The following is a 54,737-nucleotide window of genomic DNA, read 5'->3' as shown; positions in this document are numbered from 1 at the left end:
GTCAGCCACCGGGTGATCTTCATGGACGCTGGCAGAATCGTCGAGGACTGCACGCGCGACGAGTTCTTCGGCAACCCCGATGCGCGCTCGCCGCGTGCCAAGGATTTCCTGGCCAAGATCCTCCAGCACTGAAGCGGCGGGGTGGCACGCAATGTTTGGGACAATCGGGGCATGAGCGAAGCAGCGACCCCAACCGAACTCACCATCACCCGCCCGGACGACTGGCATCTGCACCTGCGCGATGGCGCGGCGATGCAGAGCGTCGTGCCCTATACCGCGCGCCAGTTCGGCCGCGCCATCGTGATGCCCAATCTGCGCCCGCCGGTCACCACCGCCGCGCAGGCCAGCGCCTACCGCGAGCGCATCCTGGCCGCCGTGCCGGCGGGCATGAGCTTCCAGCCGCTCATGACGCTCTACCTCACCGACAACACGCCGGTGGACGAGATCAAGCGTGCCAAGGAAGCCGGCGTGGTGGCGCTGAAGCTCTACCCGGCCGGTGCCACCACCAACAGCGATGCCGGCGTGACCGACATCCGCAAGACCTATGCGGTGCTGGAGGCGATGCAGCGCGAAGGCCTGCTGCTGCTGGTGCACGGCGAGGTCACCGACCCGGAGGTCGACGTGTTCGACCGCGAGGCCGTCTTCATCGATCGCGTGATGCAGCCGCTGCGCCGCGATCTGCCGGAGTTGAAGGTGGTGTTCGAGCACATCACCACCAAGGAGGCGGCCGAGTATGTCGCGGCGGCCGATGCGCACACGGCCGCCAGCCTGACGCCCCAGCATCTGCTCTACAACCGCAATGCCATCTTCACCGGTGGCCTGCGCCCGCATTACTACTGCCTGCCGGTGCTCAAGCGCGAGCTGCATCGCCAGGCCCTGCTGGCCGCCGCCACCTCGGGCAGCAGCAAGTTCTTCCTCGGCACCGACAGCGCCCCGCATGCGGCGGTGATGAAGGAGAACTCGGTCTGCGGCGCCGGCTGCTTCACCGCGCTGTCGGCGCTGGAACTCTATGCCGAGGCCTTCGAGGCGATGGGTGCGCTGGACAAGTTCGAGGCCTTCGCCAGCTTCAACGGCGCCGACTTCTACGGCCTGCCGCGCAACACCGGGCGCATCACCCTGCGCAAGGAGGCCTGGACCCTGCCCGACAGCGTGGCCTTTGGCGACGCGCAGCTCAAGCCCCTGCGCGGCGGCGAAGCGCTGGCCTGGCGCCTGGTCTGAGATGCGGCGCTTCCTGCTGGCCGGGCTGATCGCCGCCCTGGCCTGGGCCCAGAACGCGCAGGCCCAGGCAGCCGCGGCCGCGCGCCCCGCCGCCAGCGCCGCCGCGCCGGCGGCCGAGGTCTCGGCCACCGCGCGCCGCGTCTACGAGCGCGCAAGGGCCCAACTGCTGCAGATCCGCACCCTGCTGAAGAACCAGGACAGCCAGGCCTCGGTGGGCTCGGGCTTCGTGGTCAGCGAGGAAGGGCATGTCATCACCAACTACCACGTGGTGAGCCAGTTCGCGCTGGAGCCGGAGCGCTATCGCCTGCGCTACGGCAGCACCGATGGCGAGGGCGGCAATCTGGAGCTGCTGGACATCGATGTGCGGCGCGACCTGGCGCTGCTGCGCGTGGTGGACCGCAAGCCCCAGGGCTTCATGAAGTTCCGCGCCGTCGAGGCGCCGCTCTCCAAGGGCGACCGCATCTATTCGATGGGCAATCCGCACGACGTGGCGTTTGCCGTCGTCGAGGGCAATTACAACGGCCTGGTGGAGCGCAGCTTCGACCCGCTGATCTACTACGCCGGCAGCATCAACTCGGGCATGAGCGGCGGGCCGGTGGTGGACGAGGAGGGGCGCGTCGTCGGCATCAATGTCTCGGCCATGTTCTTCGCGCAGCAGATGAGCTTTCTGGTGCCGGGCGAGTACGCGCTCAAGTTGCTGGAGCGCAGCCGCGCCGCCAAGCCCATCAGCAGCCCGGTGTGGCCGCGCCTGCGCGAGCAGCTGATGGCCTACCAGGACGAGCTGGTGCAGGGCTTCATGGCCCAGCCCTGGCGCGATGCCGGCCACCAGCGCTACCAGCTGCCGGTGCCGCAGGAGAAATTCATGCGCTGCTGGGGCCGCGGCACCTCGGCCGACACCAAGGGCCTGGAATTCCAGCGCTCGCAATGCCGGCAGGACCATGCGATCTTCATCAACGGCGGCATGCAGACCGGCTATCTGGACATGTCGCACGAGGCCTATGACGGCGCCAAACTCGGCGCCTTGCGCTTCTCGCGCCAGTACAGCAACAGCTTCCGCAACGAGCGCCTGGGGCGCGATGACCGCGACCGCACCGCGCCGTTCTGCAAGGAGGAGTTCGTGCAGCGCGACGGCCTGCCGCTGCGCGCGGTGGTCTGCCTGCGCGCCTACCGCAAGCTGGCGGGCCTGCACGACCTGAGCGTGATCGTGACCACGGTGGACGCCAGCACCGAGGGTGCGCTGGGCCGTTTCGATGCCAAGGGCATCTCCTTCGACAACGCGCTCAAGCTGTCGGCGCATTACCTCAAGGGCTTTGCATGGACCACGCCGCGGTAATCGAGATCCTGGACCGCGATGGCCAGGTCCGTGCGGTGCACAAGGTGCTGGCCTGGCCGCTGCGCATCGGGCGCTCACCGGTCTGCGATGTGGTGCTGAACGACCCGCATCTGGCCGGCGAGCATGCCGAGCTGAGCTGGGGCGAGGCGGGCGCCGAGCTGCTGATGCTGGACAGCCTCAATGGCGGCTGGCAGGGCCAGCGGCGTCTGCGCGCGGGCGACCGGCTGCCACTGGCGGGGCTGGCGCCGCTGCAGCTGGGCGCCACCCGGCTGCGCCTGCGCAGCAGCCGCGACGTGCTGGCCCCCGAGCGCCCGCTGGCGCGGCCGGCCGCCGCGCGCAGCCGCTGGCGCCATCTCTGGGTGCCAGGTCTTGCGCTGAGCTGGGCCTTGCTGCTCTGGTACGACCAATGGGCCGGCATGGATCCGGGCGCGCCCTGGGTGGATTACGCCAGCGCCGTGCTGGGTCCGCTGGGCGTGGTGACCGCCTGGGCGGCGCTGTGGGCGTTGATCACCCAGCTGTTCCAGCATTGGTTCGCCTTCGCACCGCATTTCAAGCGCGTGCTGGCCGGCGCGCTGGGCCTGCATCTGCTGGGCATCCTGCTGCCGGCGCTGGCCTATGCCTTCTCGGCGCCGCGCCTGATGGCGCTGGACAGCCTGCTGTTCCCGCTCGGCCTGGCCGGCGTGCTGTGGTGGCAGGCCAGCGTGGTCTGGCCGCGCGCCAGGCGCTGGGTGGCGCTGGGCCTGGGTGCCGCGCTGGCGCTGGGCCTCACGCTGATGGTGGGCAAGCGCATCGAACAGCAGTATTGGCTGGGTCCGCCCTACCTGGCCGCCCTACCGCCGCCGGCGCTGCGCCTGGTGGAGCCCAAGACGCCCGAGGCGCTGATCGACGAACTGCGGCCGCTGCAGGCCCAGCTGGCACGCCAGGCCAGCAAGGACAACGACCTGCCGAGCGCCGATCAGGGCAACGAGTGAGAGCGGCCGCTCAGGTGGGCAGGAAGCCCTCGATCGAGAGGTAGCGCTCGCCGGTGTCGTAGTTGAAGCCCAGCACGCGTGCGCCGGCGGGCAGCTCGGGCAGCTTCTTGGCGATGGCGGCCAGCGTGGCGCCGCTGGAGATGCCCACCAGCAGGCCCTCCTCGCGGGCGCAGCGGCGCGCGTACTCGCGCGACTCTTCGGCCTCCACCTGGATCACGCCATCCAGCAGCTGGGTGTGCAGATTGTCCGGAATGAAGCCGGCGCCGATGCCCTGGATCGGGTGCGGGCTGGGCGCGCCGCCGCTGATCACCGGCGAGGCGGCAGGTTCGACGGCGAACACCTTGAGTTGCGGCCAGGCCTTCTTCAGCACCTGGGCGCAGCCGGTGATGTGGCCGCCGGTGCCCACGCCGGTGATGAGAGCGTCCAGACCCTCGGGGAAATCGCGCAGGATCTCCTCGGCGGTGGTGCGCACATGCACGGCGATGTTGGCGGGGTTCTGGAACTGCTGCGGAATCCAGGCGCCGGGTGTCTGCGCGGCCAGTTCCTCGGCACGCGCGATCGCGCCCTTCATGCCCTTCTCGCGCGGGGTCAGGTCAAAGCTGGCGCCATAGGCCAGCATCAGGCGGCGGCGCTCCACCGACATGCTGTCGGGCATCACCAGGATCAGCTTGTAGCCCTTCACCGCGGCCACCATGGCCAGGCCCACGCCGGTGTTGCCGGAGGTGGGCTCGATGATGGTGGCACCGGGCTTGAGGACGCCGCGGGCCTCGGCGTCCTCGACCATGGAGAGCGCGATGCGGTCCTTGATCGAGCCGCCCGGGTTGCTACGTTCGGACTTGATCCAGACCTGGGCACCGGCGCCGAACAGACGCTGGGTGCGGATATGCGGGGTGTTGCCAATGGTGGCGAGGACGTTGTCGGCTTTCATTTCGGCTCCGTTGCTGTTGCTTCGAGGATAATCTCTCTGTGAAGCAAGCCAGACCGCCGCTGGTGCAAGCGTGGAAACACGGCACTGGAGGAAGGTCCGGACTGCATAGAGCAGCGTAGCAGCTAACGGCTGCCCGGCGTAAGCCGAGGATTAGAGCAACAGAGACGAGTCGAGGTGGGTCTAGGCCCGCCTCGGGTGAAACGGGCAATCTCTACGCGCAGCAACACCAAGTAGGCCAGCGTTGATGCGGCTCGCAGAGCTGGCGGGTAGGTGGCACCGAGCCGGGCAGTGATGTCCGGCCCAGAGGAATGGCGGTCACGGGGCCTGGCCCGCAAGGGTCAGGTCTTGCACAGAATCCGGCCTATCGGCTTGCTTCACACTTTTTCAAGCCGCTGCTGCGGCACGAGCAGGCGCTCGATGGTTTCCTGCACCGCCAGCGCCTCGGCATAGCTGGGCAGGGCGTGCGAGTGGCCATCCAGCAGCGCCGCCCATTGATCCAGCTGGGCCAGCGGGCCGGCGCCTTGCAGCAGGGCCGGTTGCGGCAGTTCGCCGTGGCGGGTCTGGGTCACGTTGGTGAACCAGTCGCGCAATTCCAGCTCGGCCTCGCTGGCGCGCCAGAGCATGCGGTTGTCGTCGGCCACGCTGCCGCCCACCTGGGCGGCGATGCGCACCGGCACGCCGGCGGCGCGCAACTCGGCGCGCAAGCCGGTTTCGGCGCTCAGGCCGTCGGCCGGGTATTGCGCCGCCGCGGCCAGCACCTGGGCCGGGCCCAGCACGCGCTGCAGGGCAAAGATGAAATGCGACAGCACCTCGCGCGTGAAGCCGCCTTCCGCGCGTTCGGCCAGCCAGCTGCCCGCCTGGGCCTGCCAGGGCCGCGGCCAGGCCGCGAAGGCCAGCGAGATCTGCACCTCCTGCAAGGCGCCCAGCGGCATGTGGGCGGCGGCGCCGAAGGCGAGCTGCAGGGCCGACAACCCCGCCGAGGAGGCGAGCGAGAAATTCACCGCGGCACGCAGCTTCTCGCGCTGGATACGGGCGATGCAGGCGCGCGTGGCCTCGAAATCCACGCTCAGCGGCTTCTCGCACAGCACCGCCAGGCCGGCGTCGAAACCCAGATGGCTCAGGTGCAGGTGGGCGGCCGGCGGGGTCGCGATGTAGAGACCATGCAGCCCGGGGCTGGCGATCAGCGCCTCGGCGCTGTAGGCGGCGCGCAACTCGGGATGCTGCTGCAGGCAGGCGGCCAGGCGCGCGGGGTCGGCGTCCCAGACCAGGACGGGGCGCAGCCGCGCATGGCCTTGCATGCGGCTCAGCATGCGCTGCCCCATCACGCCCAGGCCAATGATGCCGATGTTCAAGATCTCTGGCATGCCGCCCCTCGCCCCGTTGATATCCCTCAATGGCGCGCAGTGTAGGGGGTGGCCGCTACACTGCTTCCACACCCCTCAGCCCATGCCCCCGCGAGGGCGCATACCGCACCAAGATGAATCCTGATGCCAGCACGATCTGGCGCGCACCACGCTGGGCGCTGGCCGTATTGCTGGCCTGCCTGGGCATGGTGGGCCCGTTCTCGATCGACACCTATCTGCCGGCCTTCTCGGGCATCGCGGCCGCCCTGCACGCCACGCCGGTGCAGATGCAGCAGACGCTGTCGAGCTATCTGCTCGGCTTTGCGGTGATGAATCTGTTCCATGGCGCGCTCTCCGACAGCTTTGGCCGCCGCCCGGTGGTGCTGGTTGGCGTGGCGGTGTTCACGCTCGCCTCGCTGGGCTGCGCGCTGGCGGCGGACATCGGTCAGCTGATCTTCTTCCGCACCCTGCAGGGCATGTCCGCCGGCGCCGGCATCGTGGTCTCGCGCGCCATCATCCGCGACATGTTCCCGCCCTCCGAGGCGCAGCGCGTGATGTCGCAGGTGACGATCTACTTTGGCGTGGCACCGGCCGTCGCGCCCATGGTGGGCGGCTTTCTGTTCGTGCATGCCGACTGGCACTCGATCTTCTGGTTCCTGGTGCTGGTGGGGGTGGCGCTGTGGCTGGCGAACTGGCGGCTGCTGCCCGAGACCCTGCACAAGGACATGGCGCAGCCCTTCCATGTGCGGCCGCTGATGCGCGACTACTGGCGCTTGTGCACCAGCAAGCGCTTCATCCTGCTGGCCCTGGCCAGCGGCATTCCCTTCAACGGCATGTTCCTCTACGTGCTGGCGGCGCCGGTGTTTCTGGGCGAGCACCTGCAGCTGGCGCCGCAGCAGTTCTTCTGGTTCTTCTGCTTCAGCATCGGCGGCATCATGGGCGGCGCCTGGCTGAGCGGCCGGCTGGCCGGCAAGATCCGGCCCAAGCACCAGATACGGCGCGGTTTCGTCATCATGGCGCTGACCTCGCTGCTCAATGTGGGCCTGAACCTGTGGGCCCCGCCCAGCCCCTTCTGGGCCTTTCCGGTGATCTCGGCCTTTGCCTTTGGCTGGGCCCTGATGGTGCCGGTGGTGACGCTGATGGTGCTGGACCAGGCGCCCGAGCGGCGCGGCATGGCCTCCTCGCTGCAGGCCTGCATAGGCAGCGCCGCCAACGGCCTGGTGGCCGGCGTGGTGGTGCCGCTGGTGATGCATTCGACGCTGAGCCTGGCGTTGGCCTCGATCGGCATGATGAGCATCGGCCTGGTCTCGTGGCTGTGGGTCAAGCGCGAGCTCGGCTGAGCTCAAGAACGGCGCGCAAACGGCCGAAGAAGGAGGCGACACGCCCCGTCGGGCAGGAGTGCCTCATGTCTTTCTTGCTTCGCCTTGCCCTTGCCAGCTTGCTCGCGCTGCCGCTGGCGCCGCTGCGCGCAGAGGAGCCCGCGGCGGGCGAGGAGCCGGTGGAGCTGCTGCGCAAGCGCCTGGCCGAGCGGCTCAGCAACAAGGGCGAGCAGGCCAAGGTCGAGAGCAAGGCCGACGGCAAGGCGGATGGCGGCCGTGGCGCGCGCGGCGCGGCCAAGGCGGCCAGGCCCGAGGCGCGCAAGGACATCCACTGGGCCTATGCCGGCGAGGGCGCGCCCGAGCATTGGGCCGAGCTCAAGCCGGAATTCAAGCTCTGCGCGGTCGGCACGCGCCAGAGCCCGATCGACATCCGTGACGGCTTCAGGGTGGACCTGGAGAAGATCCAGTTCGACTACCGGCCCAGCGGCTTTGCGGTGCTCGACAACGGCCACACCATCCAGGTGAACATCGCGGCGGGCAACAGCCTGCAGGTGATGGGGCGGCGCTTCGAGCTGCAGCAGTTTCATTTCCACCGGCCTAGCGAGGAGCGCATCAACGGCCGGCAGTTCGAGATGGTGGCGCACCTGGTGCACAAGGATGCCGAGGGGCGCCTGGCGGTGGTGGCGGTGCTGATCGAGCGTGGCAGCGATCACCCGCTGGTGCAGACGATCTGGAACAACCTGCCGCTGGAGAAGATGGAGGCGCTCACCGCGCCGGGCACGATCGATGTCGGCCAGCTGCTGCCCGACGACAAGGCCTATTACACCTATATGGGCTCACTCACCACGCCGCCCTGCACCGAGGGCGTGCTGTGGATGGTGATGCGCCAGCCGGTGCAGCTCTCGGCCCAGCAGATCGGCATCTTTGCGCGTCTGTACCCGATGAATGCGCGGCCGCTGCAGGCCGGCGCGGGCCGCATGATCAAGGAATCGAACTGAGTGTTAACAGGCCCTAAGCGAGGCGCTCAGGGCGTGTAGCCATGCGTGGCGTAGATCTTGCGGATCGCGCCGCTCTTTTGCAGCCCCGCCAGCGTGCTGTTGAGCAGCTTGACCTGCTCGTCGGGCAGCTGCTTCTGGCAGGCCAGGTACATCTCGGTGCGGTTGAACACCAGCACCGGCTCGACGCCGCTGATGCCCTGCTGCGCCAGTCGGTACTGGCCGATCAGGCGGCCGGTGGCCCAGTAGTCGATGCGCCCCGCCAGCAGCTTCTTGGGGTTCACATCGTCGTTGGGCGCGGCGTCGACGATGTGGCCGCGCGTCTGCAGATAGCTGACGATGGCGTCGCCCTGGTAGCTGCCGATGCGCATATTGGCGGTCTCGTCCAGGCTGGCCGGGCGGCTGGACTTGGCGGGGGCGAACAGGGCCCAGTCGTTCGACACCAGCGGGCCTATCCATTTGTAGAGCGCCTCGCGCTCGGGCGTGCGTGACATCGAGTAGACGCAGGTGTTGACCTGAGTGCGTGCCATGCCGATGGCGCGCGCCCAGGGATAGACGGTGATGTCGTACTCGTAGCCGGCGGCATCGAGCAGCGCCTTCACGATGTCGGTCGACAGCCCGACCACATGGCCGCGCGTGTCGCTCATGTTGTAGGGCGGGTATTCCTCGGTGGCCAGCACCAGGCGTTCGGCCGCGCAGACGCTGGTGCAGGCGATGGCGCAGACGATCACCATGATGGCGCGGTGCTGCGCATGAAGGGCCGGATGCTGCAGGTTTTGCATGGCTACCTCCTCATGGCCGCGGCCCATGCCGGGCCCGGCCTTCACTGCCGACTTTACGCCTGCTGGCCCAGCCAGCGCGCCAAAGTTCTGAACAATTGATCCGCCACCACCGGCTTGGCCACATGGTCGTTCATGCCGGCGTCCAGGCAGCGCTGGCGCTCCTCGGCGAATGCGTTGGCCGTCATCGCCAGAATGGGCAGGTGCTGGCCGCGCGCCGTGCCGCGGATCGCGCGGGTGGCATCCAGCCCGTCCATCACCGGCATCTGCACGTCCATCAGCACCAGCGCATAGTCGCGCTGCTCCACCATCTGCCAGGCCTTGTGCCCGTCCTCGGCGACGTCCACCTCGAGGCCGGCGCTCTGCAGCAGGGCCACGGCCACCTCCTGGTTGACGGCGTTGTCCTCGGCCAGCAGCAGCCGGCTGCCGCGGTAAGGGGCCAGCAGCTCGCGCGCGCTCTGGCCGACATCGCGCAGTGCCTCGCCCGGCTTGCTGACGCTCAGGCCCACCGGCACGCGGAACCAGAACAGGCTGCCCTCGCCGGGCCGGCTGCGCACACCGACCTCGCCATGCATCAGCTCGGCCAGGCGCCGGCAGATCGCCAGCCCCAGGCCGGTGCCGCCATAGCGGCGCGTGGTCGACGAGTCGGCCTGCTCGAAGTCCTTGAACAGGCGCGCCTGCGCCTCGGGGGCGATGCCGATGCCGCTGTCCTCCACCTCGAAGCGCAGCTGCAGCTGGTTGCCGAGCTGCTCGCCCACCGCGGCCCGCAGCGTCACCACGCCGTGGTCGGTGAACTTGATGGCGTTGCCGGCGAAATTCAGCAGCACCTCGGCGATGCGCTGGGCATCGCCATGCAGCACGCGGCGTTCCAGCGCCGGGTCGATCTGCACCTGCACCTGCAGATCCTTCTCGGCGGCGCGCTGCGCCAGCATGCTGCGGATGTTGTCCAGCACCTGGGGCACGGTGAACTCGCGCTGTTCCAGCTGCAGCTTGCCGGCCTCGATCTTGGAGAAGTCCAGCACGTTGTTGATCACGCTCAGCAGGTGTTCGGCGGCGTCGCCCACCTTCTTGAGGCGATCCTCCTGCTCGGGCGTGCAGTTGTCGCGCCGCGCCAGATAGGTCAGGCCGATGATGGCGTTCATGGGCGTGCGGATCTCGTGGCTCATATTCGCCAGGAAGGCGCTCTTGGCCAGGCTGGCGGCCTCGGCGGCCTTGGTGGCCGCGGCCAGCTCGCGCGTGCGCGCCTCCACCAGCTCCTCCAGATGGTGGCGGTAGCGCTCCAGCTCCAGGGCGTCGCGGCGCTGGCGCGAGATATCGGTCAGGAAGCCATGCCACAGCACCGTGCCGCCTTCCTCCAGCTGGGCGATCGCATTGCCGTAGAGCCAGCGCTCGCTGCCGTCCTGGTTGCGGATGCGGAACTCCTGCTGCCAGGGGCTGAGGTGGCGCGCCGAGGCCATCAGCGAATCGCGCACCGCCTGCCGGTCGACCTCCTGGATCTGGTCGAACAGGAGCTCGGCATCCTTGCTGAACTCGGCGGCGTTGAGGCGGAAATAGTCGCGCACCGCTTCGCTCACATAGGCGAAGGCAAAGCTGCCATCGGTCTGCAGGCGCAGCTGGTAGACCACGCCGGGCACCGTCTCGGCCATGCCGCGCAGGCGCGCGATGAGCGATTTCTGCGCGTCGAACTGCGCCTGCAGTGCGTCGCGCATATGTTCCAGATGCTGGCCCAGCAGGCCGATCTCGTCGTGGCGCTCGGTGCGCAGCTCGGCCGAGAAGCGGCCCTGCGCCAGGTCGTTGGCAAAAATGCCCAGCTCGCGCAGCGGCCGCATCAGGCGCGAATTCAGCAGCGCCAGTATCAGCGCCAGCGAGACCAGCAGCTGCCCGCCCACGGTGGCGCCATAGAGCCAGCGCTGGCGCTGCAGCGCGGCGGCGGCCAGATGATCGTCAATCTCGACCTGGATCAGGCCGATCTTGGCATTGCCGCGGAAGATCTCGCGCTCGCCCCGGATGGTGTGGCCGAGCTGGCGCTCGGGAAACTTGGCTTCGATGAAGGGCAGGCCCTGGGAGGCATCGCTGACCCGCACCTGCACGACCTCGGGGGCCTTGGTGATGGCGGCCACCACCTCGCGTGCCGCCACGGCGTCGAGATTCCACAGCAGCTCGGGCAGGCTGCTGGCCAGCACATCCAGCTTGGACTGGAGTTCGCGTTCCTGGGTCTGCTGCGTCACCTGTGGCTCGCGCAGGCCGATCAGCAAGCCGCCCACGATCAGGGCTGGCAAGAGCAGGCCGATGCTGGCACCGGTGGCAATGGCGAAGAAGAGCGAGCTTGATGCTTTGCGGCTCAATCGGACCTCGACCGGTTGGGGTTGACTGCCGGGCCGTGCCGGCTTGAAGCCCCACAAGCCAACCGGCCCCGCCCGCAGTATCACTCAGCTACCGGCCCTCCGCCATGGCGCTGGGGCATGCAAGCAACGCCTGCTAGGGACCCACTGCCGACCCCCGTGGGCCGCGGCGGGATCTTTGCGGGATGCCGGCCAAGGCGCGGACCGCCGCCCAGACCGGTGTCTGGGCAAGGTTCGCAACGCCGGCCCGCGCCCGCAAAGGCCCGCCCCTTAGGGTTTGCGAGATAACGGGCCTGCACGGGCGTTGCAGCGCTCGGCTTCGGGCGGTGAGCCCGACCTTCGCGCTGCGCCTACGGCGCCGGCCCGTTCTCTCGCAAACGCGACCCACGGGGGTTGGCGGTGGGGTCCCTCGCCCCTTAAGGCGCGCAGGCCGCTTGCGTCAGCTGCCGGATCCAGTCGCTCACCATGGCGTTGGCCTCGCTGTGGTTGGTCTGCCGCCCGACCACCGGCATGGTCTGCCCCGCGCCGACATGGCTCATGCGGTAGAGCAGGATCGAGGTCTCGGGGCTGCGCGGATTGATGTCGTACTTGTAGCCCGCCTCGCCGGTGCCTACATAGGCCAGCGGCATCTTGCAGACGCCCCAGGTGTCGGCGGAGGCCGGCGAGCCCACGTTGTCGAAGCCCAGCAGCAGGCCGGACTGCGAGGCATAGCCGCGGTTGTTGTGGCAGTGCGCGCAGTTGATGTCCAGATAGGCCTTGGCACGCAGGTCCAGCGCCTTGCCGGCATCCTTCCAGTCGACTCCTGCGGGTGCATCGGCAAGGCCGCTGAAGCCGGCCAGCAGCTTCAGCTCGTCCAGCTGCAGCAGTTGGTTCTTGACGACGCCGGCGCCGTAGTCGTAGCTCTTGTTGAGGTTGCGTGGCTTGGGCCCGATCGGCAGGGTCGAGCCGCTGCCATTGCTGGCGGAGGCATGGCATTGCTGGCAGGTCTGCGAATTCGGCACCGCATAGATGAACTTCTGGGTGGCGCCGCTGTCCGGCACCAGCTCCATCGAGATGTACTTGCCCGCCGTGGTGAGGGTCGCGTCCTTCTGGTCTTCATCCCAGACATAGGGCAGGCCCGCCCAGTTGCCATCTGCCTGGCGCACCAGGATGCGGGTCTCGATCAGGCGGTGGCTGCTCAGGTCGATGCTGTTGCCCTGCGCGGTCTGCGTCTTCTGGCCGACGGCCAGCAAGCTGGCGTCGGTGCCGCTCGCCTTCGGGTAGTAGAAGGTCTTGACCAGGGCCGTGCCGACCGGGAAGTCGAGGGCGTCCGCGCCGTAGTTGATCTTCTTGCCGGGCGGCAGGTAGATGGCGCGCAGCTTGAACGAGTAGTCGGAGAACAGGGCCGCGTTCAGGTCGTAGGGCAGCAGCGCGCTGTTGAGCGTCAGCCGCGTGCCTTCGATGGTGGCGAGCCTCCATGCCGAGAGCTTGGCCGGCGCGGCGCCGGGCTCGTAGATCGTTGGCGTGGCCGGTGCCGGGGCGGGGGCCGGCGCAGGCGCAGGCGCAGGCGCAGGCGCAGGGCTGCTGCCACCACCGCCGCCGCAGGCGGACAGCAGCAGGGCCGAGCTCAGTAGAGCCACGGCGGCCCCGGCGGCCCAGGGGGCGGAGTTGGGTTTGCTGGTGTTGGTCATGACGGGTCTTTTGAAACAGGAAAAGGGGGCTCGACGAGCACCCCTTGTGGATGGGCGGGCGCGGGCGCTCAGGGCAGCCCGGTCACGGCGGGCAGCGTGATGACGCAGTTCATGCGGGCGGGGCTCGGGAAGTCCGGGTTGCCGCCGGCCAGCAATGCCAGCAGGTTCAGGTCGATGTTCTCGTACGAAATCACGGCGCCGGCGGGCGCGCTGATGTCGTTGCTCTTGGAGCAGACCTGCAGATTGCCGGCATAGCTGCCGCCGCTGCCATTGACCTGCACGCCGCTGCCGGTGGCGGGATCGACGATGCCGTCCCACATGACGGCGGGGAAGTTTTGCGGCTGCGGGAAGGCCTTCAGCGTGGCGAAGAAGCCCTGCGTGAACTGGCCCAGGCCGGCCGGATCTGCAAACGCGCCGCCAGGCGTGGCACCGAAATCGCTGACCTTGTTGTTGTGCACGTAGATGCCGCGCTCGTAGGGGTCGTAGACCTTGCCCTGGTCGTCCTTGGTGGCCGGGTTGAAGGGGATCTGTGCCGCTATCGCCGAGGTGATCAGCACGCCGGTGGTTTGGTGCTTGGTGATGGTGTTGCCATGGACCTCGGTGTTCTGCGAGGCCAGCACCATCACGCCGGTGCCGGGGGGGATCGTCAGCACCAGGCCCTGCGCATTGGCGGCCGGCGGCAGGTTGTTGTTCACGATGGTGTTGTTGCGCACCACCACGCCGCTGGTGTTGAGGAAGCGCGTCGGGCCGGGCAGGGCGAAGACCAGGATGCCCCCGGTGTTCTCGTGCACGTTGTTGCCTTCGACGATGGCGTTGTGCGAGTTCTCGATCTCCACGCCGGCGACGTTGTAGTACACGTCGTTGTTGGTCACGCGGATATTGGTCGACTGGCCCACATAGACGCCGGCATCGCGGCTGCCAACCACGATGCTGTTGGTCACCAGGATGTTGTCGCTCTTCACCGGGTAGAGGCCGTAGGCCATGGTCGAGGTCTTCTGCGGATCGGTCACCCACTCGGCGCGCATCGTGTCCATCACGATGTTCTTGGAGTTGGTGATGAACAGCGCATTGCCCGACGCATCCTCGATGGCGAACTTCTTGAAGCTCACCGTGTCCAGGCTGCTGGCCGACAGTCCGTTCTGCGTCAGCGCCGTCTTGAACGAGAGGATGGTGTCCTTGCTCGGGTCCTTGCCGTTGCCGGCGCCCAGCATGGTGATGTTCTTCTTGCCCGAGAGCTGCAAGGGGCCCAGCATGGTGAACCGGCCGGCCGGCATGGTGATGGTGTCACCGTCCTTGGCGGCGAGCAGGATCGCGTTCAGGTCCAGGTCGTTCATCTTGGCCGCCGTGACGATGGTGCCGGCCACTTTGACGCTGAAGCTCACCGTTACCGGCGTGGCAGCCAGCCAGGCCGCGTTGCCCGCCTGCGTGGCCTCCACCGAGCAGGTGCCGGCGGATACCAGCACCAGGGTGCTGCCGCTCAGCGTGCAGACGGCGGCGGTCTTGGACGCCAGGCTGACCGGCAGGCCGGAGCTGGCCGTGGCGCTCAGCGCGGCCGCGGCCGTGCCCATGGTCTGGGTCGCCGGCGCGGCGAAGCTGATGGTTTGAGTCTGCGGTGCAGGGTCGCTTCCGCCGCCGCAGCCCGCCAGCGCCGCGGCGGTGAGCATGGACAACAAAAGCGCGAATTTGGGGTCGCGATGCAAGGGCATGGGTGATTTCCTGTGTCTAGAAGACGCCGCCGCGGCGCGCTGGGCTCAGCCCGAAGCGGGCGCGCGCATTAGCAAATGTCAAAACTGGCACGAGGATGGTGCATGATTGCGTCTGCAAAGAATTGACCCCGGCAGACATTCATTTAACTCCCGCGGACATGCGGGTATTCACCGAATTCCGCTCAACGCCTAGATTCATGCCAGCGCTGATTCGCTCCGTTGCCCTGCAGGATTACGAATGGGCGGCCCAGGCCGTGGCAGTCGATCCATATGCGCAGATGAAGCGCCTCGGTCTGGTATTGGAGCAGCCGATCTCGGGTGATGAATTCATCCCGTACCAGCTGTTCGTGCAACTGCTTGAAAATACCGCCGAGGCGGGACGCTGCCCCGATTTTGGTTTGCGCATGGGGCAGGGGCCGGATGAATATTTCGAAGGGCCCGTGGTGGTGCTGATGCGGCATGCCAATACCCTCAGCGAGGCGCTGGCGCTGATTACCCAATATGGGCATGTGTACAGCACGGTGTTTCAGCCCACACTCGCGCCGGTGCGCGGGCAGGCCGGGATGGTGGATTTGATCCTGACGGTGAACGATGGCCGGCCGGCGAGTTTCAAACAGGTCACCGAATACATTCTGGTGTCCTTGGTGCGGGCCCTGAGATTTGCGCGCGAAAGCCGCGGTGATGATTTGCTCGTGATGTTTCCGCACGAGGCGCTGAGCGCCGCGGACAAGTATCAGGCCTATTTCTCCTGCGAGTGCAGATTCAATGCGCCGTTTGCGGCCATTCGTATTGCCGAGGCGGAGCTGAAGCGCCCGCTGCCGGGGCGGAACGAATTGCGCATCAAGATGGCAACCAGTTATATCGACAGCCGTTTCCCAAAATCGGGCGAGCTGGTATCGGAAGGCGTGCGCCGCCTGCTGCGCCAGCGCCTTGGCATGGGGCGCGTGAAGCAGGCCGATATCGCCGCGGAGTTGTCCCTGCACGAGAAAAGCCTGCAGCGCCGGCTGGCCAGGGAGGGGTGCCCGTTTCCGCAGCTGCTGGACGAGGCGCGCCGTGACTATTTCGTGGAGCTGCTGCGCCAGTCCGCGCGGCCCAGCCTGGCGCAAATTGCGCTGATGCTGGGCTACTCGGAGCAGGCCGCCCTGTCGCGCAGCTGCCAGCGCTGGTTTGCCTGCAGCCCCAGCGAGCTGTTGCAACGTCACTGAGCGGGCTCGCGGTTCCCGCCGAGGGGCTAATTCGCCCCGGGAGTGCTGCCTAAAGCAGCGCCCGGCCGCCGCAGCGGGCGGCCGGGCCGCGACAATTGAGGTTTGGCGCGCCCGGGCGGCGCCGCTGGCTGGCCGGGAGGCCTGTTTTCTTCATCCACCACTTGCAGACAGGTTTGCAAGTCCTTCTTTTTGAACAACTTTTATTTGCGAGCTCTCGCAGCTATCGTTTCTAAGTAGTTGATTTCATTGGGAAAAAACGCGATTTGCCTTGACCTGCGGCGGTTGCGTAAGTAAAGTGGGAAAAACTGTCATTTGGTGGGTCGCTGTGGCGAATTTTGTGTTTCAAGGGGCGAGTGCCTTGGCGATGGACGCCAAGGGGCGTTTGTCCGTCCCTACACGCCACCGCGAGGTGCTGCAGGCGCTGTGCGCCGGCCAGCTCACCCTCACCAAGCACCCCGAGGGCTGCCTGATGGTGTTCCCGCGTCCGGCCTGGGAAAACTTCCGTGATCGCATCGCCGCCTTGCCGATGTCGGCCTCGGGCTGGAAGCGTGTGTTCCTGGGCAATGCCCAGGACGTCGAGATCGACAGCGCGGCGCGCATCCTGATCGCGCCCGAGTTGCGCGCCAGTGCCGCGCTGCAGAAGGACGTGATGCTGCTGGGCATGGGCAGCCATTTCGAACTCTGGGACGCGGCCGCCTATGCGGCGCACGAGGCCCAGGTGATGCAGTCCGAACTGCCGGACGCACTCAAGGATTTCAGCTTCTGATGAGCGAGATGACGACGCCTGCCTTCTCGCACACCACCGTGCTGCTGCACGAGACCGTGGACGGGGTGCTGAACGATCCCAACGGCATCTATGTGGACGGCACCTTCGGCCGCGGCGGCCATTCGCGCCTGCTGCTGGAGAAGCTCGGGCCGCAGGGGAGGTTGATCGCGATCGATCGCGACCCCGAGGCCATCGCAGCGGCCACCACCGGCGAGACGCGGGTCACGGACCCGCGTTTTTCTATCTGCCACGCCCCTTTTGCCGACATGCGCGCCCAGCTCGAGGCCCTGGGCATCCAGCGGGTGCACGGCGTGCTGCTGGACCTGGGCGTGTCGAGCCCGCAGATTGACAACCCCGCGCGCGGGTTCAGCTTCCGCTTCGAGGGGCCGCTGGACATGCGCATGGACACCACGCGCGGCGAGAGTGCCGCCGATTTCCTGGCGCGTGCCGATGAGCGCCAAATTGCCGAGGTCATACGCGACTATGGGGAAGAACGGTTTGCTGCACAGATTGCAAAGGCGCTTGTTGCTCGCCGGGAGAGCGGGAGTGCTGTTCGAAGCACTGCCGAGCTTTCCCAAGTCGTGGCTGGTGCAGTCAAAACCCGCGAACCGGGCCAGGACCCTGCAACGCGCACATTTCAAGCGTTACGGATTTACGTCAACGCCGAGCTTGAAGAGCTCGAGCAGGGGCTGAACGCGGCCCTGCAGATGCTGCTGCCCGGCGGGCGCCTCAGCGTGATCAGCTTCCATTCGCTGGAAGACCGCATCGTCAAGACCTTCATCGCCTCGCATAGCAAGGAAGTGGTGGACCGGCGCGCCATGTTCGCCGCACCCAAGGCGCTGGCGCTGACGGCGCTGGGCCGCATCAAGCCCAGCGAGACCGAGGTGCGCGCCAACCCGCGTTCGCGCTCGGCCATCCTGCGCGTGGCCGAACGCACCGATGCGCCGCTCGAGCCCGCACCGGCGCAGGACGCCAAGGCCGCCAGGCGCAAGGGAGCGAAGCGGTGAGCCGCATCAACTTCCTGCTGCTGCTGGCGGTGCTGCTGTCGGGCCTCTACATGGTGCGTAACGCCTATGAGGCGCGCCGCCTGTTCACCGAACTGGACCGCGCCCAGACCGAGGCGCGCCGCCTCGATGCCGATTACCAGCGCCTGCAGGCCGAGCGCCATGCCCAGGCCACCAATCTGCGCGTCGAGCAGGTGGCGCGCGAGCGCCTGCGCATGCGCGCGATCACGCCGGCCATTACGCAAACCGCTACGCAAACCGCGGGCCAGGCGCTGGACGGTGGCACGGCGCGTGCCGCCTCGGCGGCCATCGCCGGAGGCACGCAGTGATGAAGTTCAGGCGCAACTCCGCCGCCGCCAGCGGCGCGCGCGCCCACAACACGCGCAGCGTGAGCTATTCCACCAGCCCGCTGCTGGCCTCCAAGACCCCGCCCTGGCGCTCGCGCTTTCTGGTCGCCCTGGTGGGCCTGGCCTTTGCCGGCCTGCTGGCGCGCGCCGCCTACATCCAGGTGATCGGTGAGGAGTTCTTCCAGCGCCAGGGCGAGGCGCGCTACGCCCATACCGTGGAGCTGCCCGCCAGCCGCGGCCGCATCAACGACCGCAGCGGCCAGGTGCTGGCCAGCAGCGTGGCCGTGCCCTCGATCTGGGCCTTCCCCAAGGAGGTCGACAGCGATCCGGCCAAGCGCCGCGAGCTTGCCAGGATCCTCGGCATCAGCCAGCAGCAACTGGAAAAGCAGCTGGACCCGGCCACGCGCTTCGTGTTCCTGCGCCGCCAGGCCGACGACGACACCGCCGCCCGCATCAAGGCGCTCAATCTCAAGGGCGTGTTCCAGGATCGCGAGTACAAGCGCCAGTATCCCGAGGGCGAGGCGGCCGCCCATGTGGTGGGCTTCACCAATCTGGAAGAGAAGGGCCAGGAGGGCATCGAGCTGGCCTTCCAGAAGGATCTGCAGGGCCGCGATGGCTCGCGCGCCGTGGTGCGCGACCGCCTGGGCCGCGTGGTCGAGGACATGGGCGAGCGCGTGCCGCCCGCCAACGGCCGCGACATCGATCTCTCCATCGACGCCAAGGTGCAGTTCTTCGCCTACCAGCGCGTGCGCGATGCGGTGGCCGAGCACAAGGCCAAGGCCGGCTCGGTGGTGGTGCTGGACGTGCAGACCGGCGAGGTGCTGGCGCTGGCCAACTTCCCCAGCTACAACCCCGGCGAACGCAAGAACCTCAGCGGCGAGCAGCTGCGCAACCGCGCGCTCACCGATGTGTTCGAGCCCGGCTCGACGATGAAGCCGCTGGTGATGGCGCTGGCGCTGGAGACCGGCCGCGTCACGCCCCAGACCCCGATCGACACCGCGCCCGGCCGCATGACGGTGACCGGCTCGGTGATCACCGACGCCCACCCGCATGGCGTGCTCACCGCCGCCGAGGTGATCCAGAAATCCTCCAACGTCGGCATCACCAAGCTGGCCCTGCAGATGCAGGCGCGCGAGATGCACGAGATGTTCACCGCCATCGGCCTGGGCCAGCGTCCGCAGATCAACTTCCCCGGCACGGTGACCGGCAAGCTGCGGCCCTACAAGAGCTGGCGCCCGATCGAGCAGGCCACCATGAGCTATGGCTACGGGCTCTCGGCCTCGCTGCTGCAGCTGGCGCGCGCCTACACCGTGTTCGCGCGCGACGGCGAGGTGATCCCCATTTCGATGATGCACCAGACCGCCAAGGAGCCGGTGCATGGCATCCGCGTGTTCAGCGAGAAGACCGCGACCCAGGTGCGCGAGATGCTGCAGATGGCCGCCGGCCCCGGCGGCACCGCGCCGCAGGCGATGGTGAGCGGCTACAGCGTGGGCGGCAAGTCCGGCACCGCGCACAAGCAGGAAGGCAAGAGCTACGCCGGCCACAAGTACCGCTCCTGGTTTGTCGGCATCGCACCGATCAGCAAGCCGCGCATCGTGGTGGCGGTGATGGTGGACGAGCCCAGCAACGGCGTCTACTACGGCGGCGCGGTGGCCGGCCCGGTGTTCAGCCAGGTGGTGGCGCAGAGCCTGCGCCTGCTGGGCGTGCCGCCCGATCTGGAGGTGAAGCCGCAGATCGTCGCCAGCGGCAAGCTGCAGGCGGTGGAGGAGAGCTTCTGATGGCCCACCCGTCGCGCATCCACAGCCCCCTGCTCGCCACACGCACGCCGCTGTGGCGTTCGCGCTTTCTGCTCGTGCTGGTGGGCCTGGGCTTCACCGGCCTGCTGGCGCGCGCCGCCTATGTCCAGGCGGTGGACCATGCCTTCTTCCAGCAGCAGGGCGAGGCGCGTTATCTGCACAAGCAGGAGCTGCCCGCCAGCCGCGGCCGCCTGATCGACCGCAGCGGCCAGGTGCTGGCCAGCAGCGTGGCCATGCCCTCCTTCTGGGCCATCCCGTCGGAGCTGGACGGCGACGCCGCCCAGCGCGCCGCGCTGGCCCGTGCGCTGGGCATGAGCGACGCGGATCTGCACGCCAAGCTGGACCCCGCGCACCGCTTCGTGTGGTTGCGCCGCATGGTCGACGACGGCATGGCCGAGCAGGTGCGCGCCCTCAAGCTCAAGGGCGTGTTCCAGGAGCGCGAATACCAACGCCGCTATCCCGAGGGCGAGGCGGCCGCCCATGTGGTGGGCTTCACGAATGCCGACGAGCGCGGCCAGGAGGGCCTGGAGCTGGCCTTCGAATCCGCGCTGCAGGGCCGGGACGGCCTGCGCGCCGTGCTGCGCGACCGCCTGGGCCGCGTGGTGGAGGACCAGGGCGCCCATGTCGACGCGGTCAACGGCCAGGACATCGAGCTGGCCATCGACGCCAAGATCCAGTACTACGCCTACCAGCGCCTGCGCGACGCGGTGGCCAAGCATGGCGCCAAGGCGGGCAGCGCGGTGGTGCTGGATGCGCGCAGCGGCGAGGTGCTGGCGCTGGCCAACTACCCCAGCTTCAAGCCGGACGAGCGCAAGCAGCGCGGCGGCGAGCAGCTGCGCAACCGCGCGCTCACCGATGTGTTCGAGCCCGGCTCGACCATGAAGCCCTTCATCGCCGCGCAGGCGATCGAGTCGGGCCGCGTCACGCCCGCCACCCGCATCGTCACCGCGCCCGGTTTCATCACCATGGCCGGCCACCGCATCAGCGATGCGCACCCGGCCGACGTGATGACGGTGGCCGAGGTGATCAAGAACTCCAGCAATATCGGCACCCTCAAGATGGCGCTGCAAATGCCGCCGCGCGAGATGCACGAGCTGTACAGCGCCATCGGCCTGGGCCAGCGCCCGCAGATCCAGTTCCCCGGCGCCGTCACCGGCAGCCTGCGGCCCTACCAGAAGTGGCGGCCGGTCGAGCAGGCCACCATGAGCTATGGCTACGGCCTCTCGGCCTCGCTCTTGCAGCTGGCCCATGCCTACACGGTGTTCGCGCACGACGGCGAGCTGCTGCCGCTGAGCATCCAGAAGCTGCCCGCCGGCGCCCCGGTGCAGGGCCGGCGCGTGTTCTCGCCGCAGACCGCCGAGACGCTGCGCCAGATGCTGCAGAGCGTCACCGAGCCCGGCGGCACCGCGCGCGAGGCCCAGGTGGCCGGCTATGCGGTGGGCGGCAAGTCCGGCACCGCCTACAAGCAGGTCGGCCGCGGCTACGACAAGAGCAAGTACCGCGCCTGGTTCGTGGGCCTGGCGCCGATCCAGCAGCCGCGCATCGTCGTCGCGGTGATGGTGGACGAGCCCAGCATCGCCGGCCATGCCGGCGGCCATGTGGCCGCGCCGGTGTTCAGCGAGCTGGTGGCGCAAAGCCTGCGCCTGATGCATGTGCCGCCCGCCAAGCCCGAACTGCTGGCCTGCGGCCTCGGCAACAAGGACCACAAGACATGCTGACCCGACTCAAATCACCCGAAGCCGCGGCCCGCTGGCTGCAGGAATGGACCACCGGCGCGCTGCGCACCGACAGCCGCGCGGTGGCGGCCGGCGATGCCTTCATCGCCTGGCCTGGCTATGCCAAGGACGGCCGCGGCTATGTGGCCGCTGCCATCGCCGCCGGCGCCGCCACCTGCCTGGTGGAGGAGGAGGGCGTCGACGCCTACGGCTTCACCGATGCGCGCGTGGCCTCGCTGGCCGGGCTGAAGGCCAAGACCGGCCTGATCGCCGCCGCCTACTACGGCGAGCCCAGCAAGCAGCTGGCGGTGATTGCCACCACCGGCACGAATGGCAAGACCTCCACAGCCTGGTGGACGGCCCAGGCCCTGAGCCTGCTGGGCCAGCGCTGCGGCGTGGTGGGCACGCTGGGGGTGGGCGAGCCGCCCATCCCGGGCAGCGCGGGCAGCGGCAAGCCCGCCGACATCAGCTACACCGGCCTGACAACACCTGACCCCGTGCTGCTGCAGGCGGCCTTCAAGCGCATGGCGGGGCAGGGCTATGCGGCCTGCGCGATCGAGGCCTCCTCGATCGGCATCAAGGAGCACCGCCTCGCCGGCACCCAGCTGCGCGTGGCCCTGTTCACCAACTTCACCCAGGACCATCTGGACTACCACGGCAGCATGGACGCCTACTGGGCCGCCAAGCGCGAGCTGTTCGACTGGCCGGGCCTGCAGGCCGCGGTGCTGAACCTCGACGATGCCAAGGGTGCCGAACTGGCCAAGGAGCTGACCGGCAAGCTGGACGTCTGGAGCTATGGCCTGAACCGCAGCGATGCGCGCCTCTCGGCCCATGCGCTGCACTACCGCGCCGCTGGCCTGGCCTTCACCCTGAAGGAAGGGACCGAAGAGCTGCTGGTCGAGACCGGCCTGATCGGCGAGTACAACATCTCCAACCTGCTGTCGGTGATCGGTGGCCTGCGCGCACTCGGTCACGGCCTGGCCGATGTGGCCCGCGTGGCGGCCCTCGTCACCCCCGTGCCCGGCCGCATGCAGCGCGTCGGCAATGGCCGCGAGCTGCCCGAGCTGGTGGTGGACTATGCCCACACGCCCGATGCGCTGCAGAAGGCGCTGGAAGCGCTCGCCCCGCTGGCCGCGGCGCGCGGCGGCCAGCTGCACTGCGTGTTCGGCTGCGGCGGCGACCGCGACCGCAGCAAGCGCCCGCTGATGGGCGCGATCGCCGCCAGGCTGGCCCAGCGCGTCGTCATCACCAGCGACAACCCGCGCGGCGAGGCGCCCGAGCAGGTGCTGGCCGACATCGAGGCGGGCCTGGATGCGGCCGCGCCGCGCCTGGTGCTGGCCGACCGCCGCGAAGCCATCCAGCGCGCGGTGCTGGAGGCCGGCAGCCGCGACGTGCTGCTGGTGGCCGGCAAGGGCCACGAGGACTATCAGGAAATCATGGGCCAGCGCCTGCCCTTCTCCGATGTGGACGAAGGCCGTGCCGCCCTGATCCGGAGGGCCGGACTGTGAGCCACAACAACTTCACGCTCGGCCAGCTGCACGCGCTGCTGCTGCCCGCCGTGCCAGCGGCGCGCCTGCTGGGCGACCCGGAGCTGGCCATCCTGCGCGTGCACAGCGACACGCGCAGCCTGCAGGCGGGCGACTTCTTCGTGGCGCTGCGCGGCGAGCGCTTCGATGCGCACGACTTCCTGGCCCAGGCCAGGGCGGCGGGCGCCGTCGCGGCCCTGGCGGAGCGCGGCCTCGATGCCGATCAGGCCGCCGGCCTGCCCGGCATCGAGGTGCCCGACAGCCTCAAGGCGCTGGGTGCGCTGGCCAGTGCCTGGCGCGCGCAATGCCATCTGCCGGTGATCGCCGTCACCGGCAGCAATGGCAAGACCACCGTGACCCAGATGATTGCGAGCATCCTGCGCGCCTGGCTGGGCACGGCGGCGCTCGCCACCGAGGGCAACTACAACAACGAGATCGGCGTGCCGCTGACGCTTTTGCGCCTGCGCCAGGACCTGGCCCATTGGCACCGCGCCGCGGTGATCGAGCTGGGCATGAACCACCCGGGCGAGATCGCGCCGCTGGCCGCGATGACCCAGCCCACCGTGGCCCTGGTCAACAACGCGCAGCGCGAGCACCAGGAGTTTCTGCAGACGGTGGAGGCGGCGGCGCGCGAGAACGGCGCCGTCATCGAGGCCCTGGGCGCCGCCGGTGTGGCAGTGTTCCCGGCCGAGGACGCCTGCGCACCGATCTGGCATCGGCTCGCCGGCACGCGCGGCCACCTCAGCTTTGCGCTGCAGGGCCAGGCCGATGTGATGGGGCGCGCCGCCTGGGTGGATGCCGGGCATTGGGCGCTGGAGCTGCACACGCCGGCCGGCGATGCGCCGGTGGCGCTCTCGGTGGCCGGTCTGCACAACGTGCGCAACGCCCTGGCGGCGGCCGCCTGCGCGCTGGCCGCCGGTGCGCCGCTGGCCGCGGTGGTGCGCGGCCTGGAAGACTTCCGCCCCGTCAAGGGCCGCTCGCAGCTGCAGCAGCTGGAGCGCCAGGGCCGGCGCCTGACCCTGATCGACGACAGCTACAACGCCAACCCCGACAGCGTGCGCGCCGCCATCGACGTGCTGGCCGATCTGCCGGGCCTGTCCTGGCTGGTGCTGGGCGATATGGGCGAGGTGGGCAACGAGGGCCCGGCCTTCCACGGCGAGGTGGGCGCCTACGCGGCCGAGCGCGGCATCGCGGCGCTGTGGACCGTGGGCGAGGCGGCGGCCGACACGGCGCGCGCCTATGGCGTCGCCGCCAGACATTTCAAGTCAGTGGACGAGTTGGTGGCGGCCCTTGAGCAGGCGCCCCAGGTTCAGAACGTGCTCGTCAAAGGATCGAGATTCATGAAGATGGAACGCGTGGTCGCGGCGCTGCAAAAGGATGGGGGCGCCCATGCTGCTTAGTCTGGCCCAATGGTTGCAAGGCCTGTATCCGGACCTCGGCTTTCTGCGCGTGTTCCAGTACATCACCTTCCGTGCGGTGATGGCGGCGATGACCTCGCTGCTGATCGGCCTGGCCTTCGGCCCCTGGGTGATACGCCGCCTGACCGAAATGAAGATCGGCCAGCCGATCCGCGAATACGGCGTGCAACAACATCTGGCCAAGAGCGGCACGCCCACCATGGGCGGGGTGCTGATCCTGATCGGCATCGGCGTGTCCACGCTCCTGTGGTTCGACTGGAGCAACCGCTTCGTCTGGGTGGTGATGCTGGTGACGATGGGCTTTGGCGCGATCGGCTGGGTGGATGACTGGCGCAAGGTCGTCGACAAGAACCCCGAGGGCATGAGCAGCCGCGAGAAGTTCTTCTGGCAATCGCTGATCGGCCTGGTGGCGGCGCTCTACCTGGCCTTCAGCGTGTCCGAGACCTCCTTCCTGGGCGTGGTGGAGCTGTTCTTCCGCTGGGTCACGAGCGGCTTCTCCACCGAGCTGCCGCCCAAGGCCGACCTGATGCTGCCCTTCTTCAAGACGGTCAGCTACCCGCTGGGCGTGTTCGGCTTCATCGCGCTGTCCTTCTTCGTCATCGTCGGCACCAGCAATGCGGTGAACTTCACCGACGGCCTGGACGGCCTGGCCATCATGCCGGTGGTGATGGTGGGCTCGGCGCTGGGCGTGTTCGCCTACGTCACCGGCTCCTCGGTCTACAGCAAGTACCTGATCTTTCCCTACATCCCCGGCGCCGGCGAGCTGATGATCTTCTGCGCGGCGATGGCGGGGGCAGGTCTTGCCTTCCTCTGGTTCAACACCCATCCGGCCCAGGTCTTCATGGGCGATGTGGGCGCGCTCTCGCTGGGCGGCGCGCTGGGCACGCTGGCGGTCATCACGCGCCAGGAAATCGTGCTGGGCATCATGGGCGGCGTGTTCGTCGCCGAGGTGCTGTCGGTGATGATCCAGGTGAGCTGGTTCAAATACACCAAGAAGAAGACCGGCACCGGTCGGCGCATCTTCAAGATGGCGCCGCTGCACCACCATTTCGAAAAGTCGGGCTGGAAAGAGACCCAGGTGGTGGTGCGCTTCTGGATCATCACCATGCTGCTGTGCCTGATCGGCCTGGCCAGCCTGAAGCTGCGCTGAGGATGGCACGATGAAGCAGCTGATGGGACTCAAGGTGCTGGTGCTGGGGCTGGGCGACTCCGGCCTGGCCATGGCCGCCTGGGCCCTGCGCTACGGCGCCACGGCCGCGGTGTGGGACTCGCGCGCGCAGCCGCCGCAACTGGCGACGCTGCGCGAGCAGCTGCCGGCCGTCGAGTTCTTCCACGGCGAGCTGCCGGAGTCGGCGCTGGCGGGTGTGCAACTGGTGCTGAAGAGCCCGGGCCTGTCGCCGCTGGATGCGCGCCTGCAGCCGCTCTTGAACCTGGCACGCGCCACCGGCATCCCGGTGCAGGGCGAGCTGGACCTGTTTGCCCGCGCCCTCGCCGATCTCAAGGCCGAGCGCCGTTACGCGCCCGCGGTGCTGGCCATCACCGGCACCAATGGCAAGACCACCACCACCTGCATGACGGCCTTGCTGGCCGAGCGCGCCGGCAAGCGCGTGGCGGTGGCCGGCAATATCGGCCCCAGCATGCTGACCACGCTGGCGCAGGCGCTGGACCTGGAACCGGCCGAGTTGCCTGCAGAGCTGGTGGAGGCGCCCGTAGAGGCGCAAGACCTGACCCCGGTGGCCGATGAAACCCCGGAGGCTCAGCCCGAGCCCATAGTGGAGTTGTCCACCCTGGACGAGGTGGATGCGCTGCTGGACGAGCAGCCCCTGCCGATCAAGCCGCCGCCGCCCAAGGGTCCGGTGTTCGAGCACCTGCCCGAGGTCTGGGTGCTGGAGCTCTCCAGCTTCCAGCTCGACAGCGTGCAGGGCTTCGAGCCCACCGCCGCGGCGGTGCTCAACATCACCCAGGACCATCTCGACTGGCATGGCGACATGGCCGCCTATGCGCGCGCCAAGGCGCGTGTCTTTGGCGAGCACACGCTGATGGTGATCAACCGCGATGACGCCCTGGTGGAGGCGATGGTGCCGGCGCCGGTGCTGGTCAAGCAAGGGCGCGGCCGCGCCGCCAAGCTGCAGTCGCGCACCGTGCTGCGCTTCGGCCTGAACGCGCCCGATCATCCGGGCGACTATGGCCTGGTCAGCGAGGGCGGCATGGCCTGGCTGGTGCGCGCGCGCGAGGTCGACGAGACCCTCAAGCGCCGCAAGGATGAGGACGCGGAGGAGATCATCCTGCAGCGCCTGATGCCCGCCGACGCGCTGCGCGTGCGCGGCCGCCACAACGCCGCCAATGCGCTGGCGGCCCTGGCCCTGGCCAGCGCGGCCGGCTGCGAGCTGGCGCCGATGCTGCATGGCTTGCGCGACTACCGCGGCGAGCCGCACCGCGTCGAGTACGTGGCCAGCATCCGCGGCGTGGATTTCTATGACGATTCCAAGGGCACCAATGTCGGCGCCACGGTGGCGGCCATCAACGGCCTGGGCGCCGACCGCGCACCCGCCAAGCTGGTGCTGATCCTGGGCGGCGACGGCAAGGGCCAGGATTTTTCCCCGCTGCGCGAGGGCGTGGCGCGCCATGGACGCGCGGTGGCCCTGATCGGCCGCGACGCGGCGCAGATCGAGGCTGCCTTGCAAGACAGCCAGCTACCGATGCAGCGCCACGCCACGCTGGAGGCCGCCACCAGCTGGTGCCTGCAGCAGGCGCACAGCGGCGACAGCGTGCTGCTGAGCCCGGCCTGCGCCAGCCTGGACATGTTCCGCAACTACGGCCACCGTGCCGAGGTGTTCGTGGCCCAGGTGCATGAGCTGGCCAACGACGGGGGGCTCAGCTGATGAGCGAGACCCTGGGCCTGAAGAACCTGGCGGAGCGCCTGCGCGGCCTGTTCGCCAAGAGCGAGGCGAGTGCCGCCGATGTGCCGGTGCGCGACTGGGTGTCGACCTCGGCCGGCCAGCCCACCCGCATCCAGGGCTTTGACGTCACCCTGGTGTGGGTGGTGCTGGCGCTGATGGCCCTGGGCCTGCTGATGGTCTATTCGGCCTCGATCGCGATGCCGGACAACCCGCGCTTCGCCAAATACCTGCCGACGCATTTCCTCACCCGCCATATGGTGGCGATCGGCTTCGGCCTGGTGGCCGCGCTGATCACCGTGCAGGTGCCGGTGGCGAGCTGGGAGCGCTGGGCGCCCTGGATCTTCGTGATCTCGCTGGTGATGCTGATCGCGGTGCTGATCCCCGGCCTGGGCAAGGTGGTCTATGGCGCGCGGCGCTGGATCCCGCTGGGCGTGATGAACTTCCAGCCCTCCGAGCTCACCAAGCTGGCGATCGCGATGTACGCGGCCAGCTATATGGTGCGCAAGATGGATGTGAAGGAGAACTTCTTCCAGGCCGTCTGGCCCATGGTGGTGGCGCTGGGCGTGGTGGGGGTGCTCTTGCTGGCCGAGCCGGACATGGGCGCCTTCATGGTGATCGCGGCGATCGCGATGGGCATCCTGTTCCTGGGCGGCGTGAACGGCCGCATGTTCTTCCTCATCGTGGCGGTGCTGGTGGGGGCCTTCGTGCTGATGATCACCTTCAGCGAATTCCGCCGCGAACGCATCTTTGCCTACCTCAACCCCTGGGACGAGAAGTACGCGCAGGGCAAGGCCTACCAGCTGACGCATTCGCTGATCGCCTTCGGCCGCGGCGAGTTCTTCGGCCAGGGCCTGGGCTCCAGCCTGGAGAAGCTGCATTACCTGCCCGAGGCGCATACCGACTTCCTGCTGGCGGTGATCGGCGAGGAGCTGGGCTTCGTGGGCGTGGCCCTGGTCATCATCGGTTTCTTCTGGCTCTCGCGCCGGCTCTTTCACATCGGCCGCCAGGCGATCGCGCTGGACCGCGTGTTCGCCGGCCTCTATGCCCAGGGCATCGGCATCTGGATGGCGGCCCAGGGCTTCATCAATATGGGCGTGAACCTGGGCGCGCTGCCCACCAAGGGCCTGACGCTGCCGCTCTTGAGCTTTGGCGGCTCGGCGATCCTGATGAACTGTGTGTCGATCGCCATCGTGCTGCGCATCGACATCGAGAACAGACAGCTGATGCGCGGAGGCCGGGCATGAGCACGCGCCACCTCGTCATCATGGCGGCCGGCACCGGCGGCCACATCATCCCGGGCCTGGCGGTGGCCGAGGAGATGAAGCGCCGCGGCTGGAGCGTGAGCTGGATGGGCACCGAGACCGGCATGGAGAACAAGCTGGTGCCGGCCGCCGGCCTGCCGCTGGACCGCCTGGCCTTCGCCGGCATGCGCGGCAAGGGCTTCGCGCATGCCCTCACGGGCCTGTTCAAGTTCGCGCGCGCCTTTGTGCAGGCGCGCACCGTGTTCGGCACGCGCAGCGCCGACGCGGTGCTGGGCATGGGCGGCTATGTCTGCCTGCCCGGCGGCCTGATGGCCTGGCTGATGCGCAAGCCGCTGATGCTGGTGAATGCCGACGCGGCCATGCTGCTCTCCAACCGCGGGCTCAAGGCCTTTGCGCGCCGCATCGCCTTCGGTTTTGACGGCGCCGCCGCGGCCTCCACGCCCAAGGCGGTGGTCACCGGCAATCCGGTGCGCGCCGAGATCGAGGCGATCGCCGATCCGGCCCAGCGCTTTGCCGGCCGCACCGGCCCCTTGCGCGTGCTGGTGGTGGGCGGCTCGCTGGGCGCGCGCGCCATCAACGAGGTGCTGCCCAAGGCGCTGGCACTGTGGCCCGCCGAGCAACGCCCCAGCGTCACGCACCAGACCGGCGCCGCCAATTTCTCCAGCGTGCAGGCGGCCTACCAGGCCGCTGGCATTGCCTTGGATGAAAGGGCGGAGCTGCTGCCCTTCATCGACGACATGGCCACGCGGCTGGCGGACTGCGACCTCATCATCGGCCGCGCCGGCGCGGTCACGGTGAGCGAACTCTGCGCCGCCGGCGTGCCGGCGCTGCTGGTGCCGCTGGTGGTGTCGACCACCTCGCACCAGCGCGACAACGCCCGCTTCATGGCCCAGCACGAGGCGGCCCTGCATCTGCCGCAGCAGGAGCTGACGCCGGCCAAGCTGCATGAATTGCTGAGCGGCCTGAGCCGCGAGGGCTTGCTGGCGATGGCGCAGCGCGCGCGCGCGCTGGCCCGCCCGCGTGCGGCCTCGCGTGTGGCCGACGAACTCGAATCCCTGGTGAAGCCCTCATGAAGCACGCCGTCAAGCACATTCACTTCGTGGGCATCGGTGGCGCCGGTATGAGCGGCATTGCCGAGATCCTGCACAACCTCGGCTACACCGTGTCGGGCTCGGACCAGAGCGCGAGCGCCACCACGCAGCGCCTGGCACAGCTGGGCCTGCAGATCCATATCGGCCATGCCGCCGCGCATATCGCCGGCGCACAGGCGGTGGTGACCTCCACCGCGGTGAAGGCCGACAACCCCGAGGTGATCGCCGCGCGCGCCGCGCGCATCCCGGTGGTACAGCGCGCCGTCATGCTGGCCGAACTGATGCGGCTGAAGCAGGGCATCGCGATCGCCGGCACGCATGGCAAGACGACCACCACCTCGCTGGTCACCACGGTGCTGGCCGAGGCCGGCGTGGACCCCACCTTCGTGATCGGCGGCAAGCTCAACAGCGCCGGCGCCAACTCGGCGCTGGGCCAGGGCGACTACATCGTGGTGGAGGCGGACGAGTCCGACGCCTCCTTCCTGAACCTGCTGCCGGTGCTGGCCGTCGTCACCAATATCGACGCCGACCACATGGACACCTATGGCCATGACCTCGGCCGCCTGAAGCAGGCCTTTGTCGACTTCCTGCACCGCATGCCCTTCTATGGCGCGGCGGTGCTGTGCGGCGACGACGAGGGCGTGCGCTCCATCATGCCGATGGTCTCGCGGCCTATCGTCAGCTACGGCCTGGGCGAGCACAACCAGGTGCGCGCGGTGAATGTGCAGGCCCTGGCCGGTGGGCAGATGCGCTTCACGGTGCTGCGCCGGGATGAGAAGGGGGAGATGCCGGCGCTGGACGTCACCCTGAACCTGGCCGGCCAGCACAATGTGCTGAACGCGCTGGCCGCGATCGCGGTGGCCACCGAGCTGGAGCTGCCGGATGCGGCGATGCTGACGGCGCTGGCCAAGTTCGGCGGCGTGGGCCGGCGCTTCCAGCGTTATGGAGAGCTGCCCGCCGCCGATGGCGGCCGTTTCAGCCTGATCGACGACTACGGCCACCACCCGGTGGAGATGGCGGCGGTGCTCTCGGCCGCGCGCGGTGCCTTCCCCGGTCAGCGCCTGCTGCTGGCCTTCCAGCCGCACCGCTACACCCGCACGCGCGACTGCTTTGCGGACTTCGTGCGCGTGATGGGCGGTTTTGATGCGGTGCTGCTGACCGAGGTGTATGCGGCCGGCGAGGCGCCGATTCAAGGCGCAGACGCAGCGGCATTGCAGGCTGCGCTGCCGCTGGCGACCTTGGTTCCAGACATCGCGGCGCTGCCGCAAGCAATTGCCGACGCTACCCGCGACGGCGATGTGGTGATCGTGATGGGGGCGGGCACGATCGGGTCCGTGCCGGCACGCACGGTTGAACTGTTGACCACGAAGGAGGTCCGGCCATGAGCTTGGATCTGAATATCGACCCCAAGGCGCTCGGCAAGGTGGCCGTGCTGACGGGCGGCGAATCCGCGGAGCGCGAGGTCTCGCTGATGTCGGGCGCGGGCGTGCTGCAGGCGCTGCGCTCGCAGGGCGTGGATGCCCACGCCTTCGACCCCGCCGAGCGCGGCCTGCACGAACTCAAGAGCGAAGGCTTTGCGCGCGTCTTCATTGCGCTGCATGGCCGCCATGGCGAAGACGGCACGGTGCAGGGCGCCTTGGAGTTGCTGGGCATTCCCTACACCGGCTCGGGCGTGATGGCCTCCAGCATCGCGGTGGACAAGATCACCACCAAGCGTCTGTGGATCGCCGACGGCCTGCCGACGCCGCGCTACCTGAAGCTGCGCCGCGATGAGCTGAGCCGCGAGCGCGTGCGCAGCGTGCCCGACGAGCTGGGCCTGCCGGTGTTCGTGAAGCCGCCGCACGAGGGTTCGTCGATCGGCATCTCCAAGGCGGTGGGCTACTCGGACATGATGGATGCGGTGCAGCTCGCCGCCCAGTACGACGACGAGATCCTCTGCGAGGAATGCATCGAGGGCTGGGAGCTGACCTGCCCGGTGCTGGGTGAGGGCGATACCGCCGTGGCGCTGCCGGTGATACGCATCGAGGCGGTGGCCGGCAACTACGACTACCAGAACAAGTACTTCACCGACACCACCCAGTACCACATCGGCACCCTGCCGGCCGAGCAGGAGGCCGCCATCCGCGCCACCGTGCTGGCGGCTTACCGCTCGCTGGGCTGCCGCGGCTGGGGCCGCGCCGATCTGATGCTGCGCAAGAGCGATGGCCAGGTGTTCCTGCTGGAGATGAACACCTCGCCCGGCATGACCTCGCACTCGCTGGTGCCGATGTCGGCCAAGGCCGCCGGCATCAGCTACGAGCAGCTGTGCCTGTGGCTGCTGGCCCAGGCGCGCCTGGACGGCCGGGTGCCCGACATTCACGGCAGCAAGACCTGACCCTCATCGCTCACCATGCGCGCCCAGAGCCCCAACATCGTCACCACGCCGCCAGACGTCCGTCTGATGAACGGCGTGGCGGCGCTGTTGCTGCTGGGCCTGGCCGCCGCCCTGCTGGCGCTGGCGCTGCAGTGGCTGGTGCGCCAGCCGGTGTTCGCGATCCGTGCCATCACCGTGGAGGGCGATGTGGCGCGCAACAGCGCCGCCTCGCTGCGTGCCAACGCCCTGCCGCGCATGAGCGGCAGCTTTCTGAGCATGAATCTGCAGACCGCCCGCCATGCCTTCGAGGCGGTGCCCTGGGTGCGCAGCGCCACCGTGCAGCGCATCTGGCCCAGCCGGCTGCGGGTGCAGCTGGAGGAGCACCAGCCCGCGGCCTACTGGGAAACCAAGGCCGAGGGCGCCGACGCCGACAGCGAGGCGACCGTGGAGCGCCTGCTGGTGAACAGCTTCGGCGAGCTGTTCCAGGCCAATCTGGGCGATGTCGAGGACGAGGAGCTGCCGGTGCTGTCCGGCCCGGCCAACAGCTCGGCCCATATGCTGGCGCTGTGGCGGCAGCTGCAGCAGCTCAGCAAGCGGCTGGACGACGGCGTCGAGCGCCTCGACCTGTCCGGCCGCGGCTCCTGGCGCGTGCATCTGGACAAGGGCGCGGTGATCGAGCTGGGCCGCGGCAGCGATGCCGAGGTGCTGGCCCGCTACGCCCAGTTCGTCGCCAGCATCAACCAAATCACCTCGCGCTACCAAACTCCCTTGCTCTCGGCCGACCTGCGCCATGGCGACGGTTATGCGGTGCGGCTGCGCGGAGTATCAACCAACCCACCCGCGCCCAAGGGCGGAAATAAGAAAAGCTAAGGACCGAGCATGGCCAAGGAATACAAGGATTTGGTCGTTGGACTGGATATCGGCACCGCCAAGATCATGGCGGTGGTGGCCGAGGTCATGGGCAATGGCGAATTGCGCATCGCGGGCCTGGGCGTGGCGCCCTCGCATGGTTTGAAGCGCGGCGTGGTGGTGAATATCGACGCCACCGTGCAGTCCATCCAGCAGGCCCTGAAAGAGGCCGAAATGATGGCCGACTGCAAGATATCTAGGGTTTTCACGGGGATTACCGGCAGCCATATCCGCGGCCAGAACTCGACGGGCATGGTGATCGTGCGCGACAAGGAGGTCACGCCGGTGGACGTGGCGCGCGTGGTGGAAACCGCCAAGGCCATCAATATCCCCAACGACCAGCGCCTGCTGCTGGTGGAACCGCAGGAATTCGTGATCGACGGCCATGAGGTGAAGGAGCCCATCGGTATGTCGGGCGGGCGCCTGGAAGTGAAGGTGCATATCGTCACCGGCGCGCAGAGCGCGGCCGAAAACATCGTCAAATGCGTGCGCCGCTGCGGCCTGGAAGTGGACCAGCTGGTGCTCAACCCGAGCGCCTCCAGCCTGGCCGGCCTGACCTCGGACGAGCGCGATCTGGGCGTGGCCCTGGTCGATATCGGCGCCGGCACCACCGACGTGGCGATCTTCACCGGCGGCTCGATCCGCCATACCGCGGTGATCCCGATCGCCGGCGACCTGATCACCAGCGATATCGCGATGGCGCTGCGCACGCCCACCAAGGATGCCGAGGAAATCAAGGTCGAGCATGGCGTGGCCAAGCAGCTGCTGGCCGACCCCGCCGATCAGGTGGAAGTGCCGGGTTTGGGCGACCGCGCCCCGCGCATGCTTTCAAAACAAGCACTTGCCGGCGTTATTGAACCCCGAGTCGAGGAAATATTCTCGCTGGTGCACCAGGTCATACGTGAATCCGGGTATGAGGAGCTGCTGTCCTCGGGGATTGTGCTGACGGGCGGCGCCTCGGTCATGCCGGGTATGGTGGAACTGGCCGAGGACATATTCCTCAAACCCGTGCGCCGCGGCAACCCGACCTATAACGGCGCGCTCTTCGACATGGTTTCGAATCCACGCTCGGCGACCGTGATGGGGCTGCTGGAAGAGGCGCGTTTGTCGCGCACCCGGGGTTTGAAAGCGGCGCAGCAGGCGGGCTCGGTGAAGACGCTGTTCGGGCGCGCGAGGGATTGGTTTCTGGGGAATTTCTAGAGTTTCAGGTGGCGGGCCCGGGTGACCGTGGCGCCGAGGGTTCAAATGCCCAAGTTTCTGGGGCAAAGAGTGTAAAAAAAGGGTCATCCCTGTAGTTTTTCACTGTTGTCAAATGCACAATTGCTGAAGGAGGTATGTTATGGCGATCGAAATGATTGAAGAGTTTGACCAGGGCACGCAAATCAAGGTGATTGGTGTCGGCGGCGGCGGTGGCAATGCCGTCGAGCACATGATCAGCCAAGGCGTTCAGGGCGTGGAATTCATCTGCGCCAACACCGATGCCCAGGCTCTCAATCGTTCCAAGGCCGACCAGCTCCTCCAGCTCGGCTCCACCGGCCTGGGCGCGGGTGCCAAGCCCGAGATGGGCAAGGCGGCGGCCGAGGAGGCCGAGGCCCGCATCCGCGAGGCCATCCAGGGCGCCAACATGCTCTTCATCACCGCCGGCATGGGCGGTGGCACCGGCACCGGTGCCGCGCCGGTGATCGCCCGCGTGGCCAAGGAAATGGGCATCCTCACCGTCGGTGTGGTGACCAAGCCCTTCGAATTCGAGGGCACGCGCCGCACCAAGGCGGCCGACAACGGCCTGGCCGAGCTGGAAGCCAATGTCGACTCGCTGATCGTGGTGCTGAACGACAAGCTGCTGGACGTGCTGGGCGAAGACGTCACGCAGGACCAGGCCTTCGCGCATGCCAACGACGTGCTGAAGAACGCCGTCGGCGGCATCTCCGACATCATCCACATCCCCGGCCTGGTGAACGTCGACTTCGAAGACGTCAAGACGGTGATGAGCGAGCCCGGCAAGGCCATGATGGGCACGGCGCAAGCCACCGGCCCGGACCGCGCCAACAAGGCGGCCGACGCCGCCGTGGCCTGCCCGCTGCTGGAAGGCATTGACCTCTCCGGCGCGCGCGGCGTGCTGGTGCTGATCGCCGCCAGCCGTGCCAACTTCAAGCTGAGCGAGTCGCGCAATGCGATGAACACGATCCGCCGCTATGCGGCCGATGATGCCCATGTGATCTACGGCACCGCCTACGACGAAAGCCTGGGCGACGCACTGCGCGTCACCGTCATCGCCACTGGCCTGAGCTCGCAACGCGCCCGCCAGCAGGCGCCGCTGCAAGTGGTGCAGCAGCAGGCCACGCTGCGCACCGGCACCGACAATATGCCGGTGCTGACCCAGCCGGTGATGATGGGCCATGGTGCCCCCGGTGGCATGGCGACGCCCGCGGGCAATGCCATGAGCGGCAACGGCAACGACTTCGGCGGCATGAGCGTGCCCAGCGTCTGGCGCCATGGCCGCACCGCCGCGGCCAAGGTCGAAGCGCTGTCGTCCAATGGCATGGACGAAATCGAGATCCCGGCCTTCCTGCGTAAACAAGCGGATTGATGGATGACCGGGTGAGGGCCCAGTGAGGTCCTTTCTCGCCTGCATTGGCCTGCTGGCTTTCTGCCTGCTGGGCTTGGCCGCACCCGCGCAGGCGCAGCAGGCCGCTCAGGCCGGTCAAGCCGAACTGGCCGTCTCCGACTGGTCCCGCCAGGACCTCAAGGCCTGGTGGGCCGGCCTGCGCGCCATCGACGGCGCGCAGGGCGATCTGCCCGCCCATCTGCAACCGCCCAGCGATCCCAAGGCCTGGAAGCCGGTGCGCCTGCCCGATGTGCAGGAGACGCCGCGCGCCGGCACCGAGGAGCAGCCCGCCTACCAGATGCGCTGGTACCGGCTGCGTTACGAACCCGAGCACGAGCGCTGGCCCACCAGCCTGGCGCTCTATATGCCGCGCCTGGTCACGCTGGCGGCGGCGGTGCTGGTGCGCACCGACCAGGGCTGGCGCCCGGTGTTCGACAACCAGAACGGCGCGCGCGAGCAATGGGTGCGGCCGCTGTGGGTGGTGCTGCCCGCGGCGCTGAGCGATCTGCACAAGGGCAAGGCGATTGAGCTGGTGGTGGCGGCGCCGGTCTATACCGGCAGCCTGTTCGCCGTCTCCAGCGTCAGGCTGGGCCCGCGCGACGAGCTCGAGCCCGCCTACAACTGGCGCTGGGGCCTGCAGATCGGCGTGCCGCTGGCCACCGGCATGACGCTGGTCGTGCTGGGCGCTTTTGCCCTCAGCCTCTGGCTCAAGCGCCGCGACGAGCCCGCCTACCTGCTGTTCGCGCTGGCCTGCCTGGCCTGGCTGTTCCGCAATCTGCACTACTCGCTGGACATGCCCAGCACCAAGCTGGCGCTGGACTGGTTCTGGTGGGCCACCCATGCCTCGATGGCCTGGGTGATGCTGCTGATCTTCATGTTCGCGCTGCGTTTTGCGCATCGACGCTTTGCGCGCTTCGAGCTGGGCCTGGGTGCTTTTGTGCTGGCCAGCAGCCTGCTCTCGGTGCCGGTGATGGGGCGGCTCTATGACAGCGTGGTGGTGCTGCACCTGGCGAACGCGGTGGTGGGCGTGCTGGGCACGGCCTTCGTGGTGCGGGTGGCCTGGCGCGAGGGCAGCGCGGAGCTGCGCTGGATCTCGTTGAGCCTGATGGCCGGCCTGGTGCTGGGCCTGCACGACCTGGGCATGCTGGCGGGTTGGTGGGGCGCAGAGCATATCTATCTGATGCCCTTCTCCACGCTGATCGTGCTGGCCAGCTTTCTCTATGCGGTGCAGTGCCGCTACGTCGGCGCGTTGCGCCAGAACGAGTTTGCCAACGAGCAGCTCGCGCAGCGCCTGGTGGCGCAGGGCACGGCGCTGCAGAGCCAGCACGACCGGCTGCGCGAATCCGAGCGCCAGCAGGCCCTGCTGGTGGAGCGCCAGCGCCTCATGCAGGATATGCACGACGGCCTGGGCTCGTCCCTGCTCTCGGCCATGGTGGCGGTGGGGCAGGGCACGATGGAGCAGGACCAGGTGGTGGAGGTGCTGCGCGAATGCGTGGACGATCTGCGCCTGGTGATCGATTCGCTGGAGCCGGTGGGCCACGACCTGGTATCGCTGCTGGCCACCATGCGCTACCGCCTCGGCAAGCGCCTGCAGGCCGGCGGCCTCAAGCTCGAATGGGATGTGCACGACCTGCCCCAGCTCGACTGGCTGGAGCCGCCCGACGCCCTGCATGTGCTGCGCCTGATGCAGGAGGCGCTCAACAATGCGCTCAAGCATGCGCGCGCCACGCGCGTGCGCATCGTCACGCGCGATCTGGGCAGCAAGATCGAGATCCGCGTGGAGGACGATGGCGAGGGCTTCGACATCGAGACGGTGCAGCGCGGCCGCGGCCTGCGCGGCCTGCAGAAGCGCGCCAAGCATCTGGGCGGCAGCCTGCGGGTGGAAAGCAGCCCCGGCCATGGCACGGTGATGACGCTGCGCCTGCCGGTGAACCGCGATTCCCGCGAGCCGCTCGATGACCCGCCATCCGCATGAAAAACCCGAATCGGGGAGAATCCCGGCCATCATGCTGAAGCAAAGAACCCTCAAGTCGCTGACCCGTGCCGTCGGCGTGGGCATCCACAGCGGCCAGAAGGTCGAGATCACGCTGCGGCCCGCCGCGCCCAATACCGGCATCGTGTTCCGCCGCGTCGATCTGGCCACGCCGGTGGACATCCCGGTGCGCGCCGACACCGTCTGCGACACCCGCATGGCCACCACCATCAGCCCCGGCGGCGACCCCGGCGCGCCCAAGGTGCAGACCATCGAGCACCTGCTGTCGGCCTGCGCCGGCCTGGGTCTGGACAATCTCTACGTCGACATCAATGCCGACGAGGTGCCGGTGCTGGACGGTTCGGCCGCCAGCTTCGTGTTCCTGCTGCAGAGCGCCGGCATCGAGCTGCAGGGCGCGCCCAAGCGCTTTCTGCGTGTGAAGAAGGCGGTGGAAGTGCGCCAGGGCGAGGGCAAGCGCCTGATGTGGGCCAGGCTGGAGCCGCACCATGGCTACACGCTCTCCTTCCAGATCGAGTTCGACAACCCGGCGGTCTCCGCCACCGGCCAGCACTATGTGTTCGACATGGGCAGCGGCCAGTACAAGAAGGAGATCGCGCGCGCCCGCACCTTCGGCATGACCAAGGACATCGAGCTGATGCGCTCGCGCGGCCTCACCCTGGGCGGCGCGATGGACAACGCCATCGTGGTGGACGACTACCGCGTGCTGAATGCCGACGGCCTGCGCTACGACGACGAGTTCGTCAAGCACAAGATCCTCGACGCCATCGGCGACATGCAGGTGGCCGGTTATCCGCTGCTGGCGGCCTACACCTCCTTCAAGGGCGGGCATGCGCTCAACAACAAGCTGCTGCGCGCCCTGCTGGCGGACGAGAGCGCCTACGACATCGTCACCTTCGAGGACGAGGCCGCGGCCCCGCGCGGCTTCGCCGAGCTGGCGCCGGCCTGGTAAACAATGATCTTCCGCCTCCTCATCGGCCTGCTGATGGCCGCCAGCATTCTCTGCTTCGCGATGTACATCGGCACGCGCCAGGACATCTGGCGCCGCCGTGGCGTGCTCATCATCAAATGGACGGTAATCGCCGGCCTGGGCTTCTTCGCCGTGCTGGTGCTGGAGCGATTAGCCCTGCTCCTCTAGCGATTGGAGTTGCACCAGGCGCTGGTAGAGCCCGCCCTCCAGCGCCATCAGCTCGGCATGCCGGCCGCGTTCCACCAAGCGGCCATGGTTCAGCACCACGATCTGGTCGGCCTCGCGGATGGTGGAGAGGCGGTGCGCGATCGCCACGATGGTGACGCGGCCGCGCAGCGCCAGCAGCGCCTCGCTGATGAGCGCCTCGGTGGCGCTGTCGATGTTGGAGGTGGCCTCGTCCAGGAACAGGATGCGCGGCGCCGCCGCCAGCGCGCGCGCCATCGCGATCAGCTGCTTCTGGCCGGTGGAGACGCGTGCGCCACCCTCGCCCAGCAGGGTGTCATAGCCCTGCGGCAGCGTGCACAGAAAGTCGTGGATGCGTGCGGCCTTGGCGGCCTCGACGATGGCGGCCTCGCTGATGTCGCGCCCCATGGCGATGTTCTCGCGCGCGCTGGCCGCCATCAGATAGGGCTCCTGCGGCACCAGGCCCACGGCGGCACGGAAGGCCGCATCGGGCAGGCTCTGCAGCGCCAGGCCGTCGATGCGTATGCAGCCCGGCGCGCTGGCGTAGAAGCGCAGCAGCAACGACAGCAGGGTCGACTTGCCCGAGCCGGTGTGGCCCACGATGCCGATGAACTCGCCGGCCCGGATCTCCAGGTTGATGTCCTGCAGCACCGGGCGGCCCGGCGCATAGGCGAAGCTCAAGGCCTGCACGCTGATGGCGCCGCGCGTGACGCTCAGGCCGGCCTGGCTGGCGTCGTCGGCCACGCCCTCCTGCAGCAGGCTGCGCACCCGCGAGGCCGCCACCATGGACTGCTGCAGCTGGCCGAACTGCATGGTGATCTGGATCAGCGGCTCCACCACGCGCGAGATATAGCTGAGGAAGGCGTACAGAAGGCCCACCTCGACGCCCGACATCTCGCGCAGGCCGAAGCCGTAGATCACCGTCACCAGCAGCATCACGTTGAGCAGGTCGAGCGCCGGGCGCAGCAGCCAGGCATTGGCGCGCAGCTCGGCCACGCGCGAGCCCAGGTGCTGCGCGTTGATGCGGCCGAAGCGCTGCGCGAAGCGCGTGCCCGCGCCGGCCGCCTGCAGCACCGCCATGCCGGCAATGCTCTCGGCCATCTGGGCATTGATGTCGCTGCGCAGCTGGCGGGTGCGCTGCACCGCCGGCGCGCTCCAGCGCTGGTAGAGCCAGATGATGGCCACGCTGGCCGGCACCAGGGCCGCCACGATCAGCATCAGGCGCAGGTCCAGCCAGGCCATCGCCGCCATCGAGCCCAGCACCACGATGCTCGAATCGAGCATCACATAGAGCACCTGGCGGTAGAGCGTGTTGACGGCCTCGGTGTCGTTGGTGACGCGGCTCACCAGCTGGCCGGTGATGGCGCGGTCGAAGAAGGCCATCGGCAGCGCCAGCACATGGGCAAACACCTGCTCGCGCAGGCGCAGCACCGAGCGCCGCGCCACCCCGGCCATGCGCGCCAGCTGGGCATAGCGGATCCAGCTGGAGGCCCAGCCGCACAACATCAGGGTCAGCAGCAGGCCGGCCATGGCGCTCACGTCGAACTGGCGCGGCAGCAGGTACTGGTCGATATAGCGCTTGCCGAGCATCGGGCCCAGCGCCTCGAGGCCGGCGGCGCTCAGCAGCCACAGCAGGCCCCAGGCGAGCGAGCGGCGTTCCGGGCGCGCGGCCTGCATCAGCAGGCCCACGGCGGACCAGGGTGAGGGCTGTCGGGAGGGATCTTCAGAGTGCATCGATGCTGGCCTCCAGTTGCTGGTAGCGCCATTGCGTGGCGTACCAGCCGCCCTGCGCCAGCAGGCTGGCATGGTCGCCGCGTTCGGTGATGCGGCCCTGGCGCAGCACGGCGATCTGCTCGGCCTCCATCACCGCGCTGAGCCGGTGGCTGACGATGATGACGGTGCGTTCGGGGTGGCGCTCGCGCAGGGTTCGCAGATGGCCGAGGATCTGCGTCTCGGTGCCGGTGTCCACCGCCGAGAGCGCGTCGTCCAGCAGCAGGATGGGGGCCTCGCTGAGCAGGGCGCGCGCGATCGCGACGCGCTGGCGCTGGCCGCCCGAGAGCGTCACGCCGCGCTCGCCCACCAGGGTGTCGTAGCCCTGGGGCAGGGCGGCGATGTCGGCATGCACGGCCGCCAGCGTAGCGGCCTCGATGATCTGCGCCGGGCTCGCGTCGGGGCGGGCCAGCGCGATGTTCTCGGCAATGCTGGCGGAGAACAGGAAGGGCTCCTGCGGTACCCAGGCCAGCGCCTGGCGCAGCGCCGGCAGGGCGATCTGCTGCACCGGCAGGCCGCCTAGCAAGACCTGACCCCGGTCGGGCTCGAACTGGCGCAGCAGCAGGCGCAGCAGGGTGGACTTGCCGGCGCCGGTGGGGCCCACCAGGCCCAGGGTCTGCCCGGGCGCGAGCGCGAGCTCCACCCCGTCGAGCGCCGGGCGCGGGTTGCCGGGGTAGCTGAAGGCGAGAGCCGCGAAGGCCACGCCGGCGCTGCCTGACATGGCCGGCAGCGCCGCGCGGCCCTCGTCGCGCAGGCTCAGCGGCGCGTCCAGCACCGGCTGCAGGCGCGCCCAGGCGGCCCGCCCGCGCTCCAGCAGCGAGAGCACCCAGCCGGCCGCGAACATCGGCCAGATCAGCTGGCCCAGGTACATGGTGAAGGAGGTCAGCGAGCCGATGCTGAGCTCGCCGCGGGCCACCAGCCAGCCGCCCAGGCCCAGCGCGATCGCCACCGCGCTGGCCAGCGTCATGCCCACCGCCGGCTCGTAGGCGGCCTCCCAGCGCTGGGCGCGGTAGGCGGCCTCGCCGGCATGGTCGGCAAGCGCGTGGAACTGCCCGGTGCTGCGCGCGGTGAGCCCCAGCGCGCGCAGCGTGCGCACCCCGCTGAGCGCCTCCTGCACATGCTGGTTGAGGCCGGAAAAGCGCTCCAGCGAGGCCTTCCAGGCCTGGTGCACATGTTCGGAGATGCGCCAGAAGGCCAGCGCCATGAGCGGGAAGGGCAGCAGCGCGGCCAGGCCCAGGCGCCAGTCCACGCCCAGCGTCATCATGGCGACCACCAGCAGCAGGGTGAGGCTGCCGTCGAAGGCCGCCAGCAGGGCCTCGCCCGCGGCCATCTCGACGGCGTCGATGTCGTTGGTGGCCAGCGCCATCAGGTCGCCGGTGCGCTCGGCCTGGAAGAAGCCCGGGCCCTGCAGGCTCAGCTGGCGGTACAGCCGGGTGCGCAGCTCGCGGCCGAGCTCGTAGGCGGCGGCGAACAGCGCCAGGCGCCAGCCCACGCGCAGCAGATAGATCGCCAGCGCCGCCAGCAGCAGCCAGGCCAGCTCGCGCAGCAGGCCGCCGCCCTGCAGCCGGTGCGCCACCAGGCCGTCCACCACCTGGCCCACCTGGCGCGGGATCCACACGGTGATGAGGGCGATGCTCAGCAGCATCAGGGCCGAGGCGGCATAGGCGCGGCGATGCCTGGCCACAAAGCCGGCGATCAACTGGATCAGGGTCATGCGGGAGGGCGCTTGAGCGAGTCAGGAGGCGGATTGTGCCCGCTGCTGCTGCCAGGGCATGGCAGCAGGGCCGGTTGGCCAGGCGCTCAGCTCGCGCCCAGCTGGGCGTAGACCTGGCTGCCCAGGCGCGCCAGCTGTTCCTGCCCGAAGGGCCCGCTCAGCGCATAGCCCAGCGCACCGTCGATCCAGTAGAAGCTGCGCGTCAGGCCGGCGCCCTGGCCCTGCTCGGCAAAGCGGAAGGCGGTGGGCGCGGCGGCCTGGCCGGCCGGAGCAGGCGGGCTGATGGAGACATAGAGGGTCAGGCGTTGCCCCTGGGCCGATTCGTACATGAACTGGGCGCGCGCCGCGTTGTGATCGCCGCCGCCACCCTGCGCCTCGCCGGCGGGCAGCAGCCGGCCGCCCATCAGCGCGAAGCCGTCGGCGCGCAGGTCCGGCACGCGCAGCGGCTGGCCCAGGCGCTTGCTGAGCCACTGCACCAGATGCTCCTGCTGGTCGGCGCCCACCTCGACCGGGTGGCGGCGTTCGGGCTGGTAGAGCACATGGGCGATGGCGGCGTCGCGCACGAAGGCGGGCGTGCTGGCGCCGCTCGCCTGCGGCGGGCTGGCCCCGCCCGGCCAGCTGGCGTGGCCGTACCAGCCGCCGGCCAAACCTACGGCCAGCAGGCAGGCCGCCGCCAGACCCTGGCGCCAGAACTGCGCGGCATTGGCAGCGGCGGGCGCGGCCGGCTTGTGCAGGCGGCGCAGCAGCGCCGGCGGCAGGGGCTCGTCCAGCATCTCGGCGTGCAGGCCCTGCAGCGCGGCACGCTGGCTGCGCCAGGACAGCACGCGCTGGGCGTCATCCGGGTGGTTCTGCAGCCATTGCGCCACCTCGGCGGCCTCGTAAGGCGTCAGCTGCCCGTCCACATAGGCGTGCAGGGTGGCTTCGTCCATGTTCTTGATGGTATTCATGGCGCGGCCTTGTCGTTCACTTCACCACGCGCAGGGTGGCGCCGGCCGCGGGCTGCTCGTCATGCATCAGCTTGCGCAGGCGTTCACGGGCGCGCGACAGGCGCGACATCACCGTGCCCACCGGCAGCTCCAGCACCCGGGCCGCGTCTTCGTAGGAGAGTTCTTCCACGCACACCAGCAGCAGCACCTCGCGCGCCGCCGCCGGCAGCGCGGCGAGGGCGCGCTCGAGGTCCATGCGCTGCTGCCACTGCGGCTGCGGGTCATGCGCCGGTGCGTGCTCGTCCACATATTCCTCGTAGAGATGCTGGCGCTGGTCGCGCAGCTGGGTGAGGAAGTGGCGGTGCATCAGGGTCAGCAGCCAGGCGCGCAGCGCACCCTGCCGGTCGGCCGCGCCCGCAGCGCCCAGCTCGGGCCGCCACAAGGCCTGTTTGCGCGCGGCGCGCTCCAGCGTGTCCTGCAGCAGGTCGTCGGCGCGTGCCGCATCGCCCGTCAGCAGGCGCGCATAGCGCCGCAGGCGGGGCAGGTGCGGCAGCGTCTCTTCCAGCATGGGGCCAGGAACTCAGGGCGTGGCGAGGTGCCAGACCTTGTTGAAGCCGTCGCCGGTGCGATCGCCGGGCTTGGCATCCTTGCTCCAGAAGTACAGGGGCTTGCCCTTGTAGGCCCATTGCTTGGCGCCGTCGTCGCGGCTGATGATGGACCAGTCGCCGCTGGCCTTGGCGTCGTCGGCGGCCTTGAGGGCCGGCCAGAGGCCGATGCAGGGGCCCATGCACATGCTCTTGCCGGCGCCCGCGGTATCGCGGTCGAAGGTGTAGAGCGTCATCTGGTTGGGGCCTACCAGCACGCCGTCCGCCACGCTGGCGGGCGCTGGGGCCATGGTGGCGCAGGCGGCCAGGCTGGCGGCGAGCACGAGGGAGGCAAGGGGGAACAGGCGTGCATGCATGGGCATCTCCGTTGGTGGATGCCCAGTAAACACCTGGCGGGGCCGGTTTATTCCATGGCGCCGAGAAAAAAATCAGCGCGACAGCGCCAGCCTGAGCCCGAAGCCGATCAGGAACACGCCCGCCAGGCGCTGCAGCGCCTGGCCGATGGCGGGCCGCTGGCGCAGGCGCTCGCCCAGCCGGTGCGTCAGCAGCACCACCACCAGGCCGTAGGCGAAGGTGAGCGCCGCGATCGTCAACGCCATGGCGCCGAAGGTGAGCAGGCCCTGGTGCCGCAGCGGATCGACGAAGAGCGGGAAGAAGGCCATGTAGAACACGATGGCCTTGGGGTTCAGCAGGGTGATCAGCAGCGACTGGCGGAAATACTGGCTGGGCCGGATCTGCAGCACCGGTGCATCGCCCGGCTTGGCCAGCAGCATCTTCAGACCCAGCCAGCCCAGATAGGCCGCGCCCAGCCATTGCACCGCGGCAAAGGCGGCGGGATAGGCGCTCAGCAGCGCGGCCACGCCGGCCACCGCCAGCCACATCAGCACCTGGTCGCCCGCGATCACGCCCAGCGTGGCCGCCAGCCCGCCGCGCACCCCGCCCTTGCCGGTGGAGGTGATGAGGGCCAGATTGCCCGGGCCCGGGATGGCCAGGAAGATGATGATGGCGGCGACGAAAGCGCCATAGTCTGCGATGCCGAACATGGGTACTCCTGGTCAATACGTGCGTCCGCCCTTGAACTGCGCGTGCTGGCGCCGTTGCAGGGTGGTGCTCTTGCTCATGGCCTCGAAGGATACGCGCGCATGCGCATGCATGATGGCCAGGCCCAGCGCGTCGGCGGCGTCCTTGCCGGGTTCGCCGGGCAGGTTCAGCAGGCGCTTGATCATCGCCTGGATCTGCTCCTTCTTGGCATGGCCATGGCCGACGATGGCCTTCTTCATCTGCAGCGCGGTGTATTCCGACACCGGCAGGTCCTTGGACACCAGGGCAGTGAGCGCCGCGCCGCGCGCCTGGCCCAGCAGCAGGGTGGATTGCGGGTTCACGTTCACGAACACGATCTCCACCGCCGCGCATTGCGGCTCGTAGCGCGCCGTGACCTCGCGGATGCCGTCGAAGATGATCTTCAGCCGCGCCGGCAGGTCGCCGGTGGCGACCGCGCTGGTCTTGATGGTGCCGCTGGCCACATAGCTCAGGCGCGGGCCATCGGCGTCGATCACGCCAAAGCCGGTGGTTTGCAGCCCGGGGTCGATACCGAGGATTCTCATAGGGGGAGCTTGAAGTACCAACGCACGGAGTGGAAGAACACCGGCGCGGCGAAGCACATCACCGCGATGCGGTCGAGCAGGCCCACCGCGCCGGTGATGGAGCTGCGGTTGCCCCAGTAATGCACGCCGGCATCGCGCTTGAGCGCCTTCATCACCAGCGCGCCGAAGCTGCCGGCGCCGGCGGCGATGAAGGCCATCACCACCGCCTGGCCGACCTTGAAGGGTGTGATCCAGTAGAGCAGGGCGCCGACGAAGGAGGCGATCAGCACGCCGAACCACCAGGCCCGCATCGAGAAACTGCGGCTGATGCGGCGCGCCAGCGGCCGGCGGCGCAGCTGGCTGGCTGCCAGGTACTGGGCCATCTGGCCACAGCTCACGACCATCACCAGGAAGAACAGCAAGAAGGCGCCGCGCCCCTGGTAGCCGGGGAACTCCAGCAGCAGCAGGGCGGGTGCATGCGAGAGCCCGTAGACGCACACCATGATGCCCCACTGGATCTTGGCATTGCGCTCCAGGAAGCGCGCCGGGTCGTCGGCCATCGCGCTCACCACCGGGATGGCCAGGAAGCTATAGACCGGGATCAGCACCGAGAACACATCGAAGTGGCGCGTGCCCACCAGCACGTATTGCAGCGGCAGGATCACGAAGAAGGCCAGGATCAGGCTGCGGTGGTCGCCGCGGCGCGTGTGCATCAGGGTGATGAATTCGCGCAGCGCGAGGAAGGAGAAGACCCCGAACAGCAGCGTGGCGCCCACCGGGCCCGAGACCCAGGCGGCCCAGAACAGGCAGGCGCCGACCCAGACGATGTTGAGCTCGTGGCGGAAGCGCTGCCAGCCTTCCAGATCGGTCTCATCGTCCACACCGTCGTTGCGGCGCTTCAGCGAATAGACGAAGCCGACGATGCTGGCCAGCAGCAGCGCGCCGAACAGCAGCACGAACAGGAAGGCCACCTGCTCGGCGCTGTTGAGCGATTTGAGCCAACGCAGGGCGTTCATTCGCGCCACCCGCCCGGTTTCAGCGCCATCACCGCGGCGCGCGCGCGCTCCAGGAAGGCGCGCTTGTCTTCCTCGGGCTGCAGCTGCAGCGGCGCGCCGAAGGTGACGGTGCACAGGATCGGCACCGGCACGACCTCGCCCTTGGGCATGACGCGCTGCACATTGTCGATCCAGGTCGGGATCAGCTTGGCCTGCGGGAACTGCTCGGCGAGGTGGTAGAGGCCGGCCTTGAAGGCCTGCGGCTCGCCGCGGTTGGAGCGCGTGCCCTCCGGAAAGATCACCAGCGAGTCGCCCTTGGCGAGCGCGTCCACCAGCGGTTCGAGCGGGTCCTCGTCGGGGGTGCTGCGGGTGCGGCTCACATAGATGGCGTTGAAGACATCCGAGGTCAGCCAGGTCTTCAGCGGCGAGCCGGTCCAGTAGTCGCGCGCCGCGATCGGGCGCGTCTGCGCGCGCAACTCGCGCGGCAGCGCCGCCCAGATCAGCACCCAGTCGAAATGGCTCTGGTGGTTGGCGAAGTAGATGCGCTGCTCCGCCATCGGCGGGCAGCCCTTCCAATGGCCCTGGGCGCCGGTGATGAGGCGTGCCAGCGCGGCCAGGAACAGGCCGGTGGAGGCGGCAAGAGACATGGGGGGATTCTAGGAGGCCTGCAGCTCCACGCGGTTGCGCCCCTGGTGCTTGGCGCGGTAGAGCGCCTGGTCGGCGCGGCGCAGCAGCTGGTCGCTATCGGCGTCCTCGACCAGGTATTCGCTCACCCCGAAGCTGGCGCTCAGCGCGATCACGCTGCCATCGGGGCCGCTGAGCCGCATCGCCGCCACCGCGCTGCGCAGGCGCTCGGCCAGTCGCAGGCCATCGGTCGCGGCGCTGGCCTGGGGCATCAGCACCAGGAACTCCTCGCCGCCGAAGCGGCTGAGGTGGTCGGTCTCGCGCACATGGTCCTGCAATGTCTTGGCCACGGCGCGCAGGGCCTGGTCGCCCATGCCGTGGCCGTAGCGGTCGTTGATGCGCTTGAAATGGTCGATGTCGGTGGCGATGGCCACGAAGGCGGTTTGATAGCGCCGCGCGCGCTCCCACTCCAGCTGCAGGCGCTCCTGCATGGCGCGCCGGTTGGGCAGGCCGGTGAGCGCGTCCAGGCCGGCCTGCCGGCGCAGGCTTTGTAGCAGACGGATCGTCACCAGGAAGAAGAACAGGAAGTTGAAGGCCGCCGCGCTGACCAGGGTGAGCACCCAGGTGCTGGTGGAGATGGCGTTGGCGCCGACGATGTCCACGGGCACGCGGCGCAGGCCCTGCACCACGAAGAAGACATTCATGCCCAGCAGCGCCGCGGCGGGCAGGGTGGCGCACAGCGCGATGCGGAGGCCGAATTCCTGCACAAAGGCGGGGCGGGCAAGCCAGAAGGCGACCATCAGCAGCCCCGCATTGAAGCCGGACATGGCGGCCACCCGCGTGGGCGTGTCGCCCGGGCCGATCCACACCAGGGCCGGCAGCGCGACCGCGAGCATGCCCAGCCAGAAGCCGTCGCGCGGCGGCTGGCGCAGGAACACCAGCACGCCGCGCCCGGCCAGCGCCAGGCTCAGGATGGTGGCCAGGCTCGAACCCGTGTGGGTCAGCCAGGCCGGTCCATCGGGCCGCCACGCCACCAGCGCGGCCTGCCCTGCTGCTGTCAGGGAGAAGCCCAGCCAATGCAGCAGCGCGGGGCGCTCGTCGCGGTGGGTGGCACTGGCCAACGCCCACATCAGGGCATACAGGGCGAGTTGCAGGCTGGCGAGAAAACTCATGGCCGGCGGAGTATGGCAGGCGCGGGCGGGCGCTGGCGGATGGCCAAGCGGCGCCGGGCCGCTTGACTGGCCAGTTAGGCCGCCGACGCGGCCGACGCCGCCGACGCCGGCACCGCCGGGCTGCCCAGCCGCACGTCCCGCTCGGTCAGGCGCTTGGCCAGGCCGGTGGCCATGCGCGCCGCCTGGGCGTAGACGGTCAGCTGTGGATTGGCGCCGATGCTGGTGGGGAACACCGAGCCGTCGTGCACCGAGAGATTGGCGACCTGCCAATGCTGGCCGTCGGGCTGCACCACGCCCTGGGCCGGCGTGGCCGCCATCGCGCAACCGCCCATCACATGGGCGCTGCCGATGGTGGTGATGTAGGGCTCGTAGGGCAGGGCCAGGATGGCCTCCCGGGCCTGGTGCCAGCTCTGGTAGTCCTGCGCCTGCTCATGCGCCGGGCGCACGCTTTTGGCACCGGCGGCGAACTGGATCTCCACCATGCTGAGGTGGGCGCGGCGCGCGCCATCCAGCAGGTAGCCGTTGATCGGATAGTCCAGCACCGGGCTGCCGTCGCTATTGAGTTCGACCACGCCGCCGCCGGCCTCGGGGTGGAAGCCGTCGCGCAGCAGGCCGATCAGGATGCTGGTGTGCGGGAAGGTCTTGGCCTTGTCCACCAGGGTCCGGCCCATGCCGCCCAGATTGGTCATCGCAAAGCCCGGGTGCACCGGTGCGGTCTCGAGCTTGTAGCCGATCGCGCCGTCGATCGGCTGGGTGCGCAGGAAATGGTCGGAGAACACCGCCAGCGGCGCGCCGGCCCAGCCCTGCACCGGCTCGGGCATGACGGCGCTGCTGGCCACGGTGGGATGCAAAAAGGTGCGCCGGCCCAGCAGGTCGTTGGGGTTGGGCAGGCCCGAGCGCATCATCAGCGCGGGCGAGTTGATGGCGCCGCCCGCCACCACATAGTGCTTGGCGGTGATGCGGAAGGCGGGGCCGGCGTGGCTGCCATCGGCATGCACGGGCTGGCACAGCAGGCCGCTGATCTGGTTGCCCTTGAGCTCGAGCTTGTCGGCGCGCGTCTGCACCATCAGCGTGGCGCCCAGGTCCAGCGCCGTCGGGATGGTGGTCACCAGCATCGACTGCTTGGCATTGGTGGGGCAGCCCAGGCCGCAGGAGCCCAGGTTCCAGCAGCCCTTGACGTTGCGATGGATGGTGGGCGCCTTGATGCCCAGCTTCAGCGCGCCGCGGCGCAGCACGCTGTTGTTGGCATTCGGATCGGTGAGCCATTCGCTGATGTTCAGGCGCGCCTCGACCTGCTCGAACCATGGCTTCATGGCCTCGGCACCGCATTCCTTCAGGCCATAGATGTCGACCCAGTAGTTCAGCGTCTCCTCGGGGGTGCGGAAGGCGCCGGCCCAGTTCACCGTGGTGGAGCCGCCCACGCAGCGCCCCTGCAGCACCGGCATGGCCTGGTCGGCGGTCTTGCGGCCGCCGCCCTCCTGGTAGAGCTGGGCATAGGCGTCGGCCTCGAGCTGGCGGAAATCGCTGCTGGACTTGAGCGGGCCCTCCTCGACGATGGCAATCTTCAGCCCGGCCTTGGCCAGCAACTCGGCGGTGATGCCGGCGCCGGCGCCGCTGCCGACGATCACCACATCGCAGTCCAGCGAGGTGGGCAGGGGGCCATGCTTGCCCCCCAGCACCTTCCAGCCGCGTGCCAGGCCTTCTTTGATCGGGTCAACAATGCTGCTCATCAGGGAATCTCTCTCGGTCCAGGGTAGCCCACCAGCTGCCAGCTGGCCGCGTTGCTGAAGAACACCAGGCTGCTGAGGTCGCGCAGGGCGTGATAGATCTGCTGCTTGAGCCCCAGGCTGGACAGGCTCATGGCCTGCAGGCTGGCCTGCACATCGGCCACCGAGGCCGCGGCCCAGTCGCTGGTGAGGCCGGTCAGTGTGAACCGCCCGCCGCTGCTGGTGAGCAGGGACAGCAGCTGCGAAAGCTCGCCGCGCAGATGCGGGGGGAAGCCGGCGATATTGGCGTCCAGCTGGTCGAGGTGCGCGGCGAGCCGCGCCTCGCGCGCCGCCGCCTCGGCGGGCAGCAGGCCGTCGAACACCGCCAGCGCCACGGCGCGCATCAGCTGGCGCGCGGCCGGGCTGAGCTTGCCGTCGGCGAGCAGGCCAGGTTTGAGCAGGGCCAGGCTGCCGCCGGCCACCGCCAGCACCACGCCGGAGGCGATGCCCAGCTTGAGAAGGCTGCGTCTTTTCATGGCGTCATCATCAGACAATCTTTTTCAACAGGCCCAGCAGGCGTTCGAAGGTCTTGCCGTAGGGAGGATAGAACAGCTTGGTGCCGGCAAAGGCCGACTGGATGAAGACGGGCTTTTCCTTGCTGAAGGTGCGGAAGCCCCAGTCGCCATGGTAGGAGCCGATGCCGCTGGCACCGACGCCGCCGAAGGGCTGGTCTTCCTGGCCCAGGTGCCAGATGCAGTCGTTGATGGTGACGCCGCCGGCATGGGTCTGCTCCAGCACGCGCTGCTGCACCGCGGCGTCGCGGCCGAACCAGTAGAGCGCCAGCGGGCGGTCCATGCGGTTGATGAAGGCGAGCGCCTCGTCCAGCGAGTCGTAGGGCACGATCGGCAGCAGCGGGCCGAAGATCTCGTCCTGCATCACCGTCATCTCGGGCGTCACGCCCAGCAGGATGTGCGGCACCAGCTTGCGGCCGCTGACCTGCTCCTCGTGCGTGGTGATCAGCTGTGCGCCGCGCGCCTTGGCATCGGCCAGCAGGGCCAGCAGGCGCGCATGGTGGCGCTCGGTGGCGATGCTGGTGTAGTCGGGGTTTGCATCCAGGGTCGGATAGAGGCGGCGCACCGCGGCCGTCAGCTCGGCCACCAGGGGCTGGACCAGGGCCCTGGGCACCAGGGCGTAGTCGGGGGCCACGCAGGTCTGGCCGGCGTTGAGCAGCATGCCGAAGGCCAGGCGCTGGGCCGTCAGCTTGAGGTCGCAGGAGGGGTCGACCAGGGCGGGCGACTTGCCGCCCAGCTCCAGCGTCACCGGGGTCAGGTGTTGCGCGGCGGCCTGCGCCACCAGCCGGCCCACCGCGGTGGAGCCGGTGAAGAACAGGTGGTCGAAGGGCAGGTGGCTGAAGGCGCGGCCGACCTCGGCATCGCCGGTGATGACCTGCATTTCCTCGGGCTTGAAGAACTCGGCCACCATCCTGGCCATCAGGGCCGAGGTGGCGGGCGTCAGCTCCGAGGGCTTGATCATCACGCGGTTGCCCGCGGCCAGCGCCGCCATGGCCGGGGCCATGGCCAGGTAATAGGGGTAGTTCCAGGGCGAGAGCACGCCCACCACGCCCAGCGGTTGCGGCAACAGGCGGTTGCTGGCCGGCAGGAAGTGCAGCGCGGTGGGCACGCGCTTGGGCTTCATCCAGCGGCGCAGATGGCGCAGCGCGTGCTTGGCGCCGGACTCGACGGTGAAGACATCGGCCAGCAGGGTCTCCTGGCGCGCCCGGTTGCCGAAATCCTGCGAGATCGCTGCCGCCAGCTCTTCCTCATACTTGGCCGTCATGGCCCGGACGCGCTGCAGGCGGTCCTTGCGCACCGCCAGGCTGGGCATCATCTCGGCGCGGAAGGCCGCGCGCTGCTGCTCCAGAGCCAGGTGCAGGCGTTCTTGCAGGGACTGGTCCATCTCGTCGTCTCCTTGGGGTTCGCCCGAGGCTAACCGCAGAAGAGAGATGTAACCAGCGTGTAGTCCCTGAGATAGAGGGGGGCGTCTAGACGCCCAGGCGACACCGCGTTTAATGCCGGAAGTGGCGCACCCCCGAGAACACCATCGCGATGCCGCGTTCGTTGGCGGCGGCGATCACCTCGTCGTCGCGCATCGAGCCACCCGGCTGGATCACGCTGGTGGCGCCGGCGTCGACCACCACGTCCAGGCCGTCACGGAAGGGGAAGAAGGCGTCGCTGGCGACGGCCGAGCCCTTCAGCGTGAGGCCGGCGTTCTCGGCCTTGATGCTGGCGATGCGGGCCGAGTCGATGCGGCTCATCTGGCCGGCGCCCACGCCCAGCGTCATGCCACCGGCGCAGAACACGATCGCATTGCTCTTCACGTACTGGGCCACGGTCCAGGCGAACAGCAGGTCCTGCAGCTCCTGCGCGGTCGGCTGCTTGGTGGTCACCACCTTCAGGTCGGCGGCCTTGAGGAAATGGTTGTCGGCGGTCTGCAAGAGGATGCCCGAGCCCACGCGCTTGCTGTCCATCGCGTTGCGGCCCTGCAGCCAGGGGGTGTCGCCGCCCGGGGGCAGGGCGATCTCGAGCAGGCGCACGTTCACCTTGCCGGCGAAGATGGCGCGCGCTTCCTCGGTGAAGGCGGGGGCCATCAGCACCTCGACGAACTGCTTGGAGACCAGCTGCGCGGCCGCGCCGTCCACCGGGCGGTTGAAGGCGATGATGCCGCCGAAGGCGCTGGTGGGGTCGGTCTTGAAGGCCTTGCCGTAGGCCTCGGCCGCATCCGCGCCCACCGCCACGCCGCAGGGGTTGGCATGCTTGATGATGACGCAGGCTGGGGCCTCGAAGGCCTTCACGCATTCCCAGGCGGCGTCGGCATCGGCGATGTTGTTGTAGCTCAGCTCCTTGCCCTGCAGCTGCTTGGCCGAAACGAGCGAGCCGGGGGCGGGGAAGAGGTCGCGGTAGAGCGCGGCGCTCTGGTGCGAGTTCTCGCCATAGCGCAGGTCCTGCACCTTGACGAAGCAGCTGTTCATCTGGCCGGGATACTCCGACAGGCTGCCGTCGTCCTGGCGCGCGCTCAGGTAGTTGCTGATGGCGGCGTCGTACTGGGCGATGCGGTTGAAGGCGGCCACGCTGCAGGCGAAGCGGGTCTTGTCGCTGGTCTTGCCCGCGCTCTTCAGCTCGGCCAGCACGCCCGTGTACTGGCCGGCGTCGGTCAGCACGGTGACGTCCTTCCAGTTCTTGGCGGCGCTGCGCACCATCGCCGGGCCGCCGATGTCGATGTTCTCGATCGCGTCTTCCAGCGTGCAGCCGGGCTTGGCCACGGTGGCCTCGAAGGGGTAGAGATTGACCGCCAGGATGTCGATCATGGCGATACCGTGCAGGGCCGCCGCGGCCATGTGCTCGGGCAGATCGCGGCGCGCCAGCAGGCCGCCGTGGATCTTGGGGTGCAGGGTCTTGACGCGGCCGTCCAGCATCTCGGGGAAGCCGGTGTGCTCGGCCACCTCGGTGACCGGCAGGCCGGCATCGGCCAGCAGCTTGGCGGTGCCGCCGGTGGAGAGCAGGCGCACGTTCAGGGCGTGCAGCTCCCGGGCGAATTCGAGGATGCCGGTCTTGTCGGAGACGGAGATCAGGGCGGTCAGTTGAGACATGGTGGGCTCGCTAGGTTGTGATTCGGTTCGTTGCCGCAGGGCTGGCTTACAGCATCTGGTGGTCGCTGAGCTTGCGGCGCAAGGTGTTGCGGTTGATGCCCAGCCATTCGGCGGCCTTGCTCTGGTTGCCGTCGGCGTGCTGCATCACCACCTCCAGCAAGGGCTTCTCCACCAGCTTGATCAGCATCTCGTGCATGGAATGCGGCTCTTCGCCGTCCAGGTCGCGGAAATAGGCTTCCAGGTTCTCGCGCACGCAGGTTTCAATCGGTTTGGGCGTCATGCTTGTTCTTCTGAGTATTCGTCGTTGGCCGCGTCAGCCGTCAAGGCATGCGCGGGCAGATACGGCAGGCGTTCGTGCTGCTCGGCGAGGGCGCCGAACCAGTCGCGCATGGCCGCGATCTGTGCCTCGCAGCTCTGCAGCGTGTTCATGTGCTGGCGGAAGGCCTCGCCGCCGGGCAGGCCGCGCAGGGCCCAGCCAATGTGCTTGCGCGCGGTGCGCATGCCGGTCAGCTCGCCATAGAGGCTGTAATGGTCGTGCAGGTGCTCGAGCAGCCAGGCCTGGGCGTCCTGCACGCGCGGCGCCGCCAGCTCCGCGCCGGTGGCCAGGTAATGGGCGATCTCGGCAAAGATCCAGGGCCGGCCCTGGGCGGCGCGGCCCACCATGATGGCGTCTGCGCCGGTATGGGCCAGCACCTGGGCGGCCTTGGCGGGCGAGTCGATGTCGCCGTTGGCCACCACCGGGATCGCCAGCGCGGCCTTCACCGCCGCCACCGTTTCGTATTCGGCAAAGCCCTTGTAGCCCTGCTCGCGGGTGCGGCCATGCACCGTCACCATGGCCACGCCGGCGGCCTCGGCGGCGCGCGCCAGCAGCAGCGCGTTCTTCTCGGTCTCGCACCAGCCGGTGCGCATCTTCAGCGTCACCGGCACGCCATGCGGCTGGGCGGCACGCACCACCGCCTCGATGATTTCCAGCGCCAGCGGCTCGTTCTGCATCAGGGCCGAGCCGGCCCATTTGTTGCACACCTTCTTGGCCGGGCAGCCCATATTGATGTCGATGATCTGGGCGCCGCGGTCGATGTTGTAGGCCGCGGCCTCGGCCATCATGGCGGCATCGGTGCCGGCGATCTGCACCGCGATCGGCGCCGCCTCGCCCTCATGGTTGGCGCGGCGCGAGGTCTTCAGGCTGTTCCACAAGTCCTTGCGCGAGGTCACCATCTCGCTCACCGCGTAGCCCGCGCCCATGCGGCGGCACAGCTGGCGAAACGGCCGATCGGTCACACCCGCCATGGGGGCGACGAAGAGCCGGTTCGGCAACGCGTAGGGGCCGATGCGCAGGGGGGAGGACATGGGGG

At 68.8% G+C, this 54,737-nt stretch carries 47 protein-coding genes, 1 other RNA gene and 1 pseudogene; 27 read left to right on the top strand and 22 right to left on the bottom strand.

The window, feature by feature from the left end; all coding sequences use genetic code 11:
- From AC3WQY_RS19930 to AC3WQY_RS19915, 4 genes and pseudogenes are all read left to right on the top strand, one after another.
- Positions 1-132: pseudogene (locus AC3WQY_RS19930) on the top strand (amino acid ABC transporter ATP-binding protein); the annotation flags it as partial.
- Between the two features lie 39 nt (positions 133-171).
- Positions 172-1,218, top strand: a complete 1,047-nt coding sequence (gene pyrC, locus AC3WQY_RS19925; RefSeq protein ID WP_492710283.1) for a dihydroorotase — start codon at positions 172-174, stop codon at positions 1,216-1,218.
- 1 nt (position 1,219) lies between these two features.
- On the top strand, positions 1,220-2,551 hold the full coding sequence (locus AC3WQY_RS19920; protein ID WP_492710282.1) for a S1 family peptidase: 1,332 nt from the start codon (positions 1,220-1,222) through the stop codon (positions 2,549-2,551).
- Entirely contained in the window at positions 2,533-3,522 is a 990-nt protein-coding gene (locus AC3WQY_RS19915; protein WP_492710281.1) for an FHA domain-containing protein, read from the top strand. Before AC3WQY_RS19920 ends, AC3WQY_RS19915 begins: the two co-directional genes overlap by 19 nt.
- 10 nt (positions 3,523-3,532) lie before the next feature.
- Here the strand turns inward: AC3WQY_RS19915 and cysK are convergent, their stop codons facing one another.
- A complete protein-coding gene (gene cysK / locus AC3WQY_RS19910) occupies positions 3,533-4,450 on the bottom strand; it encodes a cysteine synthase A (protein WP_285233499.1) in 918 nt (305 codons plus the stop codon).
- Positions 4,451-4,490: 40 nt separating this feature from the next.
- Here cysK and rnpB point away from each other — a divergent pair.
- Positions 4,491-4,830, top strand: an RNA gene (rnpB, locus tag AC3WQY_RS19905) — RNase P RNA component class A.
- Here rnpB and AC3WQY_RS19900 read toward each other — a convergent pair.
- Complete coding sequence (locus AC3WQY_RS19900) at positions 4,825-5,814, bottom strand: Gfo/Idh/MocA family protein (RefSeq protein ID WP_492710280.1); 990 nt, start codon at positions 5,812-5,814, stop codon at positions 4,825-4,827. The genes rnpB and AC3WQY_RS19900 overlap by 6 nt on opposite strands.
- 113 nt (positions 5,815-5,927) lie before the next feature.
- Here AC3WQY_RS19900 and AC3WQY_RS19895 point away from each other — a divergent pair, with 113 nt between their 5' ends.
- Positions 5,928-7,133: a multidrug effflux MFS transporter gene (locus AC3WQY_RS19895; protein WP_492710279.1), complete on the top strand. Its 1,206-nt coding sequence runs from the start codon at positions 5,928-5,930 to the stop codon at positions 7,131-7,133.
- Positions 7,134-7,198: 65 nt separating this feature from the next.
- Positions 7,199-8,110, top strand: a complete 912-nt coding sequence (locus AC3WQY_RS19890) for a carbonic anhydrase (protein WP_492710278.1) — start codon at positions 7,199-7,201, stop codon at positions 8,108-8,110.
- A 26-nt stretch (positions 8,111-8,136) separates the two neighbouring features.
- Here AC3WQY_RS19890 and AC3WQY_RS19885 read toward each other — a convergent pair whose 3' ends face one another.
- The 4 genes from AC3WQY_RS19885 to AC3WQY_RS19870 form a co-directional block, all read right to left on the bottom strand.
- Positions 8,137-8,889, bottom strand: coding sequence for a substrate-binding periplasmic protein (locus AC3WQY_RS19885; protein ID WP_492710277.1), 753 nt, complete (start codon positions 8,887-8,889; stop codon positions 8,137-8,139).
- Positions 8,890-8,942: 53 nt separating this feature from the next.
- Positions 8,943-11,231: an ATP-binding protein gene (locus AC3WQY_RS19880; protein WP_492710275.1), complete on the bottom strand. Its 2,289-nt coding sequence runs from the start codon at positions 11,229-11,231 to the stop codon at positions 8,943-8,945.
- Between the two features lie 413 nt (positions 11,232-11,644).
- The gene (locus tag AC3WQY_RS19875) at positions 11,645-12,898 is read right to left on the bottom strand and encodes an SO2930 family diheme c-type cytochrome (RefSeq protein WP_492710274.1); all 1,254 of its coding nucleotides are present in this window, start codon (positions 12,896-12,898) and stop codon (positions 11,645-11,647) included.
- 68 nt (positions 12,899-12,966) lie between these two features.
- Positions 12,967-14,604 carry a parallel beta-helix domain-containing protein gene (locus tag AC3WQY_RS19870; RefSeq protein ID WP_492710273.1) on the bottom strand — a complete coding sequence of 546 codons (1,638 nt, stop codon included), beginning with the start codon at positions 14,602-14,604 and terminating at the stop codon, positions 12,967-12,969.
- Positions 14,605-14,801: 197 nt separating this feature from the next.
- On the opposite strand from AC3WQY_RS19870, the gene AC3WQY_RS19865 reads away from it, so the two are divergent.
- From AC3WQY_RS19865 to AC3WQY_RS19770, 20 genes are all read left to right on the top strand, one after another.
- The gene (locus AC3WQY_RS19865; RefSeq protein ID WP_492710272.1) at positions 14,802-15,809 is read left to right on the top strand and encodes an AraC family transcriptional regulator; all 1,008 of its coding nucleotides are present in this window, start codon (positions 14,802-14,804) and stop codon (positions 15,807-15,809) included.
- 337 nt (positions 15,810-16,146) lie between these two features.
- The gene (gene mraZ, locus AC3WQY_RS19860; protein ID WP_285233489.1) at positions 16,147-16,575 is read left to right on the top strand and encodes a division/cell wall cluster transcriptional repressor MraZ; all 429 of its coding nucleotides are present in this window, start codon (positions 16,147-16,149) and stop codon (positions 16,573-16,575) included.
- A gap of 8 nt (positions 16,576-16,583) precedes the next feature.
- Positions 16,584-17,582, top strand: coding sequence for a 16S rRNA (cytosine(1402)-N(4))-methyltransferase RsmH (gene rsmH / locus AC3WQY_RS19855; protein ID WP_492710286.1), 999 nt, complete (start codon positions 16,584-16,586; stop codon positions 17,580-17,582).
- Positions 17,579-17,908, top strand: a complete 330-nt coding sequence (gene ftsL, locus AC3WQY_RS19850; RefSeq protein ID WP_492710271.1) for a cell division protein FtsL — start codon at positions 17,579-17,581, stop codon at positions 17,906-17,908. Before rsmH ends, ftsL begins: the two co-directional genes overlap by 4 nt.
- Positions 17,908-19,704 (top strand): peptidoglycan D,D-transpeptidase FtsI family protein, encoded by a 1,797-nt coding sequence (locus AC3WQY_RS19845; protein WP_492710285.1) that lies wholly within the window; start codon positions 17,908-17,910, stop codon positions 19,702-19,704. Before ftsL ends, AC3WQY_RS19845 begins: the two co-directional genes overlap by 1 nt.
- Positions 19,704-21,440, top strand: a complete 1,737-nt coding sequence (locus tag AC3WQY_RS19840; RefSeq protein ID WP_492710270.1) for a peptidoglycan D,D-transpeptidase FtsI family protein — start codon at positions 19,704-19,706, stop codon at positions 21,438-21,440. The genes AC3WQY_RS19845 and AC3WQY_RS19840 overlap by 1 nt, the downstream gene beginning before the upstream one ends.
- Positions 21,434-22,945: a UDP-N-acetylmuramoyl-L-alanyl-D-glutamate--2,6-diaminopimelate ligase gene (locus tag AC3WQY_RS19835; protein WP_285233486.1), complete on the top strand. Its 1,512-nt coding sequence runs from the start codon at positions 21,434-21,436 to the stop codon at positions 22,943-22,945. The genes AC3WQY_RS19840 and AC3WQY_RS19835 overlap by 7 nt, the downstream gene beginning before the upstream one ends.
- Positions 22,942-24,363 carry a UDP-N-acetylmuramoyl-tripeptide--D-alanyl-D-alanine ligase gene (locus tag AC3WQY_RS19830; RefSeq protein ID WP_285233485.1) on the top strand — a complete coding sequence of 474 codons (1,422 nt, stop codon included), beginning with the start codon at positions 22,942-22,944 and terminating at the stop codon, positions 24,361-24,363. Before AC3WQY_RS19835 ends, AC3WQY_RS19830 begins: the two co-directional genes overlap by 4 nt.
- A complete protein-coding gene (mraY, locus tag AC3WQY_RS19825; protein WP_285233484.1) occupies positions 24,353-25,531 on the top strand; it encodes a phospho-N-acetylmuramoyl-pentapeptide-transferase in 1,179 nt (392 codons plus the stop codon). Before AC3WQY_RS19830 ends, mraY begins: the two co-directional genes overlap by 11 nt.
- A gap of 10 nt (positions 25,532-25,541) precedes the next feature.
- A complete protein-coding gene (murD, locus tag AC3WQY_RS19820; protein ID WP_492710269.1) occupies positions 25,542-27,263 on the top strand; it encodes a UDP-N-acetylmuramoyl-L-alanine--D-glutamate ligase in 1,722 nt (573 codons plus the stop codon).
- Positions 27,263-28,525: a putative lipid II flippase FtsW gene (gene ftsW, locus AC3WQY_RS19815; RefSeq protein WP_285233482.1), complete on the top strand. Its 1,263-nt coding sequence runs from the start codon at positions 27,263-27,265 to the stop codon at positions 28,523-28,525. Before murD ends, ftsW begins: the two co-directional genes overlap by 1 nt.
- Positions 28,522-29,616 carry an undecaprenyldiphospho-muramoylpentapeptide beta-N-acetylglucosaminyltransferase gene (gene murG / locus AC3WQY_RS19810; RefSeq protein WP_285233481.1) on the top strand — a complete coding sequence of 365 codons (1,095 nt, stop codon included), beginning with the start codon at positions 28,522-28,524 and terminating at the stop codon, positions 29,614-29,616. Before ftsW ends, murG begins: the two co-directional genes overlap by 4 nt.
- On the top strand, positions 29,613-31,019 hold the full coding sequence (murC, locus tag AC3WQY_RS19805; RefSeq protein ID WP_285233480.1) for a UDP-N-acetylmuramate--L-alanine ligase: 1,407 nt from the start codon (positions 29,613-29,615) through the stop codon (positions 31,017-31,019). The genes murG and murC overlap by 4 nt, the downstream gene beginning before the upstream one ends.
- Entirely contained in the window at positions 31,016-32,008 is a 993-nt protein-coding gene (locus AC3WQY_RS19800; protein ID WP_492710268.1) for a D-alanine--D-alanine ligase, read from the top strand. Before murC ends, AC3WQY_RS19800 begins: the two co-directional genes overlap by 4 nt.
- Positions 32,009-32,023: 15 nt before the next feature.
- Positions 32,024-32,857, top strand: coding sequence for a cell division protein FtsQ/DivIB (locus AC3WQY_RS19795; protein ID WP_492710266.1), 834 nt, complete (start codon positions 32,024-32,026; stop codon positions 32,855-32,857).
- 9 nt (positions 32,858-32,866) lie between these two features.
- Complete coding sequence (gene ftsA / locus AC3WQY_RS19790; protein ID WP_285233477.1) at positions 32,867-34,096, top strand: cell division protein FtsA; 1,230 nt, start codon at positions 32,867-32,869, stop codon at positions 34,094-34,096.
- A gap of 139 nt (positions 34,097-34,235) precedes the next feature.
- Entirely contained in the window at positions 34,236-35,483 is a 1,248-nt protein-coding gene (gene ftsZ, locus AC3WQY_RS19785) for a cell division protein FtsZ (RefSeq protein ID WP_285233476.1), read from the top strand.
- Between the two features lie 22 nt (positions 35,484-35,505).
- Positions 35,506-37,476: a sensor histidine kinase gene (locus AC3WQY_RS19780; protein WP_285233475.1), complete on the top strand. Its 1,971-nt coding sequence runs from the start codon at positions 35,506-35,508 to the stop codon at positions 37,474-37,476.
- Between the two features lie 31 nt (positions 37,477-37,507).
- Positions 37,508-38,443 carry a UDP-3-O-acyl-N-acetylglucosamine deacetylase gene (gene lpxC, locus AC3WQY_RS19775; RefSeq protein WP_492710264.1) on the top strand — a complete coding sequence of 312 codons (936 nt, stop codon included), beginning with the start codon at positions 37,508-37,510 and terminating at the stop codon, positions 38,441-38,443.
- A 3-nt stretch (positions 38,444-38,446) separates the two neighbouring features.
- A complete protein-coding gene (locus AC3WQY_RS19770; RefSeq protein ID WP_285233473.1) occupies positions 38,447-38,629 on the top strand; it encodes a hypothetical protein in 183 nt (60 codons plus the stop codon).
- On the opposite strand, the gene AC3WQY_RS19765 is transcribed toward AC3WQY_RS19770, so the two are convergent.
- The 16 genes from AC3WQY_RS19765 to dusB all read right to left on the bottom strand — a co-directional run bounded on the left by AC3WQY_RS19765 (position 38,612) and on the right by dusB (position 54,720).
- Positions 38,612-40,378: an ABC transporter ATP-binding protein gene (locus AC3WQY_RS19765; protein ID WP_492710263.1), complete on the bottom strand. Its 1,767-nt coding sequence runs from the start codon at positions 40,376-40,378 to the stop codon at positions 38,612-38,614. The two genes, AC3WQY_RS19770 and AC3WQY_RS19765, sit on opposite strands and share 18 nt — an antisense overlap.
- Positions 40,368-42,128 carry an ABC transporter ATP-binding protein gene (locus AC3WQY_RS19760; protein WP_492710261.1) on the bottom strand — a complete coding sequence of 587 codons (1,761 nt, stop codon included), beginning with the start codon at positions 42,126-42,128 and terminating at the stop codon, positions 40,368-40,370. Before AC3WQY_RS19760 ends, AC3WQY_RS19765 begins: the two co-directional genes overlap by 11 nt.
- Before the next feature lie 86 nt (positions 42,129-42,214).
- The gene (locus AC3WQY_RS19755; protein ID WP_492710259.1) at positions 42,215-43,075 is read right to left on the bottom strand and encodes an anti-sigma factor family protein; all 861 of its coding nucleotides are present in this window, start codon (positions 43,073-43,075) and stop codon (positions 42,215-42,217) included.
- Positions 43,076-43,091: 16 nt separating this feature from the next.
- Entirely contained in the window at positions 43,092-43,622 is a 531-nt protein-coding gene (locus tag AC3WQY_RS19750) for an RNA polymerase sigma factor (RefSeq protein WP_492710257.1), read from the bottom strand.
- Positions 43,623-43,634: 12 nt separating this feature from the next.
- Positions 43,635-44,015 carry a COG4315 family predicted lipoprotein gene (locus AC3WQY_RS19745; RefSeq protein WP_492710256.1) on the bottom strand — a complete coding sequence of 127 codons (381 nt, stop codon included), beginning with the start codon at positions 44,013-44,015 and terminating at the stop codon, positions 43,635-43,637.
- A 72-nt stretch (positions 44,016-44,087) separates the two neighbouring features.
- The gene (locus tag AC3WQY_RS19740) at positions 44,088-44,702 is read right to left on the bottom strand and encodes a LysE family transporter (protein WP_285233467.1); all 615 of its coding nucleotides are present in this window, start codon (positions 44,700-44,702) and stop codon (positions 44,088-44,090) included.
- Positions 44,703-44,714: 12 nt separating this feature from the next.
- Positions 44,715-45,263, bottom strand: coding sequence for a crossover junction endodeoxyribonuclease RuvC (gene ruvC, locus AC3WQY_RS19735; protein WP_285233466.1), 549 nt, complete (start codon positions 45,261-45,263; stop codon positions 44,715-44,717).
- Positions 45,260-46,258 carry a phosphatidate cytidylyltransferase gene (locus tag AC3WQY_RS19730; RefSeq protein WP_492710255.1) on the bottom strand — a complete coding sequence of 333 codons (999 nt, stop codon included), beginning with the start codon at positions 46,256-46,258 and terminating at the stop codon, positions 45,260-45,262. The genes ruvC and AC3WQY_RS19730 overlap by 4 nt, the downstream gene beginning before the upstream one ends.
- The gene (locus tag AC3WQY_RS19725) at positions 46,255-46,884 is read right to left on the bottom strand and encodes a lysophospholipid acyltransferase family protein (protein WP_492710254.1); all 630 of its coding nucleotides are present in this window, start codon (positions 46,882-46,884) and stop codon (positions 46,255-46,257) included. The genes AC3WQY_RS19730 and AC3WQY_RS19725 overlap by 4 nt, the downstream gene beginning before the upstream one ends.
- A 9-nt stretch (positions 46,885-46,893) precedes the next feature.
- Positions 46,894-48,033 (bottom strand): GGDEF domain-containing protein, encoded by a 1,140-nt coding sequence (locus AC3WQY_RS19720; RefSeq protein WP_492710253.1) that lies wholly within the window; start codon positions 48,031-48,033, stop codon positions 46,894-46,896.
- Between the two features lie 74 nt (positions 48,034-48,107).
- Complete coding sequence (locus AC3WQY_RS19715; RefSeq protein ID WP_492710251.1) at positions 48,108-49,763, bottom strand: GMC family oxidoreductase N-terminal domain-containing protein; 1,656 nt, start codon at positions 49,761-49,763, stop codon at positions 48,108-48,110.
- Positions 49,763-50,275, bottom strand: coding sequence for a hypothetical protein (locus tag AC3WQY_RS19710; RefSeq protein WP_492710250.1), 513 nt, complete (start codon positions 50,273-50,275; stop codon positions 49,763-49,765). Before AC3WQY_RS19710 ends, AC3WQY_RS19715 begins: the two co-directional genes overlap by 1 nt.
- Before the next feature lie 10 nt (positions 50,276-50,285).
- The gene (locus AC3WQY_RS19705) at positions 50,286-51,695 is read right to left on the bottom strand and encodes a coniferyl aldehyde dehydrogenase (RefSeq protein ID WP_492710248.1); all 1,410 of its coding nucleotides are present in this window, start codon (positions 51,693-51,695) and stop codon (positions 50,286-50,288) included.
- A 109-nt stretch (positions 51,696-51,804) separates the two neighbouring features.
- Positions 51,805-53,385 carry a bifunctional phosphoribosylaminoimidazolecarboxamide formyltransferase/IMP cyclohydrolase gene (gene purH, locus AC3WQY_RS19700; protein ID WP_492710247.1) on the bottom strand — a complete coding sequence of 527 codons (1,581 nt, stop codon included), beginning with the start codon at positions 53,383-53,385 and terminating at the stop codon, positions 51,805-51,807.
- Between the two features lie 46 nt (positions 53,386-53,431).
- Complete coding sequence (locus AC3WQY_RS19695; RefSeq protein WP_285233458.1) at positions 53,432-53,665, bottom strand: Fis family transcriptional regulator; 234 nt, start codon at positions 53,663-53,665, stop codon at positions 53,432-53,434.
- Complete coding sequence (dusB, locus tag AC3WQY_RS19690) at positions 53,662-54,720, bottom strand: tRNA dihydrouridine synthase DusB (RefSeq protein ID WP_492710284.1); 1,059 nt, start codon at positions 54,718-54,720, stop codon at positions 53,662-53,664. The genes AC3WQY_RS19695 and dusB overlap by 4 nt, the downstream gene beginning before the upstream one ends.
- Between the last annotated feature and the right edge of the window lie 17 nt (positions 54,721-54,737).

This window comes from Roseateles sp. FW301-B2, from assembly GCF_058788955.1.
This window is presented reverse-complemented; position numbering and strand designations above follow the sequence as displayed.

Bases quoted from the DNA above. Each gene is read 5' to 3' on its own strand.
- pyrC (WP_492710283.1), top strand. From the start codon at position 172: ATGAGCGAAGCAGCGACCCCAACCGAACTCACCATCACCCGCCCGGAC.
- AC3WQY_RS19920 (WP_492710282.1), top strand. From the start codon at position 1,220: ATGCGGCGCTTCCTGCTGGCCGGGCTGATCGCCGCCCTGGCCTGGGCC.
- AC3WQY_RS19915 (WP_492710281.1), top strand. From the start codon at position 2,533: ATGGACCACGCCGCGGTAATCGAGATCCTGGACCGCGATGGCCAGGTC.
- cysK (WP_285233499.1), bottom strand. From the start codon at position 4,450: ATGAAAGCCGACAACGTCCTCGCCACCATTGGCAACACCCCGCATATC.
- AC3WQY_RS19900 (WP_492710280.1), bottom strand. From the start codon at position 5,814: ATGCCAGAGATCTTGAACATCGGCATCATTGGCCTGGGCGTGATGGGG.
- AC3WQY_RS19895 (WP_492710279.1), top strand. From the start codon at position 5,928: ATGAATCCTGATGCCAGCACGATCTGGCGCGCACCACGCTGGGCGCTG.
- AC3WQY_RS19890 (WP_492710278.1), top strand. From the start codon at position 7,199: ATGTCTTTCTTGCTTCGCCTTGCCCTTGCCAGCTTGCTCGCGCTGCCG.
- AC3WQY_RS19885 (WP_492710277.1), bottom strand. From the start codon at position 8,889: ATGCAAAACCTGCAGCATCCGGCCCTTCATGCGCAGCACCGCGCCATC.
- AC3WQY_RS19875 (WP_492710274.1), bottom strand. From the start codon at position 12,898: ATGACCAACACCAGCAAACCCAACTCCGCCCCCTGGGCCGCCGGGGCC.
- AC3WQY_RS19870 (WP_492710273.1), bottom strand. From the start codon at position 14,604: ATGCCCTTGCATCGCGACCCCAAATTCGCGCTTTTGTTGTCCATGCTC.
- AC3WQY_RS19865 (WP_492710272.1), top strand. From the start codon at position 14,802: ATGCCAGCGCTGATTCGCTCCGTTGCCCTGCAGGATTACGAATGGGCG.
- rsmH (WP_492710286.1), top strand. From the start codon at position 16,584: ATGACGACGCCTGCCTTCTCGCACACCACCGTGCTGCTGCACGAGACC.
- AC3WQY_RS19845 (WP_492710285.1), top strand. From the start codon at position 17,908: ATGAAGTTCAGGCGCAACTCCGCCGCCGCCAGCGGCGCGCGCGCCCAC.
- AC3WQY_RS19840 (WP_492710270.1), top strand. From the start codon at position 19,704: ATGGCCCACCCGTCGCGCATCCACAGCCCCCTGCTCGCCACACGCACG.
- AC3WQY_RS19835 (WP_285233486.1), top strand. From the start codon at position 21,434: ATGCTGACCCGACTCAAATCACCCGAAGCCGCGGCCCGCTGGCTGCAG.
- mraY (WP_285233484.1), top strand. From the start codon at position 24,353: ATGCTGCTTAGTCTGGCCCAATGGTTGCAAGGCCTGTATCCGGACCTC.
- murD (WP_492710269.1), top strand. From the start codon at position 25,542: ATGAAGCAGCTGATGGGACTCAAGGTGCTGGTGCTGGGGCTGGGCGAC.
- ftsW (WP_285233482.1), top strand. From the start codon at position 27,263: ATGAGCGAGACCCTGGGCCTGAAGAACCTGGCGGAGCGCCTGCGCGGC.
- murG (WP_285233481.1), top strand. From the start codon at position 28,522: ATGAGCACGCGCCACCTCGTCATCATGGCGGCCGGCACCGGCGGCCAC.
- murC (WP_285233480.1), top strand. From the start codon at position 29,613: ATGAAGCACGCCGTCAAGCACATTCACTTCGTGGGCATCGGTGGCGCC.
- AC3WQY_RS19800 (WP_492710268.1), top strand. From the start codon at position 31,016: ATGAGCTTGGATCTGAATATCGACCCCAAGGCGCTCGGCAAGGTGGCC.
- AC3WQY_RS19795 (WP_492710266.1), top strand. From the start codon at position 32,024: ATGCGCGCCCAGAGCCCCAACATCGTCACCACGCCGCCAGACGTCCGT.
- ftsA (WP_285233477.1), top strand. From the start codon at position 32,867: ATGGCCAAGGAATACAAGGATTTGGTCGTTGGACTGGATATCGGCACC.
- ftsZ (WP_285233476.1), top strand. From the start codon at position 34,236: ATGGCGATCGAAATGATTGAAGAGTTTGACCAGGGCACGCAAATCAAG.
- lpxC (WP_492710264.1), top strand. From the start codon at position 37,508: ATGCTGAAGCAAAGAACCCTCAAGTCGCTGACCCGTGCCGTCGGCGTG.
- AC3WQY_RS19770 (WP_285233473.1), top strand. From the start codon at position 38,447: ATGATCTTCCGCCTCCTCATCGGCCTGCTGATGGCCGCCAGCATTCTC.
- AC3WQY_RS19765 (WP_492710263.1), bottom strand. From the start codon at position 40,378: ATGCACTCTGAAGATCCCTCCCGACAGCCCTCACCCTGGTCCGCCGTG.
- AC3WQY_RS19760 (WP_492710261.1), bottom strand. From the start codon at position 42,128: ATGACCCTGATCCAGTTGATCGCCGGCTTTGTGGCCAGGCATCGCCGC.
- AC3WQY_RS19755 (WP_492710259.1), bottom strand. From the start codon at position 43,075: ATGAATACCATCAAGAACATGGACGAAGCCACCCTGCACGCCTATGTG.
- AC3WQY_RS19750 (WP_492710257.1), bottom strand. From the start codon at position 43,622: ATGCTGGAAGAGACGCTGCCGCACCTGCCCCGCCTGCGGCGCTATGCG.
- AC3WQY_RS19745 (WP_492710256.1), bottom strand. From the start codon at position 44,015: ATGCATGCACGCCTGTTCCCCCTTGCCTCCCTCGTGCTCGCCGCCAGC.
- AC3WQY_RS19740 (WP_285233467.1), bottom strand. From the start codon at position 44,702: ATGTTCGGCATCGCAGACTATGGCGCTTTCGTCGCCGCCATCATCATC.
- ruvC (WP_285233466.1), bottom strand. From the start codon at position 45,263: ATGAGAATCCTCGGTATCGACCCCGGGCTGCAAACCACCGGCTTTGGC.
- AC3WQY_RS19730 (WP_492710255.1), bottom strand. From the start codon at position 46,258: ATGAACGCCCTGCGTTGGCTCAAATCGCTCAACAGCGCCGAGCAGGTG.
- AC3WQY_RS19725 (WP_492710254.1), bottom strand. From the start codon at position 46,884: ATGTCTCTTGCCGCCTCCACCGGCCTGTTCCTGGCCGCGCTGGCACGC.
- AC3WQY_RS19720 (WP_492710253.1), bottom strand. From the start codon at position 48,033: ATGAGTTTTCTCGCCAGCCTGCAACTCGCCCTGTATGCCCTGATGTGG.
- AC3WQY_RS19715 (WP_492710251.1), bottom strand. From the start codon at position 49,763: ATGAGCAGCATTGTTGACCCGATCAAAGAAGGCCTGGCACGCGGCTGG.
- AC3WQY_RS19710 (WP_492710250.1), bottom strand. From the start codon at position 50,275: ATGAAAAGACGCAGCCTTCTCAAGCTGGGCATCGCCTCCGGCGTGGTG.
- AC3WQY_RS19705 (WP_492710248.1), bottom strand. From the start codon at position 51,695: ATGGACCAGTCCCTGCAAGAACGCCTGCACCTGGCTCTGGAGCAGCAG.
- purH (WP_492710247.1), bottom strand. From the start codon at position 53,385: ATGTCTCAACTGACCGCCCTGATCTCCGTCTCCGACAAGACCGGCATC.
- AC3WQY_RS19695 (WP_285233458.1), bottom strand. From the start codon at position 53,665: ATGACGCCCAAACCGATTGAAACCTGCGTGCGCGAGAACCTGGAAGCC.